We start from the raw sequence: 53,393 nt of genomic DNA on the forward strand, positions 1-53,393 counted from the left end.
GGGGGGGGGGGGGGTGTGGGGGGGGGGGTGTCCGCGCCCCCCCCCCCCCCCCCACCGCTGCGTTCCCGGCCGTACGGCGCTCGCCACACAGGGACAGAACGGGCTTTTCGTACCAGTGCGTCAACATCACTACTGGACCGACGAGGCATTACGTCGCTCGATAAGGTGACCAAATGTCGCCAAATCATCACTCCTCGCTACCATCACGACCGTGAACTCCGCAGCCCGCCGCATCGGCAGAACCCTCGCTCTCGTCCTCCCCGTCGTCCTCGTACTCTCCGGGACCCTCGCGGTCACCCGGGTCCCGTGGGCGACGACGGCCACCGACTCCCAGATGCTGACCGCGTCCGCCGGGAAGGCCTCCACCAAGGCCAACCCGGTCGCCCCCCAGGAGGCCCTGCGCAAGCGCCTCCTGGTCGAGCTCCAGGAGAAGGACCCCGGCGTCGCCCTCACCGACCTCCAGAAGGCGACCACCAAGCACCCCTCGCTCGCCAGGCACTGCGCCTCGATCGCACGTGACCTCGGCCGGGCCGCGGTCGCCAAGTACGGTGCCGCGCACCGCGCCCAGGCCTACTCCCGTCCGGTCTGCGACACCTCCTTCGCCACCGGCGTCGCGGGCGCCCAGTGACCGTGCCCCGCCCCGCGTAGCCACCGACCGCTCCTCGCACCCCATAGGGTGCGAACCATGACAGGCGCCCAGCATTCGTACCCCACGCAGGCCGTGGTCCTGGCCGGCGGCCAGGGCTCGCGTCTCCGCCCGTACACCGATGACCGCCCCAAGCCGATGGTCGAGATTCCCGGAACCGGAACCCCGATCATCGGCCATCAGCTGAACTGGCTGGCCGACGAGGGCGTGACCGATGTCGTCATCTCCTGCGGTCATCTCGCCGAAGTGCTCCAGGAGTGGCTGGACCACGCCCAACTCCCCCTGCGCGTCACGACGGTGGTCGAGACCGAGCCGCTGGGCCGCGGCGGTGGCCTCAAGTACGCGGCCGGCTCGCTGCCCCGCCCGGACGAACCCTGGTACGCCACCAACGGCGACATCTGGACCCGCTTCCCGCTGCGCGAGATGGCGGCCTTCCACCACGAACGCGACGCCGAGGCCACGCTGGCGCTGGCCCGCCCCCGCATCCCCTGGGGAGCCGTGGAGACCGACGCGTTCGGGCACGTACTGGACTTCATCGAGGCGCCGCCCTCCCCGTACCTCATCAACGCCGGCGTCTACGTCTTCTCCGCCGCCTTCACGGACCTGCTGCCGGTACGCGGCGACCACGAGCGCATGACCTTCCCCCGCCTCGCCCGCGAACGCCGACTGGCCGGCTACCCGCTTCCGCACGGCGCGTACTGGCGCGCCATCGACACGGCCAAGGACCTCACCGAGGCCGCCAAGGAACTGAGCGCCCAGGGGCGTTGAGGGCTCGCGGGTGACCCCGTACGCCGCGGCCGACCCACGCGTCCCCTACGCGGCCTGAACGCCCCTGAGCGGCCACTGCAGCCTCCCGGCCGCCCGTCGGCCCACCGGGGCTCGCCCTCGCCATGTACGCGCGCCTGACGGTCGCACGCGGCGCTCCGCGGAGCCATACGCAGGTGTTCGGGGCGGCCGGTGCGACTCAGCTGTTCGCTTCGGACCAGGCGTTGAACGCGACGGCCCAGGCCATGACGTTCTGGGCCTTCTTCGCCGAGACCTTCACCGTTGCGCTGTCTCCGTCCGCTGCACACACCACGACGGACAGTGCGCCGGTCTTCTTCTTCAACGCGAAGGCGAACACGCCGGTCACGAACAGTCGGGTCACGGTGACCCGCTTGCCCGTGCCGTCGATGGTCTGGACGGTCGCGCCCCTCGCGGGAGCCCGCCACTGGTTGACCCTCAGGGTTCCGTCGCCGTCGAGGTATATCGGTGCACCGCGAGGCGGCCGAGGTGGCTCCGGAGCAGGCTTCTGAGACGACATGGCGGGCCCCATTCGCTGGTCGGTCAGCACATGATGCCCGCGCTACAAAAGCCGTGTGCCGATATTGCCGATCCGTGATTCCGGCCGCGCCCCGCACACTGCGCCCCGTACCGCGGCAACCGCCCCACACACCGCCGCCCACCCCCCGAAGGGGGTGGGCGGCGGCAAAACCCAGGGGGTGGGCGGCGAGGAGCCCCCTGATCAGGAGCTCAGCCCAGCAGCCCGCCCAGTGTGCTTCCGCGGCTGCCGGAGTCGCCGGAGCCGGCCGAGCCCGTGGAGTCCGTGCCGGTCGTGCCGCCGCCGGTGCCGCCCGCGGAGGGGGCGTGGGTCGGGACGGGGACGCGGGTCGGGACGGTCTGCTGCGGGGCGCTGGTGGTCGCGCCGGGCTGCTGCGAGAGGCCGCTGGTGGAGCCCGTCGAACGGCCGGTGCCCGGCGTCGACGCGGACGGGCGGGGCTTGTGGGCCTTGTGCGAGGCGCCCGCGGACGGCGTGCCGGCGCGGGAGGAGGCGCTGCCGGGGTGGTGCCGGCCCGGCCGGGTGGCGTCCTTGCCGGGGCGGGGCAGTGGCGAGCCGGGCAGGTTGTTGATCGCGGGCTCACCGGGCCGCGGCACGGGCGTGACCGTCGCGGACCGTACGGCGCCGCCGAGCAGCGAGCCGATGAGCAGGGTCAGCCCGGCCACCATCGTGGTCATCATCGCGCCGCGGCGCAGCACCCGGCGGCGCAGGTCGGCGACCTCCACGCGGGGCCCGAGCCGCCGCCACGCCTCGCCGGCCAGCCGGGCGTCCATGGAGTAGACGGGCGCGCCCGCGATGATCAGCGGGCTCCAGGCGGCGAGGTAGATGATGTCGGGCGCGTCGTAGGCGGGAACCGTGCGCCAGCTGACGGTCATCAGCAGGGCGGCGGAGAGCAGCGCGCCGATCGACGCGGCGAGCCGCTGCCACAGTCCGCACATGGTCAGGACGCCGACGACGACCTGGAGGAAGGCGACGGTCAGGCCGGCGCCCACGGGGTGGGCGACGGCGAAGTCGCGCAGCGGTACGGCCAGCGCCCACGGGTCGAGCGACAGCAGCCACTTGACCATCGAGCCGCGCTCCCCGCCGTCGAAGTAGACGGGGTCGCAGAGCTTGCCCATGCCGGCGTAGACGGAGATCAGGCCGAGGAAGATCCGCAGCGGGAGGAGGACCACGCCGAGGTTCATCCGGCGGCCCGGGTAGTAGGCGTGCCGGACGGTGTCGGCGCCACGACGGCGGGACCCGGTGTCGTAGGGGTCCCGGGCCTCGAAGTGGTCGTCGTCGTAGCTGTCCTCGGCGGGGCCGCGGCCGCCGTAGGCGGGGCGGTAGGGGGGCGCGCCGCTGTTGTCGGCGTAGGCGCTGACCACCGGGCGTACGCCGCGCAGCAGGGTGCGGTCGGATTCGGCGGGGCCGCGCTGGCCGATCACGGTCTGGGCGGGGGCGGACTCGTCGAGCCGGACCCGCGGCAGGACCTGGGTCGTGCCGACGTCGTCGCCCTGGCCGCCGTCGAGGCCGATGCCCGTGTCGCGCACCGCGTGCAGGAGTTGGGTGGTGGCGCCGGCCGTGCCGCCCGGCGTGGTGCGGCCGCTCCACACCACGGGAGCCCGGCGTCTGGCACCGGAGGACGGTGCGCGGACGGCGGGGATGCGCGCGGTGTCGGCCATGGCGTCACCCGCCATGGGCGCGGCGAGCTGTACGCGGAAGCTGGCGTGGTTGACGATGACCTGCGCGGGATCGCACGGCACCTTGACCGAGCTCAGGCCCGGCTCGTCATCGAAGCCCGGCGAGCGTCCCCCCGTAGGCGTGCGGGGTGTTCTGGTGTCCACGCTCATCTAACCGAGTGACCCGCGGTTAAGACACTGCCTTGACCGGGTCGATCTGTCCGAGACCCGTCAAAAGATCACGGGATGCGGGATGAGCGTCCAAAAGCCGCACGGAGGGTCAGGTTGTGCCCCAGGGTGAGGAGGGGCGGGGCGCGGAGCCGTGGGCCCCGGGGGCGTACGCGGACGTACGCCCCCGGGCCGCGGACGGTCAGGCGCGCCGGCGGGCCGCCTCCCACAGGACGACGCCGGCCGCGACACCGGCGTTCAGCGATTCCGCGCCGCCCGGCATCGGGATCCGCACGCGCAGGTCGCAGGTCTCGCCGACCAGCCGCGACAGGCCCTTGCCCTCGCTGCCGACGACGATGACGACCGGGCCGTCCAGGACCTCCAGGTCCTGCAGCTCGGTGTCGCCGTCCGCGGCCAGGCCGACGACGGTCAGACCGGCCTTCTGGTACGACTCCAGGGCGCGGGTGAGGTTGGTGGCCCGGGCGACCGGGGTGCGGGCGGCGGTGCCCGCGGAGGTCTTCCAGGCGCCGGCCGTCATCCCGGCGGCCCGGCGCTCCGGCACGACCACGCCGTGGCCGCCGAAGGCGGAGACGGAGCGGACGACCGCGCCGAGGTTGCGCGGGTCGGTGACCCCGTCCAGCGCGACGATCAGCGGGTCCTCGCCGGCGTCGAAGGCGGCCGCGGCCAGGTCCTCGGGGTGCGCGTAGTCGTACGGCGGGATCTGGGCGACCAGGCCCTGGTGGTTGAGGCCGTTGGTCATCCGGTCCAGCTCGGGGCGCGGCGCCTCCAGGATGTTCATCCCGCGGTCGGCGGCGAGCTGCAGCGCCTCGCGGACCCGCTCGTCGCTGTCGATGAACTGCTGCACGTACAGCGTCGTGGCGGGCACGCCCTCGCGCAGCGCCTCGACGACCGGGTTGCGGCCCACGACCAGCTCGGCGGTGCCCTTGGCGCCGCCGCGGCGCGGCGCCGGGCGCTTGGCGGCCTGCTTCGCCTTGGCGTTGGCGAGACGGTTCTTGACGTGTCCCTTGCGCGCGGACGCGGGCGGGGTGGGGCCCTTGCCCTCCAGGCTCCGGCGCCGCTTACCGCCGCTGCCGACCTGCGCGCCCTTCTTGTTGGACGTGCGGCGGTTCCTGCGCTGGCTGTTGCCGGCCATGGGTCACCTGTTTCTTCACTGCTCTCGACGTCTCGCGACGTGGAGTGGGTACGTACGTATGGATTGAGTGTCGCCCGTGTCCGCCGGGAAGGGCGAATCCGGTGGGCCGCCCACGGGCGCGACGGGGGTCAGGACAGCGACCAGCGCGGCCCGGAGGGGGTGTCCTCGATGGCCAGGCCGGACTGCTGGAGCTGGTCGCGGATGGCGTCGGCGGTGGCGTAGTCCTTGCGCGCGCGGGCCGACTGCCGCTGGTCGAGGACGAGGCGGACGAGGGAGTCGACGACGCCGTGCAGGTCCTCTCCGCGGTCGGTGCCGCCGCCGGACCAGCGCTCGTCGAGCGGGTCCAGACCGAGCACGCCCAGCATCGCGCGCAGCTCGGCGAACCGGGCCACCGTCGATTCCTTGTCGTCCGCGGTCAGCGCGGAATTGCCCTGCCGGACGGTGGTGTGCACGATCGCCAGCGCCTGCGGGACGCCCAGGTCGTCGTCCATCGCCTCGGCGAAGGCCGGCGGGACCTCGGCCGCGGGCTCGACGACGCCGACCTTCTCGACCGCCCGCTGGACGAACCCCTCGATCCGGGCGAACGCCGACTCGGCCTCGCGCAGCGCGTCCTCGCTGTACTCGATCATCGAGCGGTAGTGCGGGGTGCCGAGGTAGTAGCGCAGCACGATGGGGCGCCAGCGCTTGACCATCTCCGAGACCAGCAGGGAGTTGCCCAGCGACTTGGACATCTTCTCGCCGCCCATGGTCACCCAGGCGTTGTGGGTCCAGTACCGGGCGAAGTCGTCGCCGTACGCCTTGGCCTGCGCGATCTCGTTCTCGTGGTGCGGGAAGACGAGGTCGACGCCGCCGCCGTGGATGTCGAAGGCGGTGCCCAGGTACTTGTGGGCCATCGCCGAGCACTCCAGGTGCCAGCCGGGCCGGCCGCGACCCCAGGGCGTCTCCCAGCTGGGCTCACCCGCCTTGGCGGCCTTCCACATGGCGAAGTCGCGGGTGTCGCGCTTGCCGGTCTCGCCCTCGCCGGACGGCTGGCGGAGGTTGTCCAACTCCTGGTTGGAGAGCCGGAGATACTCCGGGAAGGACGCGACGTCGAAGTAGACGTTGCCGTCCGCGGCGTAGGCGTGGCCGCGCTCGATCAGGCCGCGCATCATCTCGATCATCTCGGGGATGTGGCCGGTGGCGCGCGGTTCGTAGGTGGGACGCAGGCAGCCGAGGGCGTCGTACGCCTCGTTGAAGGCGACCTCGTTCTCGTAGCCGATCGACCACCACGGGCGGCCCTGCTCGGCCGACTTCGCGATGATCTTGTCGTCGATGTCCGTGACGTTCCGGACGAACGTCACGTCGTAGCCGCGGTGGGCGAACCAGCGGCGCATGATGTCGAAGTTCAGCCCCGACCTGATGTGCCCGATGTGCGGGGCGGCCTGCACGGTCGCACCACACAGGTAGATCGAGACGCAGCCCGGCGTGAGCGGGGTGAAGTCGCGAATCTGCCGGGCGCTGGTGTCGTACAGGCGAATCGTCACGGAACCAGGGTAGTCGGAACCTGGCAGTGCCCCGTGACGCATCGGCCACGGGGACACAGAACCGTCATATCCGTCCGATTTGCCGGAAGTAAAGCCTGAAGTGCGGGCCGCCCGCGGGGCACTTCCGTCCCCGGTGGGCGGCGCCGGACACGGCCTCTCAGATACGGCCGACCACCTTGCGCGGCGTGATCCGGACCACCACCCGCTGGGCGTCCTCGCCCGCCGCCGGGTTGAACTCGGCATACCGCTTGCCGGTGTACTTCAGCGACAGCTCGTCGATCAGCTCCGGCCCGCCCTCGGTCGTCAGCGACGCCGTACCGCGGACCTCGGCGTAGGTGTACGGGGCGTCGAAGGGCTGGAGGACGACCGAGACGCGCGGGTCCCGGCGGAGGTTGGCCTCCTTGCGGCGGCCGACGGTCGTCGAGATCAGCAGGTCGTCGCCGTCCCGCTTCACCCACACCGGCGAGACCTGGGGGCTGCCGTCGGGCTGGATCGTCGCCACGGTCACGAAGACCGGGGTGTCGAGGAGCATCTTGAGGTCGTCGGACAGGGTGGCAGTCACGAGAGGTCCTTCCTGCGGGCCGTTCCGAGGGACACGAGCACTCCGATCCTGCCTCAACACCCGTGCGCCGCCCGGCATTCCCGCCGGCCGCCGCCGGTCCGACCGGCCGCTGTTGGGCCGATCGGACCCGCGCCTTCCGGATGACGCCGTGGTCGGACCCGCGTCTTCCGTATGACGCCGTGGTCGGACCCGCGTCTTCCGTATTACGCCGTGGTCGGACCCGCGTCTTCCGTATTACGCCGTCACACGGAAGACGATGGCCGTGGCGACCGCCGCCAGGCCCTCGGCGCGGCCGGTCAGGCCCAGCCCGTCCGAGGTGGTCCCGGAGACCGAGACCGGCGCGCCGACGGCCGCCGAGAGCGCCTTCTGCGCCTCGTCGCGCCGCTTGCCGACCTTCGGGCGGACGCCGATCACCTGCACCGCCACGTTGCCGATGGTGAAGCCCTCGGCGCGGACGATCCGGGCGGCCTCGGCCAGCAGGGTCACCCCGGAGGCACCGGACCACTCGGGGCGGCTCGTCCCGAAGTGCGCCCCCAGGTCGCCGACGCCGGCCGCCGAGAACAGCGCGTCGCAGGCGGCGTGCGCGGCCACGTCGCCGTCGCTGTGGCCGGCCAGCCCGTAGCCGTCGCTCTCCGCGGCGTCCCACAGGAGCCCGGCGCACCACAGCTCACGGCCCTGCTCGAAGGCGTGCACGTCGGTGCCGATGCCCACGAGGGGGACCAGCGGGCCGGCGGGGGTCTGCTCAGACGTAGCCATCGGTGGCCCTCCTCCGGGCGAGTACGGCCTCGGCCAGGACCAGGTCCAGCGGCCGGGTCACCTTGAACGCCTCCTCGTGACCGGGCACGACCACGACCGGTACGCCGAGGCGTTCCGCCAGCCCGGCGTCATCGGTGGCGCCCTCGCCCTCCACGACGGTGTCATGCGCCTTGCGCAGCGTCTCCGGGTCGAAGCCCTGCGGGGTCTGCACGGCGCGCAGCAGGGACCGCTCGGGGGTGCCGACGACCGGCTCGGGGGTGCCCTGGGGCTGCGGCTCGACCTGCTTGACGGTGTCGGCGAGCGGCAGCGCGGGGACCACGGCGGGGGCTCCGGCGCGTACCGCCGCGATCACCGCGTCGACGGTGTCGACCGGGACCAGCGGGCGCGCCGCGTCGTGCACCAGCACCACGTCGATGCCCTCGGGCAGCGCGGCCAGGCCGAGGCGTACGGATTCCTGGCGGGTCCGCCCGCCGGGGACCACGACGAGCTCGGTGCGGTCGGCGAGCGGGTACTCGTGCAGCAGGCGGTCGACCTCGGTGGCGCCGTCGGACGGGGCGACCACGACGATGTGGGAGACGGCTCGGGAGGCGGCCATCGCGCGGACGGCGTGCACCAGCATGGGAGTGCCGCCCAGCGTGCGCAGCGCCTTGGGGGTGCCGGGACCGAGCCGGACACCGCGGCCGGCGGCCGGGATCACCACGGCGGTGCGGATCGGGCGGGTGGGATCTGACATCGATGGCTCCGGAGTCCGGGGCGAGCCCGGAATTGGGGCAGACAGGTTTGTTTCCTCGGACGAGGTGGGTATGGCCTGGGAGAACCCCCGCCCGTAAGAGCTGGGGAGTGCCGGGTGCGACGCCTTGACCGGACCCTTCCGTGACATCGGTCGGGGCAGCTGCCCGGGCCCGGCACACCTGGGTGGGCCCGGCGTCCCGTCGGCAGCCCGCCTTTCACGGACCGGCCCCGTTTCACCGCCGGTCCGTCACCACGCGATATTCACGGCGTGACTTTCACGGCGCGAGTTTCACCGCCAGATCGTCACAGCCGCCAGATCGTCGCGGCCACAATGTCGCAGTCGGACGTCCGCAGTCAGACGTCCGCAGTCAGACGTCACAGCCAGATATGCCGCAGCGCCCGGCAACAGACCCTCCACAGAGGAGGTCGTCACTCGGGCACCGCGGCATTGCTACGTCATTGCTACGTCGCTCGTCGCTGCGTCGGCGGGGCGCCGGACAGCGTCGTCAGGACGCGAGGACCTCGTCGAGCAGGGCCTCGGCCTTGTCTTCGTTGGTGTTCTCGGCGAGGGCCAGCTCGCTCACCAGGATCTGGCGGGCCTTCGCGAGCATCCGCTTCTCACCTGCGGAGAGTCCACGCTCCCGCTCGCGCCGCCACAGGTCACGCACGACCTCGGCGACCTTGATCACGTCGCCGGAAGCGAGCTTCTCAAGATTTGCCTTGTAGCGACGGGACCAGTTCGTGGGCTCTTCGGCATACGGTGCACGCAGCACCTCGAAGACCCGGTCCAGCCCGTCCTGACCAACCACGTCGCGTACGCCGACGAACTCCGCATTGTCCGCTGGCACACGAACAGTCAAGTCGCCCTGGGCGACCTTCAGCACCAAGTAGGTCTTGTCCACGCCTTTGATCTGGCGAGTTTCGATGGCCTCGATCAGCGCGGCCCCGTGATGGGGATAGACCACGGTGTCGCCAACCTTGAACGTCATGTGACAGGTACCCCTTCCGTGGCTATCCATGCTAACACGGGAACGGACCGTTCTGAATGGCGTTTTCGCAGGTCAGGGCATATCTCGGGGCTTGACAACAGCGGCCGGGACGTGCTTCGAGGGGGTCCGGGACGCGGGTATTCGCAGGTCGGAGGGGCTTCTCGGGTGGGCGGAAACGTGCCCGTCACACACCTGGAAGCCCTTGATCGAGAGGTCGAAAGTCCCGTTTTGCACGGATCCGCATGAGCGAGTTCCGCTACTCCGTTCGGCTGCTCACGGGCCCCTTGCGGCCGTTTCCCGAATTGATCACCGCTCGACGGCCGAACAGTGTGATCAATTCCGCGGGGCCTTCACATTCCCTTCGAATACTCCTTTTCGGCCGGGGAAAACGGCGCGGATTCGGCGGGCCGGCACCCGAACGGCCGTCCGAAGATATTCCGGCGTGTTGTCGGTGCCCGTTCATCCCGGTTGTCGTCGGGTGTTCCGCACCCTCGTGGGTGTTCCGCGCGGGCGGCCGCGGATTCCCCGTCCCTTCGCCGGCCGGGGCCCCGAACCACGGCCGGCTTTCGCCGGGGCGCGCGCGGGCCGGGGGCCCGTGATCCCGCTGGGGGCGGGTCGGGTGCGGCGGCGCGGGGACGGCTCGGTAACCTAGCGGCGCTGACACACCCTTAGGGCGGCTTTACGTGCCCGTCGTCATGACGCGTACGCAGGACCGCCCCAGCCGTCCATCCGCGACCGGGCACGAACGTTCGGCCGCCGTAGCTCGTCAAGGAGATGCCGCCGCCGTGAGCCGCAGCCTTCGACGCGGCGTCCTCGCCGCCACCGTCCTTTCGCTCTCGATCGCCTCGCTGTCCGCCTGCGGGGCCGGGAACGACGCCCAGACGCTGCAGGTCAAGCCGGACAACGCCGCGACCTCCGCGGGCGACATCAAGATCCAGAACGCGTCCGTGGTCACCCAGCCCGACCTGAACGCCAAGGGCCCGGCCGTGGTCACCGCGACGGTCTTCAACAACGGCGCCAAGGACCAGAAGCTGACCGCCATCTCCGTCAACGGCACCGGCCAGTCGGCCAAGCTGTCGCCGGCCGGCGGCTCCGCGGGCGCGATCACCGTGCCCGCCGGCGGTTCCGTCGTGATCGGCGGCCAGGGCAACGCCTCGGCCGTGCTCGCCAGCGGCCGGGAGGCCGTCCAGGACGGCAACCTCCAGCCGCTGACGTTCAGCTTCAGCTCCGCCGGCAAGGTGGAGCTGGGTGCCTACGTCGTCCCGGCGAAGGAGTACTTCGAGGGCTACGGACCCTCCCAGGTGCCGCAGCCGTCCGGCTCCGCCTCGCCGTCCGGCTCCGCCTCGCCGTCCGAGTCGGCCTCGCCGTCGGAGTCCGGCAAGCCCAAGGCCGGCGCCGGCTCCGCCTCGCCCAAGGCGTCGGCTTCGGCCCACTGAGCCACGGCCCGCACGGGCCCGGAGAACGTGTCAGGGGCGCCCATCCCCCCGGATGGGCGCCCCTGACGCGTACTCCGGCGCGCCGCCGCGCACACCTTGCCCGCGGCGGCCGTCGGCGTCCCCGAGAAGGTGTCTCTACGGCTCGAACTTGTAGCCCAGCCCGCGGACCGTGACGAGGTAGCGCGGCGCGCCCGGGTCGGGCTCGATCTTGGCCCGCAGGCGCTTGACGTGCACGTCGAGGGTCTTGGTGTCGCCCACGTAGTCGGCGCCCCAGACCCGGTCGATCAGCTGCATGCGGGTCAGCACCCGGCCCGCGTTGCGCAGCAGCATCTCCAGGAGGTCGAACTCCTTCAGCGGGAGGTCGACCTTGCCGCCGGAGACCGTGACGACGTGGCGGTCCACGTCCATCCGGACCGGGCCGGCCTCCAGGGCCTGCGGGGTGACCTCCTCCGGCTCGCCGCGGCGGCGCAGCACGGCGCGGATGCGGGCGACCAGTTCGCGGGAGGAGAAGGGCTTGGTGACGTAGTCGTCGGCTCCTATCTCCAGGCCGACGACCTTGTCGATCTCGCTGTCCTTGGCGGTCACCATGATGACCGGGACGTTGGAGCGGCTGCGCAGCTGGCGGCAGACCTCGGTGCCGGGCAGGCCCGGCAGCATCAGGTCCAGCAGGACGAGGTCGGCGCCGTTGCGCTCGAACTCGTCCAGTCCGTCAGGGCCCGTAGCCGCGATGGCTACCTCGAAGCCCTCCTTGCGGAGCATGTACGACAGTGCATCGCTGAACGATTCCTCGTCCTCGACGACGAGCACTCGGGTCACGGAAGGACCTCCGGGGCTGGATGAGCAGGGAGCGGATCGTTGAAGGTCTCGTACGGGCGGTCCTCGTCGTCGAGGCCCTCCGCGGCGAGGTCGTCGGGCCGTTCGCGGTCGCGTACGGCCCCGGCTTCCGGGAGACGCAGGGTGAAGGTGGAGCCCTGTCCCTCAGCGCTCCACACCGTGACCTCCCCGCCGTGCGAGGCGGCCACGTGCTTGACGATGGCGAGGCCGAGGCCGGTCCCGCCGGTGGCGCGGGAGCGCGCCGGGTCCACGCGGTAGAACCGCTCGAAGATGCGGTCCCGGTCCTTTTCGGATATCCCGATGCCCTGGTCGGTCACGGCGAGCTCGATCAGATCGCCTCCGGGCGCGGAGATCCGCCGGCCGGCGATCCCGACGCGGGTGCGGGCCGGGGAGTAGTTGACGGCGTTCTCGACGAGGTTGCCCAGGGCCGCGGCGAGCTGGCCGCGGTTGCCCCAGACGCTCAGGTCGGCGGTGCCTCCGGAGGCCATGGTGATCTGCTTGGCGCCGGCCTGCTGGCGGCAGCGGTCGATCGCCTCGGCGACCAGCTCGTCGACGCGGACCGGCTCGGCGTCCTCCAGCGGGTCGTCGTTCTGGACCCGGGAGAGGTCGATCAGCTCCTGGACGAGGTTGGTCAGGCGGGTGGCCTCGTTCTGCATCCGGCCGGCGAAGCGGGTGACCGCCTCGGGGTCGTCGCTGGCGTCCATCACGGCCTCGGAGAGCAGCGACAGCGCGCCGACCGGCGTCTTGAGCTCATGGCTGACGTTGGCGACGAAGTCCCGGCGGACCGCCTCTATGCGGCGGGCCTCGGTGAGGTCCTCGACCAGCAGCAGGACGAGCCGGGAGCCGAGCGGGGCGACCCGGGCGGAGACCGCGAGCGCCTCGCCGCGGCCGGTGCCCCGGCGCGGGAGGTCCAGCTCGACCTGGCGTATCTCGCCGTCCCTGCGGGTGTCCCGGGCCATCTGCATCATCGGCTCGACGGCGAGCTTGCCGCCGCGGACCAGCCCGAGCGCGTACGCCGCGGAGCTGGCCTTGACGACCGCGTCGGCCTCGTCGAGGACCACGGCGGAGGAGCGGAGCACCGACAGGACGGTGTCGACGCCGGGCGGCAGCACCGCGTCCGTGTGGAGCGAGGAGCGGGTGGGCTTGGCCTGGTCGCGCTCGCTCCAGCGGAACGCCAGCATGGCGAAGACGCCGGTGCACAACCCGGCGATCGCTGCCACTGCGGCAACGGCCGCATCCACGTTCATGACTCCAGAGTATGTGCCGGGTCCGACACTCCCCCAAGCCTCGCGAGCCGCTGCTCGGACAGCCGTCGCCCAGAGTTCACCGGGGCGTCCGCGCGGGTTCACTCCGGACGCCGGCGCCGGGCGGGCGGCCGCCCCGGAGGCGGTGGCAGGTCGCCCAGAGTTCACCTTGACGTCGGTGCCGGTTCACCCCCGGTGGCACCGCAGGTCGCGATCCGGCCGCAGGGTGAGGGTGCGGTCCGGGTGACGGGCCGGTGCCGCCCGGGGAGGGACCCGCGCGGACACGGACCGTGAGAGCGTGGACACCGGACCACCGCCGGGACCCACCGCCGCACTCCCCCCCCCCACGCGACACACGACACCCGACACTCGACGCGAGAGAAGGACACAGATGCGGGACGCGTACCACGAGGAGCTGGATTCGATCGGCGAGGGCCTGGTCGAAATGGCCCGGCTCGTCGGCTCCGCGATCGGGCGCGCCACCACGGCGATACTCGACGCGGACCTGAAGCTGGCCGAGCACGTCATCGCCGGCGACGAGAAGGTCGACGACCTCCAGCGCGATCTGGAGGCCCGGGCGATCGCCCTGCTGGCGCGGCAGCAGCCGGTCGCCACCGACCTGCGGATCGTCGTCACCTCGCTGCGGATGAGCGCCGATCTGGAGCGCTCCGGCGACCTGGCCCAGCACGTGGCCAAGCTGGCCCGGCTGCGCTTCCCGGAGACGGCCGTGCCGCGCGATCTGCACGCCACCATCCTGGAGATGGGGCAGCTGGCGCAGCGCCTGATGGCGAAGGCGGCCGAGGTCATCATCACCAAGGACGTCGACCTGGCGCTCCAGCTGGAGCAGGACGACGACGCGATGGACCTGCTGCACCGCACGCTCTTCCAGCACCTGATGGACGACCGCTGGAAGCACGGCATCGAGACGGCCGTGGACGTGACCCTGCTCGGCCGCTACTACGAGCGCTTCGCGGACCACGCGGTGTCGGTCGCCAAGCGGGTGGTCTACCTCGTCACCGGTGAGCACGCCGACGAGATCGCCCCGGCGGCGCCGGTCGAGGGCGCGTAGGTCCGCGGTCGGCCCGGTACGTCTGCCTGCGCGCCACCGTGCGCCGTTGCGGTGTGCCTCCGCGCGCCGTTGACGCGCCTCGGCGCGCGGGCATGCAATGGCTTCAGGTGACCCCTAGGAGGCAATGCATGGCACTCATGGCGGACTCTCCGAACCCCGCGTCCCCGCACACCCCGACGGCCGGCGACCGCCCGCAGCTCCCGCTGCTCGCCGGGTGCAGCTGCGGTCCCGGCTGCAGCTGCGGCTGCCAGTCGGGCGGCGCCTGCCAGTGCGGCGGCGGCTGCTAGCGGCCCGTCACGACAGGCCCGCGTCACGACAGCACGGCGCCACCCGGGCCCCGGCCGGCAGCGATACCGGCCGGGGCCCGTTGTGCGGGTCACACGCTGAGCGTCAGCTGGTGGACCTCGTCCGCCTTGTGTCCGGCGCGCTCGTGGATGCGCTGGACGGCCTCCGCCGAGGGCGCCTCCGACAGGCAGAACACCTCACCGGAGTCGGTGTCGGCCCAGGCGTGCTCGAACGTCACGCCCTCCTCGCCCTGGATGTCGAGGTCCGCCTGGTGCGCCTCTTTGAGCTGCTCGGCCGTGAGGCCCTTCATGTTGCGATGGATGTCCATGAACTTGGGCATCGCTCTCATCCTTCCCGTCGCGGAGGAATACCGCCTGCCCCTCCCCCGGCCGCCCCTTCCCTCCCTTCCATGCTGCCTCCGCACGCCCCGGACGTCCCCCGGGACACCGCCCGGCGCCTCGTCCCAACGGCCCCCCGCCGGTTGCGCCGCCGTCCCCCGCCCGGCTCGATGGGACACATGGAGTCGAGTCAGCCCACACCGGAAAGCCGTTCCGTACCGCCCGCCGAACGGTCCCACTGGGTCGCTTTCGCCGGCATCCTGCTGATGCTGAGCGGCCTGTTCGACCTGATCAACGGCTTCGTCGCCCTGCTCGACCACGGCTACTACGCCACGACCGCCAACCACGGCAACCGCCTGCTGATCTTCAACTTCGCCTTCTGGGGCTGGGTGTGGATCATCATCGGCGTGGCCCAGGTCCTGGCGAGCCTGGGCGTCTTCCTCGGGGCGCGGGCCGCGCGGATCACCGGCATCGTGCTGGCCTCCGCCTGCCTCGTGGGCCAGCTCATCTTCCTGTCGGCGTTCCCCTACTGGTCGATCTTCGTCATGGCCATGTCCCTGCTCGTCATCTACGGCCTGGTCTCCGTCCCCCGGCACGTACCGGGGGAGCGCGTCTGAGGGCCACCGGGACCGTTCCTCCCCCCTGGTCGGCAGCCCCTGCGCCCCAACCGACCTGCTGCTGAGCGGATGTTGGGATGCGTTGCCGGTCGCCGTCACTCGACCTCCGCCCCCGGGGCAAGCAGAAGTCATCCCCGCCTGAGGGCCCGCCACCTGCCCTTTCTGCCTGGTGGCGGGCCTTCTCGCTGCCCGTGCGCCGTCAGCGGCCGGCCGGCTCCGGCCTGACGTGGTCCGCAGCCCGTCTTCCCGCTCCCTGCGGTTGATCATGCTGGTAGCGTCGCGATCTTGTACGACTCACCCGGAGAAAGAGGAAACATGCGTTACGCCCGGACGCTGGGGGCTGCTGCCTTCGCCGCGGCAGCCACCGTGCTCGCGACCGCGCCCGCACACGCGGCCTCGTACACCGCGCACCCCCACTACATGAACAAGGGGAGCGCCGTGTTCAACAGCTCCACCAACACGCTCAAGGTGTGCGACAACGCCGCTGACGGCCTCACCGTCATGGTGACGATCGAGGACGACGGCAACTTCTACGGCTACGACATGACCAAGGGCAGCGGCCAGTGCCGGACGTACACGCCCAAGCTCCGGAACGGACAGCGGTTCACGCTCCAGGCGTTCAACGGCAGGAAGGGCAAGGCCGTTTCGGGCTCCCACGGGGCCTTGGTCTACGGGATCGTGTAACAGACCGCACAGAGCGGCAGCGGCAAGGCGGTCGGCGAGTACCGGCGCTCCGGCCACAGGATCCGCCGCACTGCCGGCCCACAGGCGGCCCGCAGGCGGCCCAAGAACGCGACGGCCCCTCGCCTGCACCGAACATGCAGGTGAGGGGCGTGATCGCAATCGTTACTTCTTCTTGCCCTGGTTCTTCACGGCCTCGATGGCGGCCTTGGCGGCCTCCGGGTCGAGGTAGGTGCCGCCGGGGGTGATCGGGCGGAAGTCGGCGTCCAGCTCGTAGGAGAGCGGGATGCCGGTGGGGATGTTCAGGCCGGCGATGTCCGCGTCGGAGATGCCGTCGAGGTGCTTGACCAGGGCGCGCAGGCTGTTGCCGTGGGCGGCGACCAGGACCGTCTTGCCCGTGAGCAGGTCCGGGACGATGCCGTCGAACCAGTACGGCAGCATGCGGACGACGACGTCCTTGAGGCACTCGGTCTGCGGGCGCAGCTCCGGCGGGAGCGTGGCGTAGCGGGGGTCGTCGAACTGCGAGAACTCCGCGTCGTTGGCGAGCGCGGGCGGCGGGGTGTCGTACGAGCGGCGCCAGAGCATGAACTGCTCCTCGCCGAACTCGGCCAGGGTCTGCGCCTTGTCCTTGCCCTGCAGCGCGCCGTAGTGGCGCTCGTTCAGCCGCCACGAACGGTGCACGGGAATCCAGTGGCGGTCGGCGGCCTCCAGGGCCAGCTGCGCGGTGCGGATGGCGCGCTTCTGGAGGGAGGTGTGCACGACGTCGGGGAGCAGGCCGGCGTCCTTGAGCAGCTCTCCGCCGCGGACCGCCTCCTTCTCGCCCTTCTCGTTGAGGTTGACGTCCACCCAGCCGGTGAACAGGTTCTTCGCGTTCCACTCACTCTCGCCGTGGCGGAGCAGGATCAGCTTGTACGGTGCGTCGGCCATGCCGTCGAGCGTAATCGAAATCCGGATATGGCCTTGCCCAGGTCCAGGACCTGGTCTTCCGCGTGACGTTTGACGCTTTTCGTCAAATGACTGGTGGCCGGGGCGGGGCGGTATGTAGGTTGCGCTTACAGCCAGAGCCACTTACACATCTGACAGTGAGCCGGTCGTCGACCGCCACTCACCCACCACGCGACACCTCGCACCGCACCGCACACCGCCCGGGGGAATTCACTGTCATGCCCACGCCTACTCCGTCCCACGAGTCCCGCCCGGGCCGGTTGTCCGCCCTCCGGCGAGCCGCCGTCGACAGCGTCTCCGGACTGCCCCGGCAGTTCTGGTGGCTCTGGACCAGCACCCTGATCAACCGGCTGGGCGCGTTCGTCGCCACGTTCCTGGCCCTCTACCTCACCGTCGAGCGCGGCTACTCCGCCTCGTACGCGGGCCTGGTCGGCGCGCTCTACGGACTCGGCGGGGTGATCTCCTCCGTGGGCGCCGGGGTGCTGACCGACCGGCTCGGGCGGCGGCCCACGATGCTGATCGCGCAGCTGTCGACGTCGGTGTCCGTGGCGGTGCTCGGCTTCATGGAGGACCCGGTGGCCATCGCGGTGGTGGCCGGCGTCGTCGGGATGGCGACCAACGCCTCCCGCCCCGCCGTCCAGGCGATGATGGCCGACATCGTCGCCCCCGAGGACCGGGTGCGCGCCTTCTCCCTCAACTACTGGGCGATCAACCTCGGTTTCGCGATCTCCTCCACCGCGGCCGGCCTCATCGCGCAGCACGGCTATCTGGCCCTCTTCCTCGGCGAATCGACGCTGGTGCTGACCTGCGCGCTGGTGGTCTTCTGCAAGCTCCCCGAATCCCGCCCCACCGCCGACACCCCGGCCGGCCCGCAGGACCCCGCCGCCGAGGGCGCGTCCGCCGCCCCGGTCTCCATGCTGACCGTGCTGCGCGACGGCCGCTTCATGACCGTCGTCGGCCTCAACCTCCTGCTGGCCCTGCTCTTCCAGCAGGCCTACGTCTCCATGCCGGTCTCGATGGGACAGGACGGCTTCTCCAGCGCGGACTTCGGCGCCGTCATCGCGGTCAACGGCATCCTGATCGTCCTCCTGCAGATCCCGGTGACCCGCTTCATCGAGCACCGCAGCCCCGCGACGCTCCTCATCGGCTCGGCACTGCTCGCCGGCTACGGCTTCGGGCTGACCGCGCTGGCCGGCTCGGTCGCCATGTACGCCCTCGCGGTCGCCGTCTGGACGCTCGGCGAGATCATCAACTCCCCCACCCAGATGGGCCTGGTGGTACGCCTCTCCCCCGTACACGGCCGCGGCCGCTACCAGGGCATGTACGCGCTCTCCTGGTCCATCGCCTCCCTGTCCGCCCCGCTGATCGGCGGCACGGTCATCGACCACTACGGCGCGAACGCCCTCTGGGCCGGTTGCGCGGTGGTCGGCACGGTGGCGGCCCTCGGCTACGGCCTCCTGCTGCGCAGCCTCCCGGCCCAGCCGGCCACGACCACCACTTCCCCTTCCGCTTCCGCTCCTGCCACCGCACCGGCGGCCGCTCCGGCGACGGGGGAACCGGTCGCGTGACGGCGGGCTGAGCGCCGGAAACCCGTCGCCCTTCAAGCCCTTCGTGGCCGGCCTCGCGGCCATGTCACACGCCGCGACCACGCCCCGGTCCAGGACCTCGTACGTCCGCCTCCCCTGCCGGGCCTCCTCCGAGCAGCCGTACGAAGGCGACCACGAACGCCGCTGCCGGCCCCGGTTACCGACCCCGCACGCTCGCCGAGGCGCGCGCGCATGGCCTACGCCAAGGCCACCGGTGAGCCGTTCGCCCGCGCTCCGGTGCGCCACCGGGTGCCGTGACCAGTCCCCGCAGACGAGGCACCGGGGGCCCGGCCACGCGATGTTCGTGGTAGCCCCACCCCCAAGAGACGTGGCTGCACGGTCGAGCCGGGCGGGGCGTTTCGGGACGCTGGTGGTGTGTACGGGCGGGCCGGCGAGCGGTCCGGGCGTACGGGCGATCCGGCGGAACGGGCGGGGAGTTGGGCATGGGCACGGGTGTGGAGCGACGGGTGACGCGGTGGGGCGCGGCGGTCGGGGTGCTGGCGATGGGCGGGGCGCTGGTGGCGGGAGGGGCGATAGCGACGGCCGGTACGGCGCCGGAGAAGCCATCCGCGACGGGCCGGCCGGCCGGTACGGGGGAAAGCCGTGCGTCGGCAGCCATGACCCTCCCGGCGCCCACCGGCCGCTACCAGGTCGGCACGGCGGCCCTGCATCTGATCGACCGTCAGCGGCGCGATCCGTGGGGTGGCGGGACCCCGGGGCACCGGTACCGGGAGTTGATGGTCAGCGTTCGGTATCCGGCGGGCGCAACGGCCGGGCGGTATCCGCGTGCCGCGCAGATGACGCCGCGTGAGGCGGCCGCGTTCGACCGGATGAACAGCTTCTCGGAGCAGGTACCGCCGGGGAAGGTCGCCTGGCAGGCCACCCGGACCGCCGCGCACACGGGGGCACCGGTGGCGGCGCGGCGGCCCGGGCAGCGGCTGCCGGTGGTGCTCTACTCCCCCGGCGCGGGCGATCCGCGCGGATTCGGCAGCACGCTCTGCGACGAACTGGCGTCACGCGGATACGTGGTGGTCACCCTCGACCACACCTACGAGGCGCCGGCCGTGGAGTTCCCGGGCGGGCGGGTGGCCCGCAGCGTGATGCCGGCGGAGATCACCAAGGCGCAGAAGGCCGGGCGGATGACGGAGCTGCTGCGGAAGGTCAGCGCGGTGCGGGTGGCCGACACCCGGTTCGTGCTCGACGAGTTGGGCCGGCGGGGGGACGCCTCCCCGCTGCCGCGCGGGCTGCGCGGGGTGCCGGACATGGGCGCCGTGGGGATGTTCGGGCAGTCGGCCGGCGGGTTCACCGCGGCGCAGACGATGCACGACGACCGGCGGATCCGGGCCGCGGCGAACCTGGACGGGGTGATGGGCTACACCCAGCGGGACGACGACCCGTCGAACCCGTCGACGGTCGGCCGGGACGGCGTCGACCGGCCGTTGCTGCTGATGGGGATGGACGGGGACACCCACCACACGGTGGCCTCCTGGGGCGCGGTCTGGGAACACAGCAAGGGCCGGCACGGCGCCTGGCTGCGCGACCTGACGCTGCGCGGCAGCCGCCACGCGACGTACACGGACGCGGAGACGCTGATCCCACAGGTCGCCCGGCGGGTGGGGCTGCCTCCGGCCGAGGTGGCGAAGATGATCGGGTCGGTGCGGCCGGCCCGGGCGGTCGCGGCCCAACGGGCCTACGTCTCGGCGTTCTTCGACCGGTGGCTGCGCGGACGGGAGGACGGCGGGCTGCTGGACCGGCCGTCCGCGCACTACCCGGAGGTCCGGTTCGTACCGTGAGCACGCGGACCTGCCCGGCCGGTCCCCACGGACCGGCCGGGCAGCTCGCCTTCCCGCCCCCTCACTCCGGCGACGACGCGTAATGCACCGTCTTCGCCGTCAGCAGGAACAGGTCCGGGCGCCGGTCGACGCCCGCCGGGTCGGCCGGGTCGAGGAGCCGGTCCAGGGTCGCGAGGTCCTCGGCGTCCAGGTGGTCGGCGAGGGTGTCCCGGCAGCGCTCCAGGGACCGCCGTACGAACTGCCGGGTGCCGTCCTCCAGCGGGGCCGGCCGGTCCACGAGGAAGGTCCGGCTCCGTGCGCCGGTGAGCCCCGCGGCCCGCAGCATGCCCGGCCAGTCCTCGACCACCGCCACCGAGCCGGGCAGCTCGTCCCGCATCCGGCCGAAGCGGACCGCGGTCGCGCCGTCGATGCGTTCCTGCAGGCCAGGACGGCCGAAGCCGAGGTCGCGCGGCAGCCAGCGGGGCGGCAGTCCGCCCTCGACGATGGCGAGGACGCCGCCCGGGGTGAGCAGGCGGGCCAGCCGGTTCAGGGCGTCCTGCTGGTCGCCGACGTGGTGCACGACCTGCCCGGACCACACCAGGTCCGCCGGGCCCAGGTCGGCGAGGCCCGCCGGGAATTCGGCGACCCTGGTCCGCAGCGGCACGCCGAGCCGCTCGGCCCGCTCCCGGGCACGGACCAGCAGCTCCGGCGTGCCGTCCACCGCCGTGACCTCGGCCTGCGGGAACAGCGCCGCCAGTCGGCAGGCGGCCACCCCGGGGCCGCTGCCGATGTCCAGGACACGGCGCGGGCTCAGCTGCGTCAGCTCCTCGAACGCCTGGCGCACGTAGGGACTGTGGACCTCGCCCTCCAGCTCCAGCAGATCGGCCATCGCGGCCCAGTCGAAGTCGTCGTCGTGCCCGAGGTGGCCGTGGTGGTGCTGCCCGTGCTTGTCGCCGCTCATCGCTTCCGTCCCTCCGGTTGGTGTGCCGTCAGCTCCATGCCGACGATGCGGCTGACCGGGGCACACCGGCAATCTTTATTGCCGTTCTGGCAATCTCCCCACGTACCCGTCTGTCCCGCCGTCGGGGTTGTTCGCCGTTGCGCGCTTTGCGGCGCCCCGCACGTACCCGGCCGTCCCGCCGCGGGGCTTGTTCGCCGTTGCGCCTGGCGGCGGGCGTTGTTTGTCGGGTGCGGTGCCGGCCCTCCAGACTTCGTCCTCCGGTCCAGCCCCTCCCGTGAGTGGGAGTTTCTGAGCTGGTTGGGGGCGTGCGTTGTCTGTTGCCTGCACGCACGTGGCATTACGTACACCCCCACCGGCCTTTCCCACTCCTCCAACGGGAGGGGACGGGCCGGAGGGGCCGGTTGTGTGGACGTAAAGCGTCAGCAGTCCACACAACCGGCCCCGGAGGCCCGTCACCGCACCCAACAACCACCCAGCCCGCCGCAGGCGCAACGGCGAGAAACCACCACGGCGGGACAGCCAGGTACGTGGGCTACTCGCCCCTACGCGTCAGATGCGCGAAAGCGTCCAAGTTCCGCGTCGACTCCCCCCGCGAGACCCGCCACGCGTACTCCTTGCGGATGGCCGTGGCGAAGCCCATTTCGAGGAGGGTGTTGAAGCTGCCGTCGGCGTTCTCGAGGACGGTGCCGAGGATGCGGTCCAGCTCGTCCGGTGTGACCGCGATGAGCGGCAGCTTGCCGGCGAGGTAGATGTCGCCGAGCTTGTCGATCGCGTAACTCACGCCGTAGAGGCGGGTGTTGCGCTCCAGGAGCCACCGGTGCACGGCCTCGTGGTTCTCGTCCGGGCGGCGGACGACGAAGGCGTTGATGGAGAGGGAGTGCCGGCCGACGATGAGCGAGCAGGTCGTCGACAGCTTGCGGGTCCCGGGGAGCTTGACGACGTAGTTGCCGTCGGACGGGGACTCCCATTCCAGGCCGGCGTCGTCCAGCGCCGTCTCGATCACCCGCCGTGCGTCCGCGGGGCGTACGTCGTCAGCCTGGGGCAGGTCGTCAGCCATGGGCCGATCGTAGGTGACGCCGCCGCTCCTGCATCGCGGCGGTGTAGACGTCGCCGGTGGCCGCGGCGGCGGTGTCCCAGCCGAAGGACTGCGCGTGCCGGGCGGCGTCGGCGCCCATGCGGGTGGCGAGGTCCGGGTCCTCGAGGAAGCGCCGCAGGGCGCGGGCGTAGTCGGCGGGGTCGTGGCCGGTGACGAGGAAGCCGCTGACGCCGTCGCGGACGGCCACCGGCAGGCCGCCGACCGCGGCGGCGATGACCGGGGTGCCGCAGGCCTGGGCCTCGATGGCGACCAGGCCGAAGGACTCGCTGTACGAGGGCATGACCAGGACGGAGGCGGCGCGGTACCAGTCGGCGAGCTGTTCCTGGCCGACCGGCGGGCGGAACCGCACGAGGTCGGCGATGCCCAGCCGGGCGGCGAGCTTCTGCAGGCCCTCGGGCTTGGCCAGGCCGCTGCCGCTGGGGCCGCCGACGACCGGTACGACGAGCCGGGAGCGCAGTGAGGGGTCCTCGGCCAGCAGGGCGGCGGTCGCGCGCAGCAGGATGTCGGGGGCCTTGAGGGGCTGTATGCGCCCGGCGAAGAGCGGGATGACCGCGTCCTGGGGGAGGCCGAGGCGGGCGCGGGCCGCGGCCCGGCTCTCGGCGATGCCGCCGTGGGTGGGCCGGAAGCGGTCGAGGTTGACGCCGGGGTGGACGACCGCGACCCGGCCGGGGGCGGCGTCGTAATGCCGGATCAGCTCGTCGGCCTCCTCGGCGGTGTTGGCTATCAGGCGGTCGGCGGCCCGGACGACCTGGGTCTCGCCGATGACCCGGGCGGCCGGCTCGGGGGTGTCACCGACGGCAAGGGCGGCGTTCTTGACCTTGGCCATGGTGTGCATGGCGTGCACCAGCGGGACGCCCCAGCGCTCGGCGGCGAGCCAGCCGACGTGGCCGGAGAGCCAGTAGTGGGAGTGGACCAGGTCGTAGTAGCCGGGGCGGTGGCCGGCCCAGGCCTGCATCACGCCGTGGGTGAAGGCGCACAGCTGGGCGGGGAGCTCCTCCTTGGCCAGGCCCTCGTAGGGGCCGGCGTCGACGTGCCGGACGAGGACGCCGGGGGCGAGGTCGACGGCGGGCGGGAGGGTGCCCGTGGTGGCGCGGGTGAAGATCTCCACCTCGATGTTGATCGAGGCGAGCTTCTTGGCGAGCTCGACGATGTAGACGTTCATGCCGCCGGCGTCGCCGGTGCCGGGCTGGTGCAGCGGGGAGGTGTGGACGCTGAGCATCGCCACCCGGCGCGGACGGCGCGCGCCGCCGGGCAGACGCAGCCGCGACGGTGCCGGGAACGGGCCATGGGGACGGCTGCGGAGCCGGGACACATAGGGGCTCACGTCGAGCTACCTCCTAGCCGGGGCGCGGCGGCACGCCACCGACCTGCTGCAACAACACATCCGGGCGATGCATTTCCGTCCGGCGGTCCATCGTCGCACTTTGCCAAAGTGTGACCGTTCGGTGCACGTGACCGATCGCACGTGACCGTGGGACAAGGAGGGCTCCGGCCCCCCATACTCTCGAAGCCATGCCCCGCCGCCCCACCCCCGCTCACCCCGCGCCGACCCGGCCCGTCGGCAGTGCGACCCGCGGGACCACCAACCCCAACCGGCTGCGCCGGATGGACCGCTGGATAGCCGCGGAACACGGCGCCGCGCTGCGCCGCGCGGCCGACCCGGTCGCGGTCGACCTCGGCTACGGCGCCGCGCCCTGGACCGCCGTCGAGCTGCTGGGCCGGCTGCGCACGGTCCGCCCCGACGCCCGGGTCGTCGGCATAGAGATCGACCCGGCGCGGGTGGCGGCCGCCCGCCCGTACGAGAAGCCGGGGCTGGACTTCCTGCACGGCGGCTTCGAGGTGCCGCTGCCCGGCGACCGGGGGCGGGCGCCGGTCCTGATACGGGCCGCGAACGTGCTGCGGCAGTACGACGAGGACGAGGTGGCCGCCGTCTGGCGGCGGCTGTGTGCGCGGCTGGCCCCCGGCGGGCTGCTGGTCGAGGGCACCTGCGACGAGATAGGGCGCCGGCACGTATGGGTGGCGCTGGGCCCCGAAGGGCCTCGCACGGTCACCTTCGCGGCCCGGCTCGGCACCCTGGAGACCCCCTCCGACCTGGCCGAACGCCTCCCCAAGGCGCTGATACACCGCAATGTGCCGGGCGAACCGGTGCACGCCTTCCTGCGCGACTTCGACCGGGCCTGGGCGGCCGCCGCCCCGCTGGGTGCGCTCGGGGCGCGGCAGCGGTGGCGGGCCGCGGTGACGTCCCTCGCGGCGGACTGGCCGCTGGCCGGTGACCCGCGGCGGCGGCGCCAGGGCGAGGTCACCGTGCGCTGGGAGGCGCTGGCGCCGCGCGGCTAGGCGCGGTCCGGTGCGTTCGTCCCCGCGAGCGCCCGCGCGCCCGCCCGGACCACGGTCACACCGCCAGCGGGGTCGCCGCCGGGCCGCGGGCCGCGGCGGGCCGGGCCGCCAGTTCGCGCAGCCGCCGCTCGGTCGTCGAGCCGCGCGGGGCCGTGTACGTGACCAGCGCCTGGTCCGGGTCGGTGGTGAGCCGGAAGCTCTCGAAGGTGATCTCCAGCTCGCCGACGTCCGGGTGCCTCAGGCGCTTGGTCCCGCGCAGGCACTCGCGCACCGACTGGGCCTCCCAGATCCGCCGGAACTCCGCGCTGCGCGCCAGCAGTTCGTTCACGACCTCGCAGATCCGCGGGTCGTCCGGGTGCCGGCCGCTGTCGGCGCGCAGATTGCCGACCACCTCGACGGCCTTGTCCTCCCAGTCGGGGTGCAGCGCGCGGGCCGCCGGGTCGAGGAAGACCAGCAGTGCGGTGTTCCGCCGGTCCGGGCTGAGCGCGTCCAGGTCGAAGGCGATCCGGCCGCCGAGCGCGTTCCAGGCCAGGATGTCCAGGCCGCGGCCGATGACCATGGCCGGGACGGTGCTCGCCATGGCGTCCAGCAGCTGCCGGATCTCCGGCCGTACGGTCCGCCCGGCAACCGGCCCGGGCACGCACTCCGCCTCGCTCCGGCGCCGGGGCACGGCGATGTTGCGCAGGTACGTCACCTCGCCGCCGGACAGTCGCAGCGCCCGCGCGATGGCGTCCAGGACGGAGTCGGAGATGGCGGGCGCCCGGCCCTGCTCGATGCGGGTGTAGTAGTCGACGCTGATCCCGGCGAGCTGGGCGACCTCCTCGCGCCGCAGCCCGCGCACCCGGCGGCGGCCGATCCCGCTCGGCAGGCCCAGGTCGGCCGGGTCGAGCGCGGCGCGGCGCGCCTTGAGGAACGAGCTGATCTCGATTTCCGCGTGCAGCATCCGTCCAGTATGCGCCGCGGCGCCGCAAGGGTGGTTCCGCCGGACCCAGGCTGCGACGGGCCTGGTCCGCTCCGGCCGGCCCCACCAGTCTGGTGCGCACGCATCCACCGATGCACCGCATCCACCACCGCACCACGGGCACCGACGCGCACGCACGCACCGGTGCGGGGCACGTCCGTGCCGGTGCGGGCACCCACGAGAACGGACAGGGAGCAGCTCATGCAGCGCAGGATCCTCGGCGGCACCGGCATCTCGGTCAGCGAGTACGCGCTCGGCGCGATGATGCTCGGCGCCTGGGGCAACACCGATCAGGACGACTGCGTACGGATCGTGCACCGTGCGCTGGACGCCGGTATCAACTTCGTGGACACCGCGGACATGTACGCGGCGGGCGGGTCCGAGGAGATCGTCGGCAAGGCGCTCAAGGGGCGCCGCGACGACGTCGTACTGGCCAGCAAGTTCTTCAACCCGATGGGCCCGGACGCCAACCACGGCGGCACCTCCCGGCGTTGGATCGTGCGCGCGGTGGAGGACAGCCTGCGCCGGCTGGACACCGACCACCTCGACCTCTACCAGGTGCACCGCCCCGACCCCACCACCGACATCGACGAGACGCTGTCCGCGCTCTCGGACCTGGTCCGCTCCGGCAAGGTGCGGGCGATCGGCACCTCGACGTTCCCCGCCGAGGAGATCGTCGAGGCGCAGTGGACCGCCGAGCGCCGCGGCCACGTCCGCTTCCGCACCGAGCAGCCGCCGTACTCGATGCTGGCGCGCGGGGTGGAGAACGCGGTGCTGCCGACCGCGCAGCGCCACGGCATGGGCGTGCTGACCTGGGGCCCGCTCAGCGCCGGCTGGCTCTCCGGCCGCGACCTCTCGGCCAGTTCGCGGGCCGCCCTGGAGTCCCGGAAGTTCGACCTGTCGGTCCCGGAGAACGCCCGCAAGGCCGAGGCGGTCCGCGCGCTGTCCGAGGTCGCGTCCGACGCCGGTCTCACCCTCCCCCACCTGGCCACCGCCTTCGTCCGCTCGCACCCGGCGGTGACCTCGGTCATCATCGGCCCGCGCACCCTCGACCAGTTGGAGAGCCTGCTGGACGGCGCCGAGGTCACCCTCGACGCGGACGTCCTGGACCGGATCGACGCCATCGTCCCCCCGGGCACCGACCTCAACCGCGCCGACAACTACTACCTGCCCCCGGCCGTCGCGGATCCGGCACTGCGGCGCCGCTGACGCGGGTCCGCGCTCAGGCCAGGTGCAGCGCGGCGAGCAGCGCGTCGACCAGTGGCCGGTCCCGTTCCTGGGTGAGCCGGCCCCGGGCCTCCTCCGGCGGCAGCCACACCAGCCGGTCGACCTCGTCGGTCGGCGTGAACGCCCCCGCCAGCGCCTCGGCGGCCCAGTAACGGACCTGCTTGGGCCGCCCGTTGGCGAAGTAGTACGAGGTCGGCAGGGGCGCGCCGGGGCGGCAGTCCATGCCGGTCTCCTCGGCCACCTCGCGGACCGCTCCGGCCAGTGCGTCCTCGCCGCGCTTGAGCTTGCCCTTCGGGTGCGACCAGTCGTCATATTTCGGCCGGTGGACGAGCGCGATCTCCAGCCCGTGCTCGGCGGACGGGCGACGCCGCCACAGGACGCAGCCCGCGGCCCGCACCGCCTTGCCGGCGTCCGGCTTACGTGCGTCCGGCTTGCGTGCGTCCGGCTTGCGGGCCGGCCGCTCTCCGGGGGCGGTCATCGGTCCACCCCCTTCAGCGCCTTCTCCCGTGACAGCCAGACGCGGCCGAAGGCGTAGCGGGCCGCCTCGACCTGGTGGCGCTGGTCGGCGTGGAGGACGCCGAGGGCGTACGCGGTGGCCGGGGCGATGCGCGGGGTGCGGGCCGCGGCGGCGGCTGCGGCGGCGGCCTCGGCGGCGTCGCGGTGGCCCTCCAGGAGCCGGGCCGCCTCCGCCAGACGGGGGTCGGCGTGCTCGGGGACGAGCACCTCCTGGGCGTAGCGGCTCAGCCGGAGCAGCACCCGGACCTGGTGCCAGGACGCGTCCTGGCGGGCGCCGTCGGCCAGCGCCTCGGCGTTGTACGGCTGGCCGGCGCGGACCAGCGGCAGCGCGCCGACCGCCTCGGCGAGCCGGCGGCCGGACTGCTCGGCGAGCGGCGGCAGCGCCTCGGCGGCCGGGACGTCCGCGGCCGCACGGATCAGCGGCACCTCGGAGGCGAGCACGGCGACGGAGTCGGCGACCGCGTGGAAGCGGGACGAGCCCAGGGCCTGGAGCGCGGCGGAGTGGGCGCGGGTGCGGGCGAGGGTGAGCTGGCGGTCCAGCAGCGCCCCGGCCCGCGCGGCACCGGCCGCGAGAACGGCATCGGCGTCCGGGACCTCGGCCTCCCGCCCCTCGGCGGGCCCGGTGTCGGGGGCCTCCGTCCTACGGGCGCCGGTGTCCCGCGCGTCGGCGTTCCGGGCTCCGGCGTTCCGGGCGCCGGTGGCCCGGGTTCCGCCCGGTGGTTCGGCGCGCTCGGTCCGTGCGCCGCGGCCGGTGCGCGGGGCGCGGTCGGTGCCGCGCTCGGGGCGGTCGGTGCGGCCGGTCAGGCGCGTCAGGGCGGCCATCAGCCGGTCGCGGCGGGCCGCGCAGGCCTGTTCGCGGGCCAGGGTCCCGGACAACCAGCCCAGTTCGGCGAGGAGTTGGTCGGCCCAGGCCTCTTCGGTCAGCGGCCGGAAGGTGTGCAGGGTGGCGCTGATCCGGCGGGCCGCGCGGCGCAGCCCGCGGGCGGCCGCGCCGGCGCCCTCGGCGTCCGGGCCGCTCTCCCGGTGCAGCCGCAGACCGCGCAGGAAGTCCGCGGACTGCTGGTGGAGGTAGCCGGCGAGCACGTCCTCGGCGGTGCGCCCGGCGAGGTGCGGGCCGGCTCCGGCACCGGCCGCCGGGTCGTCGTACGGCACCGGCGGACCGTACGGTCCGTAGCGTCCGTCCACCACCGCGGCACGGGCGCCGGCCGCCCCGCCGGGCTCGCATCCGGTGCCGAGGAGACCGGCCGGCCCCCCGGTCCGCTGGTCAGGTCGCTGGGCCACGCCGGCGCCTCCGGGCGTCGATGAGCATTTCCTGTACGTTGCGCAGCGGCGCGCCGTCCGCGTCCACGGCGCGCCGGGTCCAGTCGCCGTCCGGGCCCAGGTGCCAGGAGGACGTGGTGTCCGAGGTACCGGTCTCCAGGAGCCGGTTGAGGGCGGCGCGGTGCGCCGGGTCGGTGACCCGGACCAGCGCCTCGATCCGCCGGTCGAGGTTGCGGTGCATCATGTCGGCGCTGCCGAGCCACACCTCGGGCTCGCCGCCGTTGCCGAAGACGAAGATCCGGGAGTGTTCCAGGAAGCGGCCGAGGATGCTGCGCACCCGGACGTTCTCGCTGAGGCCGGGCACTCCCGGTCGCAGCGCGCAGATGCCGCGCACCCAGACGTCGACCGGGACGCCGGCCTGCGAGGCGCGGTAGAGCGCGTCGATGACGGCCTCGTCGACCATCGAGTTGACCTTGATGCGGACGTAGGCGGGCCGGCCCGCGCGCTGGTGCGCGATCTCCTTGGTGATCCGCTGGATCAGGCCGTCGCGCAGGGACTTGGGGGCGACCAGGAGGCGGCGGTAGGTCTCCCGGCGGGAGTAGCCGCTCAGCCGGTTGAAGAGGTCGGAGAGGTCGGCGCCCACCTGCGCATCGGCGGTCAGCAGCCCGAGGTCCTCGTAGAGCCGGGCCGTCTTGGGGTGGTAGTTGCCGGTGCCCACGTGGGAGTAGCGGCGCAGCATGTCGCCCTCCTGGCGGACCACGAGGGAGAGCTTGCAGTGCGTCTTCAGGCCGACCAGGCCGTAGACGACGTGGCAGCCCGCCTCCTCCAGCTTGCGGGCCCACTTGATGTTGGCCTGTTCGTCGAACCGGGCCTTGATCTCGACCAGCACCAGGACCTGTTTGCCGGATTCGGCCGCGTCTATCAGGGCGTCGACGATCGGCGAGTCGCCGGAGGTGCGGTAGAGGGTCTGCTTGATGGCGAGCACGTCGGGGTCGGCCGCGGCCTGCTCCAGGAACGCCTGCACGGAGGTGGAGAAGGAGTCGTAGGGGTGGTGCAGCAGGACGTCGCGGGCGCGCAGCGCGGCGAAGATGTCCGGGGCCGAGGCGGACTCCACCTCGGCGAGGTCGCGGTGGGTGCCGGCGACGAACTTGGGGTACTTCAGCTCGGGCCGGTCCAGCGCTCCTATGCCGAACAGTCCGGTCAGGTCCAGCGGGCCGGGCAGCGGGTAGACCTCGGCGTCGGAGATCTTCAGTTCCTGGACGAGCAGGTCGAGCACCGCCGGGTCGATGGACTCCTCGACCTCCAGCCGGACCGGCGGTCCGAACCGCCGCCGCATCAGCTCCTTCTCCAGTGCCTGGAGGAGGTTCTCGGCGTCGTCCTCCTCGACCTCCAGGTCCTCGTTGCGGGTCACCCGGAACATGTGGTGCGCGCGCACCTCCATGCCCGGGAACAGCTCCTCCAGGTGGGCGGCGATGACGTCCTCGATGGGGACGTAGCGCTGCGGGGAGGCCTCCAGGAAGCGGGAGAGCAGCGGCGGGACCTTGACCCGGGCGAAGTGGTCGTGGCCGCTGACCGGGTTGCGGACGACGACGGCCAGGTTCAGCGAGAGGCCGGAGATGTACGGGAAGGGGTGCGCGGGGTCCACGGCCAGCGGCGTGAGCACCGGGAAGATCTGCTGCCGGAACAGGGTGAACAGCCGGGCCTGTTCCTTCTCGGTCAGATCGGGCCAGCGGATCAGGTGGATGCCCTGGTCGGCGAGGTCGGGGGCGATGTCCTGCTGGAAGCAGGCGGCGTGCCGGGCCATGAGCTCGCGCGAGCGGGTCCAGATCAGGTCCAGCACCTCGCGGGGCTGGAGGCCGGAGGCGGAGCGGGTGGCGACGCCGGTCGCTATCCGCCGCTTGAGTCCGGCGACCCGGACCATGAAGAACTCGTCGAGGTTGCTGGCGAAGATCGCCAGGAAGTTGGCGCGTTCGAGCAGCGGGGTGGCCGGGTCCTCGGCGAGTTCGAGCACCCGCTCGTTGAACGCCAGCCAGCTGCGTTCCCGGTCCAGGAAGCGGTCGGCGGGCAGCTCCGTGCCGTCCGCGCCCACCTCGCCCTGGTCCACATACGTGTCCGGGTCGGCGTCGAGGTCGGGTTCCAGGCCCGGCACCGTCCCGCGGACCGCGTGCGGCCGGTGTGCGGCGATGGAGCCCACGGAAGGCTGGGCCGAGGGGGCCGCCGGGGCCTTGGCGGGCCTGGTGGCCGGCATCTCGGGCTGGACCTGTGCCTGAGCGCTGGGCTGCTGGTTCATGGCCTTATTCTTCCGCGTCCGGGGGGTTCCAGGCGCGTCAGGAGGAGGCGGCGCGAGATGGAGCCTCGGGTTGGGGAGGTTCGGCACAGCGGGCTGCATTCAGCGATGCTCGCAACCGACCTTGAATCAGCGGTAACGCGGATGTGGCGCACAGGCAAGCGGGACGCTACGGCGCGGGGCCGGGCGGCGGGCCGCGGCGGCGCCCGGAGCGGGCGGTACCCGCGGCCACTTTGCCACCGCGCCGTCACTCTGTCACCGCCACCGTGACACATGAGAAATACCCTCAGCCTCAATTAAGCAAGACCTCATGCAATTCGGCGGAGCGCACCGGATTTCTCGCCCAAGATTTTCCGTGTCGCAGCGAAAGAGCCGCGAAGGGGAAATGTAAAAGAAATTCATCGAGCCGCGGAGAAATCCATGAGCTTCCGCAAGGTCGTCATCGCCGTCCCCGCCCGCCCGGCCGAGCCGGCCCGCCGGGGCGTCCCCGCCCGCCCGGCCCACCACTGCGGCCACGGCGACGTCGTCGTCAGCCACCGCGGCGGCGCGCGGACGACCGCCCCCGCCCGCCGGGCGATCGGCGGCTGATGGACCGTCGGTGACGGGCCCCGGTGCTGCGCCGGGGCCCGTCCCGGATCGCCGCGACCGGGCCGGCGAACGCCGGGAAGAACCTGAGAAAAACCTGAGAAAGGCACCGGAAAGGCCGGGGAAAGGCCGTGAAAGGCCACCGGAAGGCCGGGAAAAGAGCCGGGAAGAGCGGGAATGACGACGACGTACACGGCGGCGGAGAAAGGCGGACGCGGAAGAGCGGTCCGGCGTTCGTTCCGCGCTTTCTGGCCGCTGCTCAAAGGAGACCGGCGCTGGCTGGCGGTGATATGCGGCTGCGTGGTGGTCGCCTCCCTCACCGAAACCGCGGCCATTCCGCTGTTCGGCGAATTAACCGATCACGCCCTGCGGAAGGGCTCCCTGGACGCCTTCTGGGGACCGGCCGGCCAGTGGCTCGCGGTGGCCGTCTTCGGCGCCCTGATCGGCTACCTCGGCAACTCGCTGGCCGTGTGGGTGGCGGAACGCTTCGTGCTGCGGCTACGGGCCCGGGTCTTCGGGCACGTCCAGCTGCTGCCGCCGCACTTCTTCCAGCACCACCGGCAGGGCGATCTCGTCGCCCGGCTCACCGGAGACGTCGAGGCCATCGAGCAGATGATCGTCGAGGAATCCCTCGGCAACATCGTGCTCACCCAGGCGTACCGCCGGGAACGGGCGGAGGAGCGGCGGCTGGCGACCGAGGCCCGCGCGTGGCTGCGCGCCTCGGTGCGCGGGGCCCGGGTGAGCGAGCTCTACGCCCAGCTCGTCGAGGTGATCGAGACGGTCTGTGTGCTGGCCGTCATCGGGCTCGGCGTCTGGGAGATCTCCGCGGGCCGGATGACCCTCGGCCAGCTGCTCGTGTTCGCCGCCTTCCTCAGCTGCCTCTACCCGGGTCCTCGTCCTCGACGAGCCGACCGCCGGACTCGACGCGCTCTCCGCCCGCCGGGTGATCGCACCGCTGCGCCGGCTGATGTCCGGCCGCACGACCGTGCTGATCACCCACGACCTCCAGCTGGCCCCGGACGCCGACCGCATCCTGGTGCTCGACCGCGGCCGGCCGGTGGAGTCCGGCCGGCCGCGGAACTGCTCGCCCGCGCCGGGACGTACGCCCACCTGCACCGGTCAACCGCCGGGCAGCCGGCCCCGGTTGGCTGAGGTCAGGTCTCCGACCGGTACATCAGGTCCGTCTCGTGCGTGACGAACCCCATCCGCTCGTAGACGCTCACCGCCGCCGCGTTGTCGGCGTCGACGTACAGCATCGCGGTCGGCAGCCCCTGCCCGGCCAGGTGGCGCAGACCGACCGAGGTGAGCGCCTTGCCCAGGCCGCCGCCCTGCGCGCCCGGCCGGACGCCGAGGACGTAGACCTCCCCCAGGCCCTCCTCGGCGTGCACCTTCGTCCAGTGGAAGCCGACCAGCCGCCCGCCCTGCTCGGCCAGGAAGAAGCCCTTGGGGTCGAACCACGCCTCGGCCTTGCGGTCCTCCAGGTCGCGCTGGGTCAGCGAACCCTGCTCGGGGTGGTGCGCGAAGGCCTCGGCGTTCACCTCCAGCCAGGCCGCGTCGTCGGTGCCCGGCTGGAAGGTCCGTACGGTCACGCCCTCGGGCAGTACGGGCTCGGGCAGCTCCAGGTCACCCAGCGAGCGCCGCATCTGCCGCAGCTCGCGGAACATCGTCAGGCCCAGGGTCTGCGCGAGGTGCCGGGCGGCCGGGTGCCCGCCGTGCGCCCAGACCCGCAGCCGGCGCCCGGACAGCTCCAGCAGCTCGGCGCCCAGCGCCCGGCCGTGCCCGCGGCCGCGGTGCCCGGCGTGCACCACCAGCTCGGCGGCCGGCGCCTCCACCGGGTCGGTGTCCTCCAGCTGGCCGTAGCCGACCAGCAGCTCCTCGCCCGCCTCCCCGTGCGCGTACACCAGCACATGCGCGACACCCGGGCGCTTGCCGCCCCGCAGCTGCAGCCGTCCCTGTTCGGACACCGCGGGCTGCCCGTCCGTGCGCGCGGCCCGTTCGATCAGCTCCAGGACGGCCGCGGCCGTTTCCGGCGCGACCTCGTCGACCACCTGGATCCTGCGGCCGGTCCGGCCCATCTCCTGTGCAGCGTCAGTCATGTGTGCAGCGTACGACCCTGCCGGGGTGTCGCACCGGCATCAGGGCGCCGCCGTGCGGTTCTGCCCGGCGGGCCACGCCGGTGCCGCCCGCCGGTCCGCCGCTCACCGGCAACCGTCCCGTAACCCGGCACCCCCTGTTGCGCTACGCGCGTCAACAATAAGCTGCGGTCCGCTCAGGACCATCCAGGAGGGGAACCCATGCCAGCGACACCGCAACGGCGCCGCGCCATCAGCAGATTGAGGACCGGTTCGGCCGCACTGGCCGCCGCCGTCGGGATCGGCGTCACCGTCGCCGCCCTGCCGGCCGGGGCCGACACCGTGCACCCTGACCGGACCGGTCACCCCGGCCGCACCGTCGACGTCCAGCTGCTCTCCTTCAACGACTTCCACGGCAACCTCGAACCGCCGCAGGGCTCCTCCGGCACGGTCGAGGAACTGCAGGCCGACGGCACCAAGAAGACCGTGCCGGCCGGCGGGGTCGAGTACCTGGCCCAGTCCCTGCGCACGGCCCGCAAGGGCCACCCCTACTCGGTCACCGCGGCGGCGGGCGACCTGGTCGGCGCCAGCCCGCTGCTGTCCGGGCTGTTCCACGACGAGCCGACCATCGAGGCCATGAACAAGCTGGGCCTGGACGTCACCTCCGTCGGCAACCACGAATTCGACGAGGGCCGCGCGGAGTTGACCCGGCTGCAGAACGGCGGCTGCCACCCCAAGGACGGCTGCTACGAGGACGGCAAGAAGTTCGCCGGCGCGGACTTCCCGTACCTGACCGCCAACGTCACCGACGAGAAGACCGGCAAGCCGCTGCTCAAGCCGTACACCGTGTGGCGGCACAAGGGCGTGAAGATCGGCTTCATCGGCGTGACCCTCGAAGGCACCCCGGACATCGTCAGCGCCAACGGCGTCAAGGGCCTGAAGTTCCACGACGAGGTCGAGACGATCAACAAGTACGCCAAGGTCCTCAACAAGCAGGGCGTCAAGGCGATCGTGGCCCTCATCCACGAAGGCGGCCTGCCCGCCTCCACCTCGTACAACTACCAGTGCGACAGCCCCGGCCCGGGCGACGGCATCTCCGGCCCGATCACCGAGATCGCCAAGCACGTCACGTCCAAGGTCGACGCGCTGGTCACCGGCCACACCCACCAGGCGTACGCCTGCACCATCCCCGACCCGTCGGGCCGGCCGCGCACGGTCACCTCCGCCGCGTCCTACGGCAAGCTCTACACCGACACCGAGCTGACCTACGACCGGCGCACCCACGACATCGTCCGCACCAGCGTCAAGGCGCCCGGTGCGGTCAACCACGTGGTCGACCGCACCCAGCCCAAGGCCGCGGACATGACGTCCCTGATCGGCCGCTGGAACAAGCTGGCCGCACCGGTCGCGGCTCGCCCGGTCGGCCACATCGCCGCCGACATCGCCGGCCGCGGCGCGAACGCCCCCGAGTCCCCGCTCGGCGACGTCATCGCCGACGCCCAGCTCGAAGCGACCAAGGCCGCCGACAAGGGCGGCGCCCAGCTCGCCCTGATGAACCCCGGCGGCATCCGCTCCGACCTCGCCTACCAGGCGTCCGGCTCCGAGGGCGACGGCGTCGTCACCTACGGCGAGGCGTTCACGGTCCAGCCGTTCACCAACATGATGAACGTCGTCGACCTCACCGGCGCCCAGCTGCTGACCGCCCTCCAGCAGCAGGTCAGCGGCCCCAACGAGGCGTCCCCCAAGATCCTCCAGGTCTCCACGGGTCTCACCTACACCCTCGACATGACCAAGAAGGGCGCCGACCGCGTCGTCAAGGACTCCGTCGAACTGAACGGCGCCGCGCTCGACCCCGCCAAGACCTACCGCGTCGCGATGAACGAGTTCCTCGCCGGCGGCGGTGACGGCTTCGCCGCCTTCAAGGACGCCAAGAACAAGTACGTCGGTCCGTCCGACCTGGACGCCTTCACGGCGTACCTGACGGCGCACTCCTCGGCGTCTTCGCCGCTTTCGCCGCCTGCGGCGTCTCGCATTCACGTGGTGAAGTAACGCCCACGTAGTTGTCTGCGGCGCCGCGGTGGTTTCTCGCCGTGGCGCCTGCGGCGGGCTGGGTTGTGGTGGGTGCGGTGACGGGCCTCCGGGGCCGGTTGTGTGGACTGCTGACGCTTTACGTCCACACAACCGGCCCCTCCGGCCCGTCCCCTCCCGGGGGAGGGAGCGTTAAGGCCGGTGGGGGTGCACGTAATGCCCACGTGCGTGCAGGCAACGGATAAGGCCCGCCCCCAACCAGCTGAGAAACTCCCACTCACGGGAGGGGCTGGACCGGAGGACGAAGTCTGGAGGGCCGGCACCGCACCCGACACACAAACGCCCGCCACCAGGCGCAACGGCGAACAAGCCCCGCGGCGGGACAGACGGGTACGTGGGGTCAAGAGAAATCGGCCACGTGGTCCCGCGCCCACTGGGCGAACGTGCGCGCGGGGTGGCCCGTGATCCGTTCGACCGCGTCGGAGAGTGGGAAGGCCGGGGCGTCGACCGTGTTGCCGAACCACCGGACCAGCTCCAGGGCCGCCTCCTTCGGCAGGTGGGGGCCGGACATCGCCTCGGCGGCGGCCTCCTCGGTGATCTGCTCGACCCGGGTCTCGCGGCCGATCGCCCGGCCGATCTCGGCGACCTGGTCGGCGACGGTCAGCGACTCGGGGCCGGTGACGAGGTAGACCTGGCCGGTGTGGGTGCCGGTGCGGTCCAGGAGGGCGACGGCGGCGACGTCCGCGAGGTCCGCCTCGTGGACCGGGACGCCCTGGGCGCCCGGGTGGGCGTCGCGGACGACTCCGGTGTCGCGGATCGCCGGACCCCAGGCCAGTGCGTTGGTGGCGTAGTTGCCGCCGCGGACGAAGGTCCACTCCAGGCCGGAGGCGCGCACCGCGCGCTCCACCGTGGCGTGCATCCGGGAGATGAAGTTGTTCTCGTCGGCGGGGGTGTCGGTCACCCCCATCGAGGAGTTGAGGACGATCCGGCGGACGCCGGCCTTGGCCGCGGCCTCGGCCAGGGCGACCGCGGCCCGTTCGCCGCCGGCCGCCAGGTTGAGGAAGAGGGCGTCGGCACCGGCGAGAAGGGGCACGAAGTCGGCGGCGTCGCCGGTGAGATCGGCGCGTACCACCTCCGCCCCGGCGGGCAGTTGGGCGCGCGCCGGGTCGCGGGTCAGGGCGCGTACGGCGACGCCGTCCGCGAGGAGCCGGTCGACGAGGCTGCGGCCGATGTTGCCGGTTGCTCCGGTTACCACGATCATGGGGCCACCTTCGGGAGGAACGGTAGGGGCGCGGAGGCGCGGGAAGCGCCGGACGAGCGCTGACGGTAATTCAGCAACCGTCGGGGACGCGAAAAGATTTCCTCAAGAGCGTCACGACAAGCTTCGCGTTTCCGACATACCTACGGTAAGACTTGCGTTCGAGGGACCCGATCGTGGTGGGATGTGCGGATGCGAACCCCCACACGCATATCTTCACCCTCGCCCGAGCCCGCCGCCTCGTACCGCCCCCACACCCCCGTCACGAGCGGCGCCGAGGGCGACCCCTCCGGCGACACCAGAAGGCTCTCCCCGGTCAACCCGTACGCCGATCTGGCCGCCCTCGCCGACCCCGAGCCGGACCCCGCCGCGGAGACCGGACCGGAGGACGACTTCTCCGCGTACGCCGGAACCACGCGCCGCCGCAGCTACCTCAACGAGCGTGACGACAGCGACGATCCGCTGGGGCTCGGGCTGCGCTCCGACGAGGACGAGGCCTGGTCGCCGCCCAACCACCGCCGGACCAAGCGCGGGATCAGCCGCTTCGCCGCGGTCCCGATCACCGTGAAGCTGCTGGTCGCGGTGCTGGTGTGCACCGCCTTCCTCACCCTCTTCGACCGGTTCGCGGTGCTGTACGCGCAGAACAAGACCGCGGAGAAGCTCAAGTCCGCGCTGCATCTGAACGCCACGCCCGAAGTCGACATCCAGGGCTTCCCGTTCCTCACCCAGGTCCTGGACAAGCGGGTCGACCAGGTGAAGGTCACCATCCCCGACCTGGCCGCCGACCGGGTCTCGCTGGCGAAGTTCGAGGCGACCGCGCGCGACGTCCGCCTGGACGGCGATCTGCCCAGTTCCATCAAGGGCGCCACGATCGGCTCCATGCACGGCGACGTGCTGCTGGCCTTCGACGACATGAACCGCGAACTCGGCGCCTCCCAGGTGAAGTTCAGCGGCATGGGACACGATTCGGTGCGCGCGGTGGGCCAGTTGCCGATCGCCGGGCAGGAGCTCCGTGTCCGGGCCGAGGCGCGCATCCGGCGGGCCGGCGACCGGGGGGTCTCCACCGACATCAGCCGGATGCGGCTGGACATCGGCGACGTCGCCGTCTACCGGCCGGGCACCGGCAAGGAGGAGGGCCTGCGGCTGACCCGCAAGGCCGCCGCCGAGCTCAGCCAACAGGCCGCCAAGGTCAAGGCGATGCTGAGCATCCCGGCGATCGCCGAGCGGATCGGCATCCCGAAGAAGTACCTCGACGAGGCGATGCGCAGCGACGACAAGCTGCACCGGCTGACCGGGTCGCCGCGCTTCGTCCACGAGCTGATGAAGGTCAACCTCGTCGACGTGGTGATGGACCACCCCTGGCTGCTGCAGAAGGTCGGCATCGACCCGAAGGTCCTCGGGGCGCTGAGCGGCCTGACCAAGCCGCAGCTCGCGGACCGGCTGTCGCTCTCCTTCCAGCTCCCCAAGACCCCCGGTGACGTCCGGCTGCGCAACATCTCCGTCGAACGGGACGGCATCCGGGCCGAACTGTCGGGGACCAACCTGCCGTTCGGGGACGCGGCAGGGAAGAAGAAGTGACGTAGGGCGCGGCGGGCTGCTCAGCCCGCCGCGGGCGGCTCCGGCGGGCCGGGCGGCGGGGTGGGCCTGCCCGGTGGCGGGGTCGGTGCGCCCGGCAGGGTGAGCACCGCCTCGGTGCCGCCGAGGTCGGCCGAGCGCAGTCGTACCGCGCCGCCCGCCTGCTCCGCCGTACGGGCCACGATCGACAGGCCCAGCCCGCTGCCGGGCAGGCTGCGGGCGGACGGCGAGCGCCAGAACCGCTCGAAGACGTGCGGCAGTTCGTCCTGCGGGATGCCCGGGCCGTGGTCGCGCACGGTCAGCGCCCCGCCGGCCAGCCGGACCTCGACCGTGCCGCCCGGCGGGCTGAACTTCACCGCGTTGTCGAGCAGGTTGACCACCGCCCGCTCCAGCGCGGCCGGCTCGGCCCGCACGTACCAGGGCGCGATATCCGCGGCGAGGGTGAGCGACGGGCCGCGCAGCCGGGCCCGCTCCAGCGCCGAGCCGACGATCTCGTGCAACGCCACGACCTCGACCGCGCTCTGCCCCGGCTCGGGCGGCCGGGACAGCTCCTGCAGATCGCCGATCAGCGCCGCCAGCTCGCCCATCTGCGCCTTCACCGACGCCAGCAGGGCCGCCTTGTCGGCGGGCGGGATCGGGCGGCCGGACTGCTCGCTGCGCACCAGCAGGTCGATGTTGGTACGGAGCGAGGTCAGCGGGGTGCGCAGCTCGTGGCCGGCGTCCGCGATCAGCTGCTGCTGGAGGTCGCGGGAGGCGGCCAGCGCCGCGGTCATCGCGTTGAACGAGCGGGACAGCCGGGCGATCTCGTCGTCGCCGTCCGCCGGGATGCGGATGGCCAGGTCCTGCGTACGGGCGACGTGCTCGACGGCGTCGGTGAGCCGGTCGACGGGCTTCAGGCCGGCCCGGGCCACCCACAGCCCGGCGGTCGCCGCGCCCAGCACGCCCACTCCGGCGACCACCAGCAGTACCAGCGCGAGCTGGTTGAGCGGGTCGGTGACCTGCTTCATCGGCATCGCGACGGAGATCGCCAGCCGGTTGCCCGCCGCGTCGGTGAGCGGCCCCTCGAAGGGCTTGGTCGACACCCGCATCTCGGCCCCGTCCTGGGCCCGGGTGGTGTGCTCCGACTGCGTCAGCCGCCCCGCGGCCACCGCGGTGTCCGCGCGCTGCGGCGGGATCGGCGACTTGTCCGGCGAGGTGCAGACGTAGCCGCCGGCCGACACCAGCTGGATGGTGTACGGGGTGGGCTGGAAGTGCACTCCGTCCGGACTGTTGCAGTAGGCGGTGAGCGCCCGGACGTAGCCGGCGTCCACCTCGACGCTGCTGAGCTGGGTGTCGAGCTGCTCGGTCAGCCGGTCCCGGGTGATCAGCCAGCAGGCGGCGGCCGAGAGGGCCACCGCGAAGGCCACCGCCACCGCCGTGAGCATCGCCAGCCGCGAGCGCAGCGGCAGCCGGTGGAACCGGGCCATCGGGCCCGGACGGCCGGTGCTCATTCCGCCCCGCCCTCCGCCCGCAGGACGTAGCCGACCCCCCGCACGGTGTGCACCAGGCGCGGTTCGCCGCCCGCCTCCGTCTTGCGGCGCAGGTACATCACGTACACGTCGAGGGAGTTGGAAGTGGGCTCGAAGTCGAAGCCCCAGACGGCCTTGAGGATCTGCTCGCGGGTGAGGACCTGGCGCGGATGGGCGAGGAACATCTCCAGCAGGGTGAACTCCGTACGGGTCAGCTCGACCGGCCGGCCGCCGCGGATCACCTCCCGGGTGGCGAGGTTCATCCGCAGGTCGGCGAAGCTCAGCGTCTCGTCCTCCGCGGGCTGCGCGCCGGCCGCCGCCGCGTAGGAGCTGCGGCGCAGCAGGGCGCGGATCCGGGCGAGCAGTTCGTCGAGCTCGAAGGGTTTGACGAGGTAGTCGTCGGCACCGGCGTCCAGGCCGGTGACCCGGTCGCCGACGGTGTCGCGGGCGGTGAGCATCAGGATCGGCACGGTGACCCCGCTCGCCCGCAGCCGGCGGGCGGCCGTCAGCCCGTCCATGCGGGGCATCAGGACGTCCAGCACGATCAGTTCGGGGTCGTAGCCGGCGACCTTCTCGACCGCGTCCAGACCGTCGACCGCCTCCTCGGTCCCGTACCCCTCGAAGACGAGCGAGCGCCGCAGCGCCTCGCGGACCGCGGGCTCGTCGTCGACGATGAGGATGCGGGCGGGGTGGTCACCGTGCTCGGCGGGGCTCATGTGCGTGGTTACCTCGGCTGGGATACGGAAAAGGTCGGCTGCTCTTCAGCCTTGCACGGCGGGTGGCGATCTGGGGGTGACGCGGAGCGTCTCGTGCCGGGGTGGCGGTCGGTGGGGGCACCTCCCAGGGGTAGCTGGGGGAGGGCGGGCCTCTCAGACGCCGCTGTTGCTTCCGCCGCTGCCGCCGCCGCGCAGCGAGTCGAGGTCGGCCTTGACGGTGTTGATCGGGATGGCGAAGCCCAGGCCGACGCTGCCCGCGGTGCTGCTGTTGGCCGAACTCGGCGAGTACATCGCGGAGTTGATGCCGACGATCTGGCCCTGGAGGTTGATCAGGGCCCCGCCGGAGTTGCCGGGGTTGAGCGAGGCGTCGGTCTGTATCGCCTTGTACGAGGTCTTCGAGGAGCCGGTGTCGCCGTTGTACTGGTTGCCGCCGAACTCGAACGGCCAGCCGCCGCCGTCGCCCGGGCCGCCCTGCCGGCCCTGCCGGCCCTGCCCGTCCTCCTTGGGGACGGTCACGTCGCGGTTGAGGGCGGAGACGATGCCGCTGGTCACCGAGCCGGTCAGGCCCTCCGGCGAGCCGATCGCCACCACGCCGTCGCCGACCGCGATCTTGTCGGAGTCGCCGAGCGAGGCCGGGGTGAGCCCCTTCGCCTTCTGGACCTTGATCAGCGCCAGGTCCTTGTCCGGGTCGGTGCCGACGACCTTGGCGGTCTTCCGGCTGCCGTCGCTGAAGGTCACCTGGACCGTGTCGGCGCCGGAGACCACGTGGTTGTTGGTGATGACCTCGCCGCTGCGGGTGAGCACGACTCCGGAGCCGGTGGACTCCCCGTCGGTGGTGCGCGCCTTGATCTCCACGATCGACGGGCTGACCGCCTTGGCCACCGCCGAGACGCCGCTGCCGCTGTTCTTGCCCGCGTTCACCAGCGGGGTGCCGACGGTGTTCTGGTCGGCGCGCGTGGTCGCGCCCGCGATCAGCGCCGCGCTGCCGCCCCCGATGAGACCGGAGGCGAGCGCGACCGCCGCGATCAGCGCGACCGGCTTACGGACCCGCGGCGGCGCACCGGGCGGTGCCTCGGCCGCGACGGCCGTCCCGCCGTGCCCCGGTGCGTACGGGGGCGGCGGCGGGAAGGCCTGCCCGGACCCGTGCGCGAACCCCTGCGTGAACCCCTGCTGGTGGATCTCATCGCCGCTTCGGCGGTAGCTGTCGGTCATGAGATGACTGTGCGTGCGGTGCATGAGAACAGTCTGAGAACGCCGTGAGAGACCCGACAGAAGTAGATATGCCCGGTATGAAGAGGCCCGGTGCGGCGCCGCGCGCGGTCAGCCGCCGCAGCCGCACGACCGCCGGACGACCAGCCGCGACGGGAACTGCCGCAGCCGCTCGCGGCGGGAGCCGACCACCCGCAGCCCGTCGTCCAGGACCAGGTCGACCGCGGCCCGCGCCATCGCCTGACGGTCCGAGGCGACCGTGGTCAGCGGCGGGTCGGTGAGCCCGGCCTCCTTGACGTCGTCGAAGCCGGCCACCGCCAGCTCGCCGGGCACGTCGATGCGCAGCTCGCGGGCGGCCCGCAGCACGCCGATGGCCTGGTCGTCGGTCGCGCACATGATGGCCGGCGGCCGGTCGGGCCCGGCCAGCAGCTTCAGCGCGGCCTGGTAGGCGTCATAGCGGTTGTAGGCGGCCTGGTGGTAGTGGCCGTCCGGGGAGCGGCCGGACTCCAGCATGGCGCGCCGCCAGCCCTCGACGTGGTCGGTGACCGGGTCGCCGGACTTCGGGGTCTCCTCCGTGCCGCCGAGGAAGGCGACGTAGGGGTGCCCGTGCTCCAACAGGTGCCGGGTCGCCAGCTGGGCGCCCCAGATGTCGTCGGTCATCACCGCGACGTCGTCGATGGCGTCCGGCCGGCGGTGCAGCAGCACCACCCGGGCGTCCCACGCGTCGATCTCGGCGGCGGCGTGCTCACTGGGGCCCTGGCTGATCAGGATCAGCCCGGCCACCCGCATGCCGAGGAACGCCCGGAGGTAGTGCACCTCGCGCTCGTCGAGGTAGTTGGCGTTGCCGACCAGCACCATCTTGCCGCGCTCGGCGGCGGCCTGTTCGACGGCGTGCGCCATCTCCGCGAAGAACGGCTGCCGGGTGTCCGGCACGATCAGGCCTATGAGGTCGGTCCGGCGGGACGCCATCGCCTGCGCGACACGGTCCGGCCGGTAGCCGAGCTCCTTGATGGCGGCGAGCACCCGCTCGCGCGTGGCCGGGGCGACCGGCCGTGGTCCGTTGTTGATGACGTAACTGACAACGGCGGTGGACGTCCCCGCCAGTCTTGCCACATCATCCCGCGTCACCTTGGCCACGCGCGGCAGTCTACGCGGGTGGTCCTACCTGCGGGCAGGCCGTGGGCCTGCGGAGTCCGCGGGCGCGGTGACCGCCGGGTCCGGGCCGTCGCCGCCCGCCGTGGTGCGGCTCTGCGCGGTGCCCGCCTTACGGTCGGATTCCGCCCGCTTCGCCCCGTCGTCCTTGGCCTTGCCACCGCCCTCCGCGGAGCGCTCGGGCTTCTCGGGGGTGACGAAGCGGTAGCCGACGTTGCGGACCGTGCCGATCAGCGACTCGTGCTCGGGACCGAGCTTGGCGCGCAGCCGGCGGACGTGGACATCGACCGTCCGGGTGCCGCCGAAGTAGTCGTAGCCCCAGACCTCCTGCAGGAGCTGGGCGCGGGTGAAGACCCGGCCCGGGTGCTGCGCGAGGTACTTCAGCAGCTCGAACTCCTTGAAGGTCAGGTCCAGCACCCGGCCCTTCAGCTTGGCGCTGTAGGTGGCCTCGTCCACCGAGAGGTCGCCGTTGCGGATCTCCATCGGCCCGTCGTCGGTGGTGATCTGCTGGCGGCCCATCGCCAGCCGCAGCCGCGCCTCGACCTCGGCGGGGCCGGCCGTGTCCAGCATGACGTCGTCGACGCCCCAGTCGGCGGTGACGGCGGCCAGGCCGCCCTCGGTGACGACAAGGATCAACGGGCAGCCGGGGCCGGTGGACCGCAGCAGCTGGCACAGCGAGCGCACGTGGGGAAGGTCACGCCGGCCGTCGATCAGTATGACGTCGGCGCCGGGGGTGTCGATGAGCGCCGGGCCCTCGGCCGGGGCCACCCGCACGCTGTGCAGCAGCAGCCCGAGCGCCGGGAGCACCTCCGTCGACGGCTGGAGTGCGTTGGTCAGCAGCAGGAGCGAACTCACCTGCGACCACCTACCCGGTTCTCGGGGTGTTGCATCCTCTTCTGCTCGCGGTCCTGCCTGCTTCGCTCGCCCATGACGTCTGGTTCCTCCTCGGTCCCTGCGACGGGGGCACCTCCCGGCTCGGCCGGGGTGTCTGCGGCACTGCTTCGTACGGTCCTCGCAGCCGCGCGGAACGTGGCTGAAAGCACAAAAGGACCCGGGGGCAACGCTGCCCGGATCCTTCTTGCCCAGCAGAATAGCTCAGATGGGTACCCGACCCGAGGCCGATTTTGCACGTTCTTGTGTTCCGTCGATCACTTCGAGTGGTCATCGCGTGTCTCCGTTGACGGTCGCCGGGGCATGGATCATGGCTTCCCGAACCGCCTGAACGGCCCAGCGACAGGGCGAGTTGGGAGCCTGCGGAGAGCCCCCGCCGCCGGCCCGCCCATGGCCTTCGACCAGCGGTCCGGCCGGCCCCGCGATGGCTCGATCCGACCGCGGAGGCGTCCCGGCATGCGGACATGATCAGTCCGCACCACGGGACGACACGACCCCGACGACCGGCGGCGGGCGGCCGCTCCCGGGGTTGGGGAGCGCACGGGGAGCGCACGGGTGCGCGCACCGGCACACCTCCCCGCGGCTCAGTCGTCGGTCTCGGTGCCGTCGTCGACCGGGTCCTCCTCGTCCGAGGGCGGCCGGTGGTTGTCGATCTGGTGGTGGACCCGGATCGCGGCCTCGCGCAGCTCGTGCCATTCGTCGGCGTCGGTGAACAGCGGCGGATAGGTCCGGCCCTCGCCCAGGTCACGCAGCTTGGCCAGGGCGTTCTCCGCGCCGCTCAGCGCGAGCCCCAGTGCCCTGCGCTGCTCGGCGATCCGCGCCCCGACGGGACGGTCGTCCGACGCCTCGGCATCCTGCCCCGCCGCCGACCCCGCCGCCGACTGCGCCTCGTCCGTCCCGGCACCGGGCTGCGCTCCGGTCGGGCCGGCCGTCCGGGGAACCGGCGGCATCGCGTCCGCGATCGTCTTTCGCGCCCTGGCCTCGTCCGACGCGTAGACGACGTCCCACGGCAGCAGCGGCACCTCGTCCTCGCCGTGCCGGCGGATCCGGTCCGGCGCCGCCAGATCCACCGCGACGTGCTGGTAGGCCCCGTCCGCCGCCGCCTCCTCCGGCAGCCCGAACTCCTGCCGTGAACTGGCATTGCGCGGCAGCCGGCCCGCTTCGAACCGCTGCGCCGCCAGCGCCAGGGTCCACAGCCCGAGCTCATTGCCCTCGGCGGCCAGCCCGCCGACGACGAGATGGGCATCGGCGCGGAAGGGCACCTTCCCCGGCTCCCGGCGGGTGCCCAGGGCCGACCCGACGTTGCTGGTGATCAGCTTGTCCGCGATCAGGGCCGTGCCGCCGGCCAGCGCGAGGGTGCAGCGGGCGTTGACGTCGCCCGCCAGGGCGGGCGCCACCAGACTGGTGAAGTCGTCGGTCGGCACCGGGATCCAGCCGCCGGACAGCACGGCCTTGCACAGCACACCGCCGTTGCTCCAGGCCTTCCGGGCCTGCTTGACGGCCGCCTTCTTCTCCGCCCGCCACGGCTCGTCCACCACCGGGCCCAGCAGCCCCGCATAGCCCTTGGCGGTCATCCGCCGCTCGTTCTTGATCTCCTTGGCCCGCCCGCGCAGCTCGGCGTAGAGCTCCGCCCGGGTCAGCACGTGGAGGAGGTAGACCGCGCGCCACAGCGGCGTCGCGGGGATGCCCGGGTCGCGGAAGATGGCCGGGGTGTCGGCGGCCGGGCGGCGGCCCACCGCGAGGGCGTACACCTCGCCCAGTTGCTCCTCGTTGCCCCACTCGCGCGCCCGGGTCTGCACGACGAGCTTGAGCGCGCGGGTGGCGACCTCCAGGTTCTGGGCCGCCGCGTCCCACGGTTTGAACTCCACGTGCACCGAGGCGAGGATCGAGCGCAGGGCGTCGTCGAAGACATCGGCGGCGGGCAGCATGCCGCCTTCGTGCGCCTGGGTTCCCACGACGATGTGGGCCGGCACCACGTACGTCTGGGCGATCTGGACGGCGCGCAGCGAAGGCACCTCGCCCGCCGACTCCCTGCCGAATTCCTCCCGCAGCAGCTCACGCCGCAGCTCCCGGCCCAGCGCCCACCGCTGGGTCCGCGACTTCAGCGGCTCGTTGGCCGGCTGCTTGCGCTCGGCGAGCAGCGCCTCGGTCGCCGCCTCGGCCGCCTCCTCCTTCGTGGCGCCCGGGCCGGCCATCACCTTCCAGGCGCTGGCCAGCCGGGTGATGCCGTCCCTGGCCACCAGCGTGTGCACCGGCTCGGTGCCGTCGGTGAAGGCGATGACGACCGGGTGCACGATCAGCGCCCGGGTCACCCGCCGGGCCAGGATCGACTCCTCGTAGGAGTTGATGTGCAACGTGGCGTGGACGGTCTGCCAGATGTGCTTCCGGAGATGCGCCAGGTCCCGGTACTCGTAGCGCAGGATCGCCTGCGGCCGCCCGTCCGCGTCCATGCCGGTGACCTGGGGATCATCGACGTCCAGCACCTCCTGGCCGGTACGCGGCTGGATGCCCGGGAACAGCTCGGTCAGCCACACCCTCGTGTGCACGGAGCGGAGGGTGGCGCCGTCGACGTGCTCCTCCAGGAGCAGGCTGCCGTCCGAGCCGCCCGGCTGCCGCAATTGCACGGCGACGAGTTCCGGGGCGACCGACGCGCGCGCGACCGCGTGCCAGGCGTCCTCGGGGAGCGAGGCCAGCGCGCTGTCCTGTCCGGCCTTCACCAGCTTCATCCGGTCGTCGACGTGCGAGGCGCCCGGCAGCTCCCGCGCGACGTCGGAGACCACGACTTGTTCCTTGCCCCACTCCACGGTGATCGGCGCTTGCGCCTCGGACTTCGACATGAACCCTCCGTCGTTCTGTGCTGGTTGCGGACCGGTCGGCACGGGTCATCACTGCGCGGTGGGGCCGTCGGCCCACGGCAGGGCGGCGCCGAACGAGCCCCACAGGAACTCCCGCTCCGGGCGCTTGGCGACGCTCTGGTAGGCGGCGTACGCGAGCAGGTCGGCGGCCTGCAGGAAGTAGTTGATCCGGGCCGACTCGAAGAGCGGGACGCCCACGATGCGGCGGTCGCGCCCGGGCAGGTCGTGGTAGGCATCGACCAGGCAGGTGTCGGTGCCGTCGCCGTCGACGACCACCACGCCGTATTCGTCCGCGGCGGCGAGTTCGGCGTTGATCCGGTGCAGCCAGGCGCGCTGGAGGGCCGGGCGGTCACGTCCGTAGTCGTCCGTCTCGCGGTGGACGGCGGTCACCCGCGCCCGGGGGATCGCGGCGACGGCTTCCAGGCCGCGGCGGATCACCCCGCGGCAGGCGGCCAGGTGGGCCTCGCGCGCGGCGCCGGTCAGTCCGGGGCGGTAGAGGTGGCGGCCGCGGCCCGCGGCGAGGTCCTGGGCGTGCAGCGAGGCGTGGATCGGCAGTTGCAGGGCGGGGTCCTCCTCCAGGGAGGCGCGGAAGCGCAGCAGCTCCCCTTTGGCGGCCTCGAGGTCGTCCAGGTGGACGGACAGCGAGGCGAACGCCGTGATCGTGCGGGCGTCGCCGGCGTCGTCGCCGTAGATGATCCGCAGAGGCGCGGCGGACTTCTTGGTGGCCATGAACAGCCGTCTCCCGTACCGGGCCGCATTGAGGCGCCGTGCGCACGCCATCGTCCGCACCCTCTTGGCATGGAGCGTTCCCTCTCACCACGCGCACGCGCAGCGCGGCACGAGCGGCCGGGTACGCGCTCTGCGGCGGATCAGGCCTCATGGGAGGCACCACTCACCCCAAGCAGCAGCCGCCGCCCGCCGGTTCTCCTACGGGAACTCGGCTGCGGGCGACGGCGTCCAGGATCATTCCCGGACCCCGTACACACCTCGTCGCCGTGTGTGACGTGTTGACCACACGATAGCGGCGCGCCCGTATGACCTACACATAAATCCGCGATCTCCGGGGGGAGTTGGGTTTACTCGCAGGTCATACGGGCGCGGGTGCGGTAAGGGACCGGTCGGCGGGCGGCCGGGGTCAGTCGGCCTCCACCACCGCCTCGGCGAACTGGGCCGCGTACAGCCGGGCATAGGCGCCGTCGGCCGCCAACAGGGCGTCGTGGGAGCCCTGTTCGACGATGGCGCCGTTCTCCATGACGAGGATGGTGTCGGCGTCCCGGATCGTGGAGAGGCGGTGTGCGATCACGAAACTGGTGCGCCCGGACCGCAGTTGGGCCATCGCGTGCTGGATGAGGACCTCGGTGCGGGTGTCGACCGAGCTGGTGGCCTCGTCGAGGACGAGGATGGCGGGCTCGGCGAGGAAGGCCCGGGCGATGGTGATCAGCTGCTTCTCACCGACCGAGACGTTGCTGCCCTCGTCGTCGAGGACGGTGTCGTAGCCGTCGGGGAGGGTGCGCACGAAGCGGTCGACGTGGGTGGCCTTCGCGGCCGCCACGATCTTGTCCATCGAGGTGCCGGCCGGCGCGCCGTAGGCGATGTTCTCCGCGATCGTGCCGCCGAAGAGCCAGGTTTCCTGGAGGACCATGCCGATGTTGGCCCGCAGCTCCTCGCGGGACATCGCGGCGATGTCCACGCCGTCCAGGGTGATCCGGCCGCCGCGCACCTCGTAGAACCGCATCAGGAGGTTGACCAGGGTGGTCTTGCCGGCGCCGGTCGGGCCGACGATGGCGACCGTCTGGCCGGGGTGGACGGCCAGCGACAGGTCCTCGATCAGCGGCTTGTCCTGGGCGTAGGAGAACGAGACGGACTCGAACCCGACGTGGCCGCGGACGTGTTCGGGGCGGGCCGGCCGCTCGGGGTCGGGGTCCTGCTCCCGGGCGTCGAGGAGTTCGAAGACCCGCTCGGCGGAGGCGACGCCGGACTGGACGAGGTTGGCCATCGAGGCGACCTGGGTCAGCGGCTGGCTGAACTGGCGGGAGTACTGGATGAACGCCTGGACGTCACCGATGGACAGCGCCCCGGAGGCGACGCGCAGCCCGCCGACCACCGCGACCAGCACGTAGTTCAGGTTGCCGATGAACATCATCGCGGGCTGGATGATGCCGGAGATGAACTGGGCCCGGAAGCCGGCCGCGTAGAGCGCCTCGTTCTGCTCGCGGAAGAGCTCGGCGGACTCCTTCTGCCGGCCGAAGACCTTCACCAGGCTGTGGCCGGTGTACATCTCCTCGATGTGGGCGTTGAGCTTGCCGGTGGTCTTCCACTGCTGGACGAACTGCGGCTGCGCCCGCTTGCCGATCTTGGTGGCGACGACCACCGAGACCGGGACCGTGACCAGCGCGACCAGGGCCAGCAGCCAGGAGATCCAGAACATCATGGCGAGCACGCCGAGGATGGTCAGCAGCGAGGACACGATCTGGCTGAGGGTCTGCTGCAGCGTCTGCTGGATGTTGTCGATGTCGTTGGTGGCCCGGGAGAGGACCTCCCCGCGCTGCTGCTTGTCGAAGTAGCTGAGCGGCAGCCGGCCGAGCTTCTCCTCGACCTGCTCGCGCAGCCGGAAGACGGTCCGCTGGACGACCTTGGTGGCGATCCGGGCCTGGACGAACCCGAAGAGCGAGGCCCCGGCGTAGATCACGGCGACCCAGAGCAGGACCACGCCCACCGTGCCGAAGTCGATGCCGTGGCCGGGCACGAACGGCATGGCGCCGAGCATGTCGGCCAGCCCGCCCTGGCCGTGCGCCCGCAGCCGGGCCACGGCCTGGGCCTTGGTGATGCCCTCGGGCAGCCGGCGGCCGATGATGCCGGACATGATCAGGTCGGTGGCGTGGCCGAGGACCTTGGGGCCGACGACCGTCAGCGCCACGCTCGCCACACCCAGCAGCAGGGCGACGGAGATGATGCCGCGCTCGGGCCGCATCTGGCCCAGCAGGCGCTTGCCGGAGCCCTTGAAGTCCATGGATTTCTCGGTGGGTTGCCCGCCCATGAAGCGGGCCGGGCCGGCCGCCGGGGCCGGCCCTCGTCTGGGGGCCGCCGTGGTCGTCCCCTCGGTGGCCGCCGGGGCGCGGGTGGCCGCCCCCTTGTCCGCGGTGGTCACGCCGCCTCCTGCTCGGTGAGCTGGGAGAGCACGATCTCCCGGTAGGTCTCGTTGTCGGCCATCAGCTCGGTGTGGGTGCCGGTGCCCACGATGCGGCCCTCGTCCAGCACGACGATCCGGTCGGCGCCGCGGATCGTGGCGACCCGCTGGGCGACGATCACCACCGTCGCCCGGTCCGTCTCGCGGGAGAGCGCGGCGCGCAGTGCGGCGTCGGTGGCGTAGTCCAGCGCGGAGAAGGAGTCGTCGAAGAGGTAGATCTCGGGCCGGCGGACCAGTGCGCGGGCGATCGCCAGCCGCTGCCGCTGGCCGCCGGAGACGTTGGAGCCGCCCTGTGCGACGGGCGCGTCCAGACCGCCCTCCATCCGTTCGACGAAGTCGCGGGCCTGGGCGGTCTCCAGGGCCTGCCACAGCTCGTCGTCGGTAGCGTCCGGGTTGCCGTAGCGGAGGTTGCTCGCCACCGTGCCGGAGAAGAGGTACGGCTTCTGCGGGACCAGGCCGATGGCGCCGGCCAGCGTCTCCGGGTCGAGACCGCGCACGTCCTCGCCGTCGACCAGGACCGCGCCGCCGGTCGCGTCGAAGAGCCGGGGCACGAGCCCGAGGAGGGTGGACTTGCCGCTGCCGGTGGAGCCGATGACGGCGGTGGTCTCACCGGGGCGGGCGGTGAGCGAGATGTCCTTGAGGACCGGCTGCTCGGCACCGGGGAAGCGGAACTCGACGTTGCGGAGCTCCAGTTCGCCGCGGCGGCGCAGCGTGGTGACGGGGTCCTGCGGCGGGACAACACTGGAGTCCGTGGCCAGCACCTCCTGGATGCGCTCGGCGCAGACCTCGGCGCGCGGCAGCATCATCACCATGAACGTCGCCATCATGATCGACATGAGGATGTACATCAGGTAGCTGAGGAAGGCCGTCAGCGCGCCGATCTGCATCCCGCCGCTGTCGATGCGCAGCCCGCCGAACCAGACGACGGCCACGCTGGAGAGGTTCACGATCAGCATGACCAGCGGGAACATCATCGACATCAGCCGGCCGGCGCGGAGCGAGACGTCGTAGAGGCCGGTGTTGGCCCCGGCGAACCGCTCGCGCTCGTGCCGGTCGCGGACGAAGGCGCGGATCACACGGATGCCGGTGATCTGCTCGCGCAGCACGCGGTTGACGGTGTCGATGCGCTCCTGCACGCCGCGGAAGAGCGGCCGCATCCGGCGCACGATCAGTGAGACGAGGATCCCGAGGACCGGGACGATGACCAGCAGGAGGCCGGACAGCGGCACGTCCTGGTTGAGCGCCATGACGACGCCGCCGACGCACATGATCGGCGCGGAGACCATCATCGTGAACGTCATCAGCACCAGCATCTGGACCTGCTGGACGTCATTGGTGGTACGGGTGATCAGCGACGGGGCGCCGAAGGTGCCGACCTCTCGGGCGGAGAAGGACTGCACCCGGTCGAAGACCGCGGCGCGGATGTCCCGGCCGAGGGCCATGGCCGTGCGCGCGCCGAAGTAGACGGCACCGATCGCGCAGACGATCTGCAGCAGGGTGACGGCGATCATGAAACCGCCGGTGCGGAAGATGTAGCCCGTGTCCCCCTGCACGACACCGTTGTCAATGATGTCGGCGTTGAGGGTGGGGAGGTAGAGGGTGGCCAGGGTCTGGATCAGCTGGAGCAGCACGATCAGGGTCATCGAGCGCCGGTGGGGGCGCAAATGCGCCCGCGCGAGTCGTACCAACACACAATGAGCCTAAGTGAACACTTGCCTTCGGCAATCGAATTTCCGGAAGGCCGCCGGGAGCGGGACGAAAGCCGCCACCGGAACTCGTCCCGGACGGCCCCGGCCGTCGCGTACGCCATCATGGAGGCGGCAACGACGGGGCCGCCGCCACCGAGGGCGGTCCCCCGACCGACACGACGAAGAGGCCGCCGTGACAACAACTGGCACCGTGCGCTACTGGGCCGCGGCCAAGGCCGCCGCGGGCACGGCAGAGGAGCCCTACAGGGCGGCGACGCTCGCCGAGGCGCTCGACGCGGCGCGCGCCGCGCACGCCGCGAACCCCGAGTTCGCCCGGGTGCTGATGCGCTGCTCGTTCCTGGTGGACGGCGATCCGGTGGGCACCCGCGACCACGCCGGGGTGCCGCTGGCCGAGGGCGGCACCGTCGAGGTCCTGCCGCCGTTCGCGGGAGGGTGAGCAGCCGATCATGAGCGACCACCAGCCGCAGGGCCACCAGCCGTACCAGCCGCACGACCCGTACGCGCCGCAGAGCCCGTACGCCCCACAGGACCCGTACGGGTCGCAGGCCCCGTACGGGCAGCCCGGCCCCTACGCCCCGCAGGACGCCTACGGCCGGCCGGCCCCCTACGGGCAGCCCGAGCCCTACCAGGAGCAGCAGTACGGCGGGCCCGACCCCTACGGGCAGCCGGCGCCCCAGCCGGCCACCGCCCCGCACGACCCCCAGGGCGCCTACGGCGACCCGTACGGGCAGCCCGGGCACGGCCACGGCCGGCCCGGACCGGAGCAGCCCGGGCACGCCGCGCCGCTGCCCGCCCCGCAGCCGGCCGCGACCGCCACCATGGCGGCCGCCCCGCCCTCGCTGCCCGCCGCGCCGCTCAAGCCCAACCAGCGCGCCCGCCTGGAGGGCCGCTCGCCGATCATCCCGCCGGGCATCCAGCCGGCCGCGCTGACCGCCGTCCTCGCGCTGCTGCTGGCCCTGACCGCGCCGCTGGCCCAGCCGGTGCTCGCGGTGCCGGTGGTGCTCCTCCAGGCGGTCACCGCCGCCGGCTGGTTCCGACTGAACGGCATGTGGCCGGCCCGCCAGGGCATCGCGCTGGCGTTCCTGGCCGGGCTGGCCACCGACGCGGCGCTGCTGGCCACGGACCCCGCGAGCGCGCCCCTGGTGGGCATCGGCACGCTCGGCGTGTGGTGCCTGCTGGTCCTGATCCTCCAGCTGCGCAACCGCAGCAGCGCGGACGAGCGGATGTACGCGCTGACCGCGGGCCTGACCTCGACCGCGCTGGCGGTGCTCGCGGCCGGCCACCTGGCCGCGAACCCGCACGCGGTGGTCGTCGGCGCGGCCGCGGTCGGGGTGGCCACGCTCGCCCGGGCGCTGCCGCTGCCCTCGTTCGTCTCGGTCGGGATCTCGCTGGTGGCGGCGGCCGGTGCCGGTATCGCGGCCGGCCAGCTGACCGGCCTGGGCACGTCCGGCGCCCTGCTGGGCCTGGCGGCCGGCGGCTGCGCCCTGATCGGCCTGCGGGTGGCCAGCTACGACTACCCGTCCCGCTTCGTCCACATGACGGCCGGCGTGGCCCTGCCCCTGGCCCTCGCCGCCCCCGCGGTGTACGTCCTGGGGCGGGCCCTGGGCTAGGGCCTGACCCATCGGGCGGGCCCCGGGCCCGACGACCCGCGCCGGATACTCAGCGGCGGCCGCGGGCGAGCGCTTCCGGCG

Annotated in this window: 46 protein-coding genes and 1 pseudogene; 17 read left to right on the forward strand and 30 right to left on the reverse strand. The window is 72.6% G+C overall.

Annotated elements, in window-relative coordinates; all coding sequences use genetic code 11:
• The first annotated feature begins 211 nt into the window (after positions 1-211).
• Complete coding sequence (locus V2J85_RS36585; protein WP_261956236.1) at positions 212-628, forward strand: hypothetical protein; 417 nt, start codon at positions 212-214, stop codon at positions 626-628.
• Positions 629-685: 57 nt separating this feature from the next.
• The gene (locus V2J85_RS36590) at positions 686-1,414 is read left to right on the forward strand and encodes a nucleotidyltransferase family protein (RefSeq protein ID WP_330823923.1); all 729 of its coding nucleotides are present in this window, start codon (positions 686-688) and stop codon (positions 1,412-1,414) included.
• A gap of 196 nt (positions 1,415-1,610) precedes the next feature.
• Here the strand turns inward: V2J85_RS36590 and V2J85_RS36595 are convergent, their stop codons facing one another.
• The 8 genes from V2J85_RS36595 to V2J85_RS36630 form a co-directional block, all read right to left on the reverse strand.
• Positions 1,611-1,793 (reverse strand): hypothetical protein, encoded by a 183-nt coding sequence (locus V2J85_RS36595; protein ID WP_261956238.1) that lies wholly within the window; start codon positions 1,791-1,793, stop codon positions 1,611-1,613.
• 365 nt (positions 1,794-2,158) lie between these two features.
• Positions 2,159-3,793, reverse strand: a complete 1,635-nt coding sequence (locus V2J85_RS36600; protein WP_330823924.1) for a DoxX family protein — start codon at positions 3,791-3,793, stop codon at positions 2,159-2,161.
• 199 nt (positions 3,794-3,992) lie between these two features.
• Positions 3,993-4,943 carry a 23S rRNA (guanosine(2251)-2'-O)-methyltransferase RlmB gene (gene rlmB / locus V2J85_RS36605; RefSeq protein WP_261956240.1) on the reverse strand — a complete coding sequence of 317 codons (951 nt, stop codon included), beginning with the start codon at positions 4,941-4,943 and terminating at the stop codon, positions 3,993-3,995.
• Positions 4,944-5,071: 128 nt separating this feature from the next.
• The gene (gene cysS / locus V2J85_RS36610) at positions 5,072-6,466 is read right to left on the reverse strand and encodes a cysteine--tRNA ligase (RefSeq protein WP_330823925.1); all 1,395 of its coding nucleotides are present in this window, start codon (positions 6,464-6,466) and stop codon (positions 5,072-5,074) included.
• Positions 6,467-6,623: 157 nt separating this feature from the next.
• Positions 6,624-7,028, reverse strand: a complete 405-nt coding sequence (locus V2J85_RS36615) for a PPOX class F420-dependent oxidoreductase (protein WP_330823926.1) — start codon at positions 7,026-7,028, stop codon at positions 6,624-6,626.
• Positions 7,029-7,262: 234 nt separating this feature from the next.
• Positions 7,263-7,784 (reverse strand): 2-C-methyl-D-erythritol 2,4-cyclodiphosphate synthase, encoded by a 522-nt coding sequence (ispF, locus tag V2J85_RS36620; RefSeq protein ID WP_261956243.1) that lies wholly within the window; start codon positions 7,782-7,784, stop codon positions 7,263-7,265.
• A complete protein-coding gene (gene ispD, locus V2J85_RS36625) occupies positions 7,771-8,517 on the reverse strand; it encodes a 2-C-methyl-D-erythritol 4-phosphate cytidylyltransferase (RefSeq protein WP_261956244.1) in 747 nt (248 codons plus the stop codon). Before ispD ends, ispF begins: the two co-directional genes overlap by 14 nt.
• A 505-nt stretch (positions 8,518-9,022) precedes the next feature.
• Entirely contained in the window at positions 9,023-9,505 is a 483-nt protein-coding gene (locus V2J85_RS36630; protein WP_003953493.1) for a CarD family transcriptional regulator, read from the reverse strand.
• Between the two features lie 785 nt (positions 9,506-10,290).
• Here V2J85_RS36630 and V2J85_RS36635 point away from each other — a divergent pair.
• Positions 10,291-10,941 (forward strand): copper chaperone PCu(A)C domain-containing protein, encoded by a 651-nt coding sequence (locus V2J85_RS36635; RefSeq protein WP_330824007.1) that lies wholly within the window; start codon positions 10,291-10,293, stop codon positions 10,939-10,941.
• Between the two features lie 135 nt (positions 10,942-11,076).
• Here V2J85_RS36635 and phoP read toward each other — a convergent pair whose 3' ends face one another.
• A complete protein-coding gene (gene phoP / locus V2J85_RS36640) occupies positions 11,077-11,748 on the reverse strand; it encodes a two-component system response regulator PhoP (RefSeq protein ID WP_474064970.1) in 672 nt (223 codons plus the stop codon).
• Between the two features lie 5 nt (positions 11,749-11,753).
• Positions 11,754-13,022, reverse strand: a complete 1,269-nt coding sequence (gene phoR, locus V2J85_RS36645; RefSeq protein ID WP_261956247.1) for a two-component system sensor histidine kinase PhoR — start codon at positions 13,020-13,022, stop codon at positions 11,754-11,756.
• A gap of 388 nt (positions 13,023-13,410) precedes the next feature.
• Here phoR and phoU point away from each other — a divergent pair, with 388 nt between their 5' ends.
• Positions 13,411-14,088 (forward strand): phosphate signaling complex protein PhoU, encoded by a 678-nt coding sequence (phoU, locus tag V2J85_RS36650; RefSeq protein WP_261956248.1) that lies wholly within the window; start codon positions 13,411-13,413, stop codon positions 14,086-14,088.
• A 128-nt stretch (positions 14,089-14,216) separates the two neighbouring features.
• Complete coding sequence (locus V2J85_RS36655) at positions 14,217-14,375, forward strand: hypothetical protein (protein WP_261957585.1); 159 nt, start codon at positions 14,217-14,219, stop codon at positions 14,373-14,375.
• Positions 14,376-14,464: 89 nt separating this feature from the next.
• On the opposite strand, the gene V2J85_RS36660 is transcribed toward V2J85_RS36655, so the two are convergent.
• On the reverse strand, positions 14,465-14,713 hold the full coding sequence (locus tag V2J85_RS36660; RefSeq protein WP_261956249.1) for an SCO4226 family nickel-binding protein: 249 nt from the start codon (positions 14,711-14,713) through the stop codon (positions 14,465-14,467).
• A gap of 177 nt (positions 14,714-14,890) precedes the next feature.
• On the opposite strand from V2J85_RS36660, the gene V2J85_RS36665 reads away from it, so the two are divergent.
• Positions 14,891-15,328: a DUF7144 family membrane protein gene (locus V2J85_RS36665; protein ID WP_261956250.1), complete on the forward strand. Its 438-nt coding sequence runs from the start codon at positions 14,891-14,893 to the stop codon at positions 15,326-15,328.
• A 315-nt stretch (positions 15,329-15,643) separates the two neighbouring features.
• Positions 15,644-16,012, forward strand: a complete 369-nt coding sequence (locus V2J85_RS36670; protein WP_330824008.1) for a hypothetical protein — start codon at positions 15,644-15,646, stop codon at positions 16,010-16,012.
• A 162-nt stretch (positions 16,013-16,174) separates the two neighbouring features.
• Here the strand turns inward: V2J85_RS36670 and V2J85_RS36675 are convergent, their stop codons facing one another.
• Entirely contained in the window at positions 16,175-16,936 is a 762-nt protein-coding gene (locus tag V2J85_RS36675; protein ID WP_261956252.1) for a phosphoglyceromutase, read from the reverse strand.
• 236 nt (positions 16,937-17,172) lie between these two features.
• Here V2J85_RS36675 and V2J85_RS36680 point away from each other — a divergent pair, with 236 nt between their 5' ends.
• Entirely contained in the window at positions 17,173-18,522 is a 1,350-nt protein-coding gene (locus V2J85_RS36680; protein ID WP_330824009.1) for an MDR family MFS transporter, read from the forward strand.
• Positions 18,523-18,983: 461 nt separating this feature from the next.
• The gene (locus tag V2J85_RS36685) at positions 18,984-20,333 is read left to right on the forward strand and encodes an alpha/beta hydrolase family protein (protein ID WP_330824010.1); all 1,350 of its coding nucleotides are present in this window, start codon (positions 18,984-18,986) and stop codon (positions 20,331-20,333) included.
• Between the two features lie 61 nt (positions 20,334-20,394).
• Here V2J85_RS36685 and V2J85_RS36690 read toward each other — a convergent pair whose 3' ends face one another.
• From V2J85_RS36690 to mshA, 3 genes are all read right to left on the reverse strand, one after another.
• On the reverse strand, positions 20,395-21,273 hold the full coding sequence (locus tag V2J85_RS36690) for a class I SAM-dependent methyltransferase (protein ID WP_261956255.1): 879 nt from the start codon (positions 21,271-21,273) through the stop codon (positions 20,395-20,397).
• Between the two features lie 532 nt (positions 21,274-21,805).
• On the reverse strand, positions 21,806-22,330 hold the full coding sequence (locus V2J85_RS36695) for a type III secretion system chaperone family protein (RefSeq protein ID WP_261956256.1): 525 nt from the start codon (positions 22,328-22,330) through the stop codon (positions 21,806-21,808).
• The gene (mshA, locus tag V2J85_RS36700) at positions 22,323-23,693 is read right to left on the reverse strand and encodes a D-inositol-3-phosphate glycosyltransferase (protein WP_261956257.1); all 1,371 of its coding nucleotides are present in this window, start codon (positions 23,691-23,693) and stop codon (positions 22,323-22,325) included. The genes V2J85_RS36695 and mshA overlap by 8 nt, the downstream gene beginning before the upstream one ends.
• A gap of 188 nt (positions 23,694-23,881) precedes the next feature.
• Here mshA and V2J85_RS36705 point away from each other — a divergent pair, with 188 nt between their 5' ends.
• Positions 23,882-24,706, forward strand: a complete 825-nt coding sequence (locus tag V2J85_RS36705; RefSeq protein ID WP_330824011.1) for a class I SAM-dependent methyltransferase — start codon at positions 23,882-23,884, stop codon at positions 24,704-24,706.
• Between the two features lie 55 nt (positions 24,707-24,761).
• Here V2J85_RS36705 and V2J85_RS36710 read toward each other — a convergent pair whose 3' ends face one another.
• Positions 24,762-25,649, reverse strand: coding sequence for a helix-turn-helix transcriptional regulator (locus V2J85_RS36710; RefSeq protein ID WP_330824012.1), 888 nt, complete (start codon positions 25,647-25,649; stop codon positions 24,762-24,764).
• A 219-nt stretch (positions 25,650-25,868) separates the two neighbouring features.
• On the opposite strand from V2J85_RS36710, the gene V2J85_RS36715 reads away from it, so the two are divergent.
• Positions 25,869-26,876 (forward strand): aldo/keto reductase, encoded by a 1,008-nt coding sequence (locus V2J85_RS36715; protein ID WP_330824013.1) that lies wholly within the window; start codon positions 25,869-25,871, stop codon positions 26,874-26,876.
• A gap of 13 nt (positions 26,877-26,889) precedes the next feature.
• Here V2J85_RS36715 and V2J85_RS36720 read toward each other — a convergent pair whose 3' ends face one another.
• Genes V2J85_RS36720 through V2J85_RS36730 form a run of 3 tightly spaced genes read right to left on the reverse strand, consistent with a single transcriptional unit; the run spans position 26,890 to position 30,960 of the window.
• A complete protein-coding gene (locus V2J85_RS36720) occupies positions 26,890-27,372 on the reverse strand; it encodes an NUDIX hydrolase (protein WP_330824014.1) in 483 nt (160 codons plus the stop codon).
• Positions 27,369-28,691, reverse strand: coding sequence for a CHAD domain-containing protein (locus V2J85_RS36725; protein WP_330824015.1), 1,323 nt, complete (start codon positions 28,689-28,691; stop codon positions 27,369-27,371). The genes V2J85_RS36720 and V2J85_RS36725 overlap by 4 nt, the downstream gene beginning before the upstream one ends.
• On the reverse strand, positions 28,675-30,960 hold the full coding sequence (locus V2J85_RS36730) for an RNA degradosome polyphosphate kinase (RefSeq protein ID WP_330824016.1): 2,286 nt from the start codon (positions 30,958-30,960) through the stop codon (positions 28,675-28,677). Before V2J85_RS36730 ends, V2J85_RS36725 begins: the two co-directional genes overlap by 17 nt.
• Positions 30,961-31,377: 417 nt before the next feature.
• On the opposite strand from V2J85_RS36730, the gene V2J85_RS36735 reads away from it, so the two are divergent.
• Both V2J85_RS36735 and V2J85_RS36740 read left to right on the forward strand, forming a co-directional pair.
• Positions 31,378-31,545 (forward strand): hypothetical protein, encoded by a 168-nt coding sequence (locus V2J85_RS36735; RefSeq protein ID WP_261956264.1) that lies wholly within the window; start codon positions 31,378-31,380, stop codon positions 31,543-31,545.
• A 174-nt stretch (positions 31,546-31,719) separates the two neighbouring features.
• A pseudogene (locus tag V2J85_RS36740) lies at positions 31,720-32,412 on the forward strand (ABC transporter transmembrane domain-containing protein); the annotation flags it as partial.
• Positions 32,413-32,696: 284 nt separating this feature from the next.
• On the opposite strand, the gene mshD reads toward V2J85_RS36740, so the two are convergent.
• Positions 32,697-33,617, reverse strand: coding sequence for a mycothiol synthase (gene mshD / locus V2J85_RS36745; protein ID WP_261957491.1), 921 nt, complete (start codon positions 33,615-33,617; stop codon positions 32,697-32,699).
• A gap of 219 nt (positions 33,618-33,836) precedes the next feature.
• Between mshD and V2J85_RS36750 the strand changes: the two genes are divergently transcribed.
• Positions 33,837-35,663 (forward strand): bifunctional metallophosphatase/5'-nucleotidase, encoded by a 1,827-nt coding sequence (locus V2J85_RS36750; protein ID WP_330824017.1) that lies wholly within the window; start codon positions 33,837-33,839, stop codon positions 35,661-35,663.
• A gap of 379 nt (positions 35,664-36,042) precedes the next feature.
• On the opposite strand, the gene V2J85_RS36755 is transcribed toward V2J85_RS36750, so the two are convergent.
• Complete coding sequence (locus V2J85_RS36755) at positions 36,043-36,903, reverse strand: SDR family oxidoreductase (protein WP_330824018.1); 861 nt, start codon at positions 36,901-36,903, stop codon at positions 36,043-36,045.
• A 189-nt stretch (positions 36,904-37,092) separates the two neighbouring features.
• On the opposite strand from V2J85_RS36755, the gene V2J85_RS36760 reads away from it, so the two are divergent.
• Positions 37,093-38,478 (forward strand): LmeA family phospholipid-binding protein, encoded by a 1,386-nt coding sequence (locus V2J85_RS36760; RefSeq protein WP_330824019.1) that lies wholly within the window; start codon positions 37,093-37,095, stop codon positions 38,476-38,478.
• Positions 38,479-38,498: 20 nt separating this feature from the next.
• On the opposite strand, the gene V2J85_RS36765 is transcribed toward V2J85_RS36760, so the two are convergent.
• The 9 genes from V2J85_RS36765 to V2J85_RS36805 all read right to left on the reverse strand — a co-directional run bounded on the left by V2J85_RS36765 (position 38,499) and on the right by V2J85_RS36805 (position 51,684).
• Positions 38,499-39,965 carry a HAMP domain-containing sensor histidine kinase gene (locus V2J85_RS36765; protein ID WP_330824020.1) on the reverse strand — a complete coding sequence of 489 codons (1,467 nt, stop codon included), beginning with the start codon at positions 39,963-39,965 and terminating at the stop codon, positions 38,499-38,501.
• Positions 39,962-40,699 carry a response regulator transcription factor gene (locus V2J85_RS36770; RefSeq protein ID WP_261956269.1) on the reverse strand — a complete coding sequence of 246 codons (738 nt, stop codon included), beginning with the start codon at positions 40,697-40,699 and terminating at the stop codon, positions 39,962-39,964. The genes V2J85_RS36765 and V2J85_RS36770 overlap by 4 nt, the downstream gene beginning before the upstream one ends.
• A 153-nt stretch (positions 40,700-40,852) precedes the next feature.
• Positions 40,853-41,911 (reverse strand): S1C family serine protease, encoded by a 1,059-nt coding sequence (locus V2J85_RS36775; protein WP_315975456.1) that lies wholly within the window; start codon positions 41,909-41,911, stop codon positions 40,853-40,855.
• 108 nt (positions 41,912-42,019) lie between these two features.
• Positions 42,020-43,045: a LacI family DNA-binding transcriptional regulator gene (locus tag V2J85_RS36780; protein WP_261956270.1), complete on the reverse strand. Its 1,026-nt coding sequence runs from the start codon at positions 43,043-43,045 to the stop codon at positions 42,020-42,022.
• A gap of 24 nt (positions 43,046-43,069) precedes the next feature.
• A complete protein-coding gene (locus V2J85_RS36785; RefSeq protein ID WP_261956271.1) occupies positions 43,070-43,915 on the reverse strand; it encodes a response regulator transcription factor in 846 nt (281 codons plus the stop codon).
• A gap of 620 nt (positions 43,916-44,535) precedes the next feature.
• Positions 44,536-46,788, reverse strand: coding sequence for a hypothetical protein (locus V2J85_RS36790; protein WP_261956272.1), 2,253 nt, complete (start codon positions 46,786-46,788; stop codon positions 44,536-44,538).
• Positions 46,789-46,836: 48 nt separating this feature from the next.
• Complete coding sequence (locus V2J85_RS36795) at positions 46,837-47,535, reverse strand: DUF3800 domain-containing protein (protein WP_261956273.1); 699 nt, start codon at positions 47,533-47,535, stop codon at positions 46,837-46,839.
• 406 nt (positions 47,536-47,941) lie between these two features.
• Positions 47,942-49,843 carry an ABC transporter ATP-binding protein gene (locus tag V2J85_RS36800; protein WP_330824021.1) on the reverse strand — a complete coding sequence of 634 codons (1,902 nt, stop codon included), beginning with the start codon at positions 49,841-49,843 and terminating at the stop codon, positions 47,942-47,944.
• Between the two features lie 107 nt (positions 49,844-49,950).
• Positions 49,951-51,684, reverse strand: coding sequence for an ABC transporter ATP-binding protein (locus tag V2J85_RS36805; protein WP_261956274.1), 1,734 nt, complete (start codon positions 51,682-51,684; stop codon positions 49,951-49,953).
• A gap of 208 nt (positions 51,685-51,892) precedes the next feature.
• Between V2J85_RS36805 and V2J85_RS36810 the strand changes: the two genes are divergently transcribed.
• A complete protein-coding gene (locus tag V2J85_RS36810) occupies positions 51,893-52,138 on the forward strand; it encodes a MoaD/ThiS family protein (RefSeq protein WP_261957493.1) in 246 nt (81 codons plus the stop codon).
• A gap of 10 nt (positions 52,139-52,148) precedes the next feature.
• Entirely contained in the window at positions 52,149-53,312 is a 1,164-nt protein-coding gene (locus V2J85_RS36815) for a hypothetical protein (protein ID WP_261956275.1), read from the forward strand.
• Positions 53,313-53,393 lie beyond the last annotated feature (81 nt).

The sequence above is a fragment of the Streptomyces bugieae genome (genome assembly GCF_036352915.1).
Classification (GTDB): Bacteria; Actinomycetota; Actinomycetes; order Streptomycetales; family Streptomycetaceae; genus Streptomyces; species Streptomyces endophytica.

What these genes read in the sequence shown, in the direction of transcription:
- V2J85_RS36710 (WP_330824012.1), bottom strand. Translation starts at nt 25,649, where the DNA reads ATGCTGCACGCGGAAATCGAGATCAGCTCGTTCCTCAAGGCGCGCCGC.
- V2J85_RS36705 (WP_330824011.1), top strand. Translation starts at nt 23,882, where the DNA reads ATGCCCCGCCGCCCCACCCCCGCTCACCCCGCGCCGACCCGGCCCGTC.
- V2J85_RS36680 (WP_330824009.1), top strand. Translation starts at nt 17,173, where the DNA reads ATGCCCACGCCTACTCCGTCCCACGAGTCCCGCCCGGGCCGGTTGTCC.
- V2J85_RS36685 (WP_330824010.1), top strand. Translation starts at nt 18,984, where the DNA reads ATGGGCACGGGTGTGGAGCGACGGGTGACGCGGTGGGGCGCGGCGGTC.
- V2J85_RS36720 (WP_330824014.1), bottom strand. Translation starts at nt 27,372, where the DNA reads ATGACCGCCCCCGGAGAGCGGCCGGCCCGCAAGCCGGACGCACGCAAG.
- V2J85_RS36590 (WP_330823923.1), top strand. Translation starts at nt 686, where the DNA reads ATGACAGGCGCCCAGCATTCGTACCCCACGCAGGCCGTGGTCCTGGCC.
- V2J85_RS36760 (WP_330824019.1), top strand. Translation starts at nt 37,093, where the DNA reads ATGCGAACCCCCACACGCATATCTTCACCCTCGCCCGAGCCCGCCGCC.
- V2J85_RS36675 (WP_261956252.1), bottom strand. Translation starts at nt 16,936, where the DNA reads ATGGCCGACGCACCGTACAAGCTGATCCTGCTCCGCCACGGCGAGAGT.
- V2J85_RS36800 (WP_330824021.1), bottom strand. Translation starts at nt 49,843, where the DNA reads ATGGGCGGGCAACCCACCGAGAAATCCATGGACTTCAAGGGCTCCGGC.
- mshD (WP_261957491.1), bottom strand. Translation starts at nt 33,617, where the DNA reads ATGGGCCGGACCGGCCGCAGGATCCAGGTGGTCGACGAGGTCGCGCCG.
- V2J85_RS36815 (WP_261956275.1), top strand. Translation starts at nt 52,149, where the DNA reads ATGAGCGACCACCAGCCGCAGGGCCACCAGCCGTACCAGCCGCACGAC.
- V2J85_RS36660 (WP_261956249.1), bottom strand. Translation starts at nt 14,713, where the DNA reads ATGCCCAAGTTCATGGACATCCATCGCAACATGAAGGGCCTCACGGCC.
- ispD (WP_261956244.1), bottom strand. Translation starts at nt 8,517, where the DNA reads ATGTCAGATCCCACCCGCCCGATCCGCACCGCCGTGGTGATCCCGGCC.
- V2J85_RS36730 (WP_330824016.1), bottom strand. Translation starts at nt 30,960, where the DNA reads ATGAACCAGCAGCCCAGCGCTCAGGCACAGGTCCAGCCCGAGATGCCG.
- V2J85_RS36695 (WP_261956256.1), bottom strand. Translation starts at nt 22,330, where the DNA reads ATGGCTGACGACCTGCCCCAGGCTGACGACGTACGCCCCGCGGACGCA.
- rlmB (WP_261956240.1), bottom strand. Translation starts at nt 4,943, where the DNA reads ATGGCCGGCAACAGCCAGCGCAGGAACCGCCGCACGTCCAACAAGAAG.
- V2J85_RS36715 (WP_330824013.1), top strand. Translation starts at nt 25,869, where the DNA reads ATGCAGCGCAGGATCCTCGGCGGCACCGGCATCTCGGTCAGCGAGTAC.
- V2J85_RS36750 (WP_330824017.1), top strand. Translation starts at nt 33,837, where the DNA reads ATGCCAGCGACACCGCAACGGCGCCGCGCCATCAGCAGATTGAGGACC.
- V2J85_RS36795 (WP_261956273.1), bottom strand. Translation starts at nt 47,535, where the DNA reads ATGGCCACCAAGAAGTCCGCCGCGCCTCTGCGGATCATCTACGGCGAC.
- ispF (WP_261956243.1), bottom strand. Translation starts at nt 7,784, where the DNA reads ATGGCTACGTCTGAGCAGACCCCCGCCGGCCCGCTGGTCCCCCTCGTG.
- phoU (WP_261956248.1), top strand. Translation starts at nt 13,411, where the DNA reads ATGCGGGACGCGTACCACGAGGAGCTGGATTCGATCGGCGAGGGCCTG.
- phoR (WP_261956247.1), bottom strand. Translation starts at nt 13,022, where the DNA reads ATGAACGTGGATGCGGCCGTTGCCGCAGTGGCAGCGATCGCCGGGTTG.
- V2J85_RS36790 (WP_261956272.1), bottom strand. Translation starts at nt 46,788, where the DNA reads ATGTCGAAGTCCGAGGCGCAAGCGCCGATCACCGTGGAGTGGGGCAAG.
- V2J85_RS36655 (WP_261957585.1), top strand. Translation starts at nt 14,217, where the DNA reads ATGGCACTCATGGCGGACTCTCCGAACCCCGCGTCCCCGCACACCCCG.
- V2J85_RS36670 (WP_330824008.1), top strand. Translation starts at nt 15,644, where the DNA reads ATGCGTTACGCCCGGACGCTGGGGGCTGCTGCCTTCGCCGCGGCAGCC.
- V2J85_RS36735 (WP_261956264.1), top strand. Translation starts at nt 31,378, where the DNA reads ATGAGCTTCCGCAAGGTCGTCATCGCCGTCCCCGCCCGCCCGGCCGAG.
- V2J85_RS36765 (WP_330824020.1), bottom strand. Translation starts at nt 39,965, where the DNA reads ATGAGCACCGGCCGTCCGGGCCCGATGGCCCGGTTCCACCGGCTGCCG.
- V2J85_RS36630 (WP_003953493.1), bottom strand. Translation starts at nt 9,505, where the DNA reads ATGACGTTCAAGGTTGGCGACACCGTGGTCTATCCCCATCACGGGGCC.
- V2J85_RS36755 (WP_330824018.1), bottom strand. Translation starts at nt 36,903, where the DNA reads ATGATCGTGGTAACCGGAGCAACCGGCAACATCGGCCGCAGCCTCGTC.
- V2J85_RS36690 (WP_261956255.1), bottom strand. Translation starts at nt 21,273, where the DNA reads ATGAGCGGCGACAAGCACGGGCAGCACCACCACGGCCACCTCGGGCAC.
- V2J85_RS36665 (WP_261956250.1), top strand. Translation starts at nt 14,891, where the DNA reads ATGGAGTCGAGTCAGCCCACACCGGAAAGCCGTTCCGTACCGCCCGCC.
- V2J85_RS36770 (WP_261956269.1), bottom strand. Translation starts at nt 40,699, where the DNA reads ATGAGCCCCGCCGAGCACGGTGACCACCCCGCCCGCATCCTCATCGTC.
- V2J85_RS36600 (WP_330823924.1), bottom strand. Translation starts at nt 3,793, where the DNA reads ATGAGCGTGGACACCAGAACACCCCGCACGCCTACGGGGGGACGCTCG.
- V2J85_RS36775 (WP_315975456.1), bottom strand. Translation starts at nt 41,911, where the DNA reads ATGACCGACAGCTACCGCCGAAGCGGCGATGAGATCCACCAGCAGGGG.